The 57671-nt window shown below is 40.5% G+C and carries 51 protein-coding genes and 2 pseudogenes (2 of these 53 cut by a window edge); 22 read left to right on the top strand and 31 right to left on the bottom strand.

The genetic code is table 11. From position 1 onward, the window contains the following. A protein-coding gene (locus ACFE93_RS01445) for an SDR family NAD(P)-dependent oxidoreductase (RefSeq protein ID WP_375471680.1) crosses the window boundary here: on the top strand, positions 1-109 show its 3' end. 695 nt of this gene lie to the left of the window's left edge; the window shows 109 of its 804 coding nt (coding positions 696-804); the start codon falls outside the window, past its left edge; it ends in the stop codon at positions 107-109. A gap of 46 nt (positions 110-155) precedes the next feature. On the opposite strand, the gene hetI is transcribed toward ACFE93_RS01445, so the two are convergent. Beyond that, the gene (gene hetI, locus ACFE93_RS01440) at positions 156-875 is read right to left on the bottom strand and encodes a 4'-phosphopantetheinyl transferase HetI (protein WP_375471679.1); all 720 of its coding nucleotides are present in this window, start codon (positions 873-875) and stop codon (positions 156-158) included. 1028 nt (positions 876-1903) lie between these two features. Here hetI and ACFE93_RS01435 point away from each other — a divergent pair. Together ACFE93_RS01435 and ACFE93_RS01430 are read left to right on the top strand one after the other, a co-directional pair. Beyond that, positions 1904-2044 carry a hypothetical protein gene (locus tag ACFE93_RS01435; protein WP_375471678.1) on the top strand — a complete coding sequence of 47 codons (141 nt, stop codon included), beginning with the start codon at positions 1904-1906 and terminating at the stop codon, positions 2042-2044. 42 nt (positions 2045-2086) lie between these two features. Beyond that, positions 2087-2254: a hypothetical protein gene (locus tag ACFE93_RS01430; protein ID WP_375471677.1), complete on the top strand. Its 168-nt coding sequence runs from the start codon at positions 2087-2089 to the stop codon at positions 2252-2254. Between the two features lie 129 nt (positions 2255-2383). On the opposite strand, the gene ACFE93_RS01425 is transcribed toward ACFE93_RS01430, so the two are convergent. Then, the gene (locus tag ACFE93_RS01425) at positions 2384-3448 is read right to left on the bottom strand and encodes a YheT family hydrolase (protein WP_375471676.1); all 1065 of its coding nucleotides are present in this window, start codon (positions 3446-3448) and stop codon (positions 2384-2386) included. 157 nt (positions 3449-3605) lie between these two features. Here ACFE93_RS01425 and ACFE93_RS01420 point away from each other — a divergent pair, with 157 nt between their 5' ends. The 3 genes from ACFE93_RS01420 (at position 3606) to ACFE93_RS01410 (ending at position 5561) form a co-directional block, all read left to right on the top strand. Next, entirely contained in the window at positions 3606-4349 is a 744-nt protein-coding gene (locus ACFE93_RS01420; RefSeq protein WP_118170349.1) for a response regulator transcription factor, read from the top strand. A gap of 108 nt (positions 4350-4457) precedes the next feature. Further along, positions 4458-4895: a hypothetical protein gene (locus tag ACFE93_RS01415; protein WP_375471675.1), complete on the top strand. Its 438-nt coding sequence runs from the start codon at positions 4458-4460 to the stop codon at positions 4893-4895. 120 nt (positions 4896-5015) lie between these two features. Then, entirely contained in the window at positions 5016-5561 is a 546-nt protein-coding gene (locus ACFE93_RS01410) for a PsbP-related protein (RefSeq protein WP_375471705.1), read from the top strand. Positions 5562-5791: 230 nt separating this feature from the next. Here ACFE93_RS01410 and ACFE93_RS01405 read toward each other — a convergent pair whose 3' ends face one another. From ACFE93_RS01405 to ACFE93_RS01390, 4 genes are all read right to left on the bottom strand, one after another. After that, positions 5792-7534 carry a trypsin-like peptidase domain-containing protein gene (locus tag ACFE93_RS01405; protein ID WP_375471674.1) on the bottom strand — a complete coding sequence of 581 codons (1743 nt, stop codon included), beginning with the start codon at positions 7532-7534 and terminating at the stop codon, positions 5792-5794. After that, entirely contained in the window at positions 7531-8358 is an 828-nt protein-coding gene (locus ACFE93_RS01400; RefSeq protein WP_375471673.1) for a serine protease, read from the bottom strand. The genes ACFE93_RS01405 and ACFE93_RS01400 overlap by 4 nt, the downstream gene beginning before the upstream one ends. An 81-nt stretch (positions 8359-8439) precedes the next feature. Continuing rightward, a complete protein-coding gene (locus tag ACFE93_RS01395; RefSeq protein ID WP_375471672.1) occupies positions 8440-8997 on the bottom strand; it encodes a COP23 domain-containing protein in 558 nt (185 codons plus the stop codon). Between the two features lie 446 nt (positions 8998-9443). Further along, positions 9444-10286: a methyltransferase domain-containing protein gene (locus ACFE93_RS01390; protein WP_375471671.1), complete on the bottom strand. Its 843-nt coding sequence runs from the start codon at positions 10284-10286 to the stop codon at positions 9444-9446. 276 nt (positions 10287-10562) lie between these two features. Here ACFE93_RS01390 and ACFE93_RS01385 point away from each other — a divergent pair, with 276 nt between their 5' ends. Together ACFE93_RS01385 and ACFE93_RS01380 are read left to right on the top strand one after the other, a co-directional pair. Continuing rightward, positions 10563-11897 (top strand): TrkH family potassium uptake protein, encoded by a 1335-nt coding sequence (locus tag ACFE93_RS01385; protein WP_375471670.1) that lies wholly within the window; start codon positions 10563-10565, stop codon positions 11895-11897. A 193-nt stretch (positions 11898-12090) separates the two neighbouring features. Beyond that, on the top strand, positions 12091-12786 hold the full coding sequence (locus ACFE93_RS01380; RefSeq protein ID WP_375471669.1) for a potassium channel family protein: 696 nt from the start codon (positions 12091-12093) through the stop codon (positions 12784-12786). A gap of 374 nt (positions 12787-13160) precedes the next feature. On the opposite strand, the gene ACFE93_RS01375 is transcribed toward ACFE93_RS01380, so the two are convergent. Next, complete coding sequence (locus ACFE93_RS01375) at positions 13161-14261, bottom strand: tetratricopeptide repeat protein (protein WP_375471668.1); 1101 nt, start codon at positions 14259-14261, stop codon at positions 13161-13163. Positions 14262-14382: 121 nt separating this feature from the next. Beyond that, on the bottom strand, positions 14383-15540 hold the full coding sequence (gene queA, locus ACFE93_RS01370) for a tRNA preQ1(34) S-adenosylmethionine ribosyltransferase-isomerase QueA (RefSeq protein ID WP_375471667.1): 1158 nt from the start codon (positions 15538-15540) through the stop codon (positions 14383-14385). A 272-nt stretch (positions 15541-15812) separates the two neighbouring features. Between queA and ACFE93_RS01365 the strand changes: the two genes are divergently transcribed. Continuing rightward, a complete protein-coding gene (locus tag ACFE93_RS01365) occupies positions 15813-16202 on the top strand; it encodes a hypothetical protein (RefSeq protein ID WP_012412259.1) in 390 nt (129 codons plus the stop codon). A 70-nt stretch (positions 16203-16272) separates the two neighbouring features. On the opposite strand, the gene ACFE93_RS01360 is transcribed toward ACFE93_RS01365, so the two are convergent. After that, positions 16273-16785, bottom strand: a complete 513-nt coding sequence (locus ACFE93_RS01360; RefSeq protein WP_375471666.1) for a YraN family protein — start codon at positions 16783-16785, stop codon at positions 16273-16275. 93 nt (positions 16786-16878) lie between these two features. Continuing rightward, positions 16879-17388 (bottom strand): hypothetical protein, encoded by a 510-nt coding sequence (locus ACFE93_RS01355; protein ID WP_375471665.1) that lies wholly within the window; start codon positions 17386-17388, stop codon positions 16879-16881. 87 nt (positions 17389-17475) lie between these two features. On the opposite strand from ACFE93_RS01355, the gene ACFE93_RS01350 reads away from it, so the two are divergent. Continuing rightward, the gene (locus ACFE93_RS01350) at positions 17476-17985 is read left to right on the top strand and encodes a pentapeptide repeat-containing protein (protein WP_375471704.1); all 510 of its coding nucleotides are present in this window, start codon (positions 17476-17478) and stop codon (positions 17983-17985) included. Positions 17986-18170: 185 nt separating this feature from the next. On the opposite strand, the gene ACFE93_RS01345 is transcribed toward ACFE93_RS01350, so the two are convergent. Then, on the bottom strand, positions 18171-18548 hold the full coding sequence (locus tag ACFE93_RS01345; RefSeq protein ID WP_375471664.1) for a hypothetical protein: 378 nt from the start codon (positions 18546-18548) through the stop codon (positions 18171-18173). Positions 18549-18711: 163 nt separating this feature from the next. Between ACFE93_RS01345 and ACFE93_RS01340 the strand changes: the two genes are divergently transcribed. Beyond that, on the top strand, positions 18712-19512 hold the full coding sequence (locus ACFE93_RS01340) for a Uma2 family endonuclease (protein WP_375471663.1): 801 nt from the start codon (positions 18712-18714) through the stop codon (positions 19510-19512). Positions 19513-19731: 219 nt separating this feature from the next. Here the strand turns inward: ACFE93_RS01340 and ACFE93_RS01335 are convergent, their stop codons facing one another. Beyond that, positions 19732-20004, bottom strand: a complete 273-nt coding sequence (locus ACFE93_RS01335) for a hypothetical protein (RefSeq protein ID WP_375471662.1) — start codon at positions 20002-20004, stop codon at positions 19732-19734. Positions 20005-21029: 1025 nt separating this feature from the next. Here ACFE93_RS01335 and rpoD point away from each other — a divergent pair. Together rpoD and ACFE93_RS01325 are read left to right on the top strand one after the other, a co-directional pair. Beyond that, positions 21030-22193, top strand: a pseudogene (gene rpoD, locus ACFE93_RS01330) (RNA polymerase sigma factor RpoD); the annotation flags it as partial. 18 nt (positions 22194-22211) lie between these two features. After that, positions 22212-23204: a tetratricopeptide repeat protein gene (locus ACFE93_RS01325; RefSeq protein ID WP_375471703.1), complete on the top strand. Its 993-nt coding sequence runs from the start codon at positions 22212-22214 to the stop codon at positions 23202-23204. A 3-nt stretch (positions 23205-23207) separates the two neighbouring features. On the opposite strand, the gene ACFE93_RS01320 is transcribed toward ACFE93_RS01325, so the two are convergent. From ACFE93_RS01320 to ACFE93_RS01310, 3 genes and pseudogenes are all read right to left on the bottom strand, one after another. Next, positions 23208-23525: a helix-turn-helix domain-containing protein gene (locus ACFE93_RS01320; protein ID WP_375471661.1), complete on the bottom strand. Its 318-nt coding sequence runs from the start codon at positions 23523-23525 to the stop codon at positions 23208-23210. Next, positions 23497-23667 (bottom strand): annotated as a pseudogene (locus tag ACFE93_RS01315) (type II toxin-antitoxin system RelE/ParE family toxin); the annotation flags it as partial. The pseudogene ACFE93_RS01315 and the gene ACFE93_RS01320, both read right to left, overlap by 29 nt. 83 nt (positions 23668-23750) lie before the next feature. Further along, a complete protein-coding gene (locus tag ACFE93_RS01310; RefSeq protein ID WP_375471660.1) occupies positions 23751-25505 on the bottom strand; it encodes an N-acetylmuramoyl-L-alanine amidase in 1755 nt (584 codons plus the stop codon). A gap of 84 nt (positions 25506-25589) precedes the next feature. On the opposite strand from ACFE93_RS01310, the gene ACFE93_RS01305 reads away from it, so the two are divergent. Next, a complete protein-coding gene (locus tag ACFE93_RS01305; RefSeq protein WP_375471659.1) occupies positions 25590-27227 on the top strand; it encodes a CTP synthase in 1638 nt (545 codons plus the stop codon). Between the two features lie 140 nt (positions 27228-27367). Then, positions 27368-27790, top strand: a complete 423-nt coding sequence (locus ACFE93_RS01300; protein WP_375471658.1) for a hypothetical protein — start codon at positions 27368-27370, stop codon at positions 27788-27790. Between the two features lie 191 nt (positions 27791-27981). Here the strand turns inward: ACFE93_RS01300 and ACFE93_RS01295 are convergent, their stop codons facing one another. The 5 genes from ACFE93_RS01295 to trxB all read right to left on the bottom strand — a co-directional run bounded on the left by ACFE93_RS01295 (position 27982) and on the right by trxB (position 33337). After that, positions 27982-29460: an extracellular solute-binding protein gene (locus ACFE93_RS01295; RefSeq protein WP_375471657.1), complete on the bottom strand. Its 1479-nt coding sequence runs from the start codon at positions 29458-29460 to the stop codon at positions 27982-27984. A gap of 204 nt (positions 29461-29664) precedes the next feature. Next, complete coding sequence (locus ACFE93_RS01290; protein ID WP_375471656.1) at positions 29665-30567, bottom strand: ROK family protein; 903 nt, start codon at positions 30565-30567, stop codon at positions 29665-29667. Between the two features lie 83 nt (positions 30568-30650). Continuing rightward, complete coding sequence (locus ACFE93_RS01285) at positions 30651-30860, bottom strand: hypothetical protein (RefSeq protein WP_375471702.1); 210 nt, start codon at positions 30858-30860, stop codon at positions 30651-30653. Between the two features lie 94 nt (positions 30861-30954). Continuing rightward, on the bottom strand, positions 30955-31851 hold the full coding sequence (locus ACFE93_RS01280) for an ABC transporter permease (RefSeq protein ID WP_375471655.1): 897 nt from the start codon (positions 31849-31851) through the stop codon (positions 30955-30957). 115 nt (positions 31852-31966) lie between these two features. Next, entirely contained in the window at positions 31967-33337 is a 1371-nt protein-coding gene (gene trxB, locus ACFE93_RS01275) for a thioredoxin-disulfide reductase (RefSeq protein WP_375471654.1), read from the bottom strand. A gap of 264 nt (positions 33338-33601) precedes the next feature. Between trxB and ACFE93_RS01270 the strand changes: the two genes are divergently transcribed. The 4 genes from ACFE93_RS01270 to ACFE93_RS01255 all read left to right on the top strand — a co-directional run bounded on the left by ACFE93_RS01270 (position 33602) and on the right by ACFE93_RS01255 (position 38440). Then, the gene (locus ACFE93_RS01270) at positions 33602-34168 is read left to right on the top strand and encodes a Uma2 family endonuclease (RefSeq protein WP_375471653.1); all 567 of its coding nucleotides are present in this window, start codon (positions 33602-33604) and stop codon (positions 34166-34168) included. Between the two features lie 182 nt (positions 34169-34350). Then, positions 34351-34905, top strand: a complete 555-nt coding sequence (locus tag ACFE93_RS01265; RefSeq protein WP_375471652.1) for a type IV pilin-like G/H family protein — start codon at positions 34351-34353, stop codon at positions 34903-34905. Between the two features lie 142 nt (positions 34906-35047). Beyond that, on the top strand, positions 35048-37267 hold the full coding sequence (locus tag ACFE93_RS01260) for a tetratricopeptide repeat protein (protein WP_375471651.1): 2220 nt from the start codon (positions 35048-35050) through the stop codon (positions 37265-37267). A gap of 15 nt (positions 37268-37282) precedes the next feature. Further along, positions 37283-38440: a glycosyltransferase family 4 protein gene (locus ACFE93_RS01255; protein ID WP_375471650.1), complete on the top strand. Its 1158-nt coding sequence runs from the start codon at positions 37283-37285 to the stop codon at positions 38438-38440. A 230-nt stretch (positions 38441-38670) separates the two neighbouring features. Here the strand turns inward: ACFE93_RS01255 and ACFE93_RS01250 are convergent, their stop codons facing one another. From ACFE93_RS01250 to ACFE93_RS01230, 5 genes are all read right to left on the bottom strand, one after another. After that, positions 38671-43200: an FkbM family methyltransferase gene (locus ACFE93_RS01250; RefSeq protein ID WP_375471649.1), complete on the bottom strand. Its 4530-nt coding sequence runs from the start codon at positions 43198-43200 to the stop codon at positions 38671-38673. A gap of 81 nt (positions 43201-43281) precedes the next feature. After that, positions 43282-44529 (bottom strand): glycosyltransferase, encoded by a 1248-nt coding sequence (locus tag ACFE93_RS01245; RefSeq protein ID WP_375471648.1) that lies wholly within the window; start codon positions 44527-44529, stop codon positions 43282-43284. A gap of 55 nt (positions 44530-44584) precedes the next feature. Next, complete coding sequence (locus tag ACFE93_RS01240) at positions 44585-45727, bottom strand: DegT/DnrJ/EryC1/StrS family aminotransferase (RefSeq protein ID WP_375471647.1); 1143 nt, start codon at positions 45725-45727, stop codon at positions 44585-44587. Beyond that, positions 45702-46295, bottom strand: a complete 594-nt coding sequence (locus ACFE93_RS01235) for an acyltransferase (protein ID WP_375471646.1) — start codon at positions 46293-46295, stop codon at positions 45702-45704. Before ACFE93_RS01235 ends, ACFE93_RS01240 begins: the two co-directional genes overlap by 26 nt. A gap of 83 nt (positions 46296-46378) precedes the next feature. Further along, on the bottom strand, positions 46379-46783 hold the full coding sequence (locus ACFE93_RS01230) for a tetratricopeptide repeat protein (protein ID WP_375471645.1): 405 nt from the start codon (positions 46781-46783) through the stop codon (positions 46379-46381). 896 nt (positions 46784-47679) lie between these two features. Here ACFE93_RS01230 and ACFE93_RS01225 point away from each other — a divergent pair. Beyond that, positions 47680-47898 (top strand): DUF4327 family protein, encoded by a 219-nt coding sequence (locus ACFE93_RS01225; RefSeq protein WP_012407469.1) that lies wholly within the window; start codon positions 47680-47682, stop codon positions 47896-47898. A gap of 98 nt (positions 47899-47996) precedes the next feature. On the opposite strand, the gene ACFE93_RS01220 is transcribed toward ACFE93_RS01225, so the two are convergent. The 3 genes from ACFE93_RS01220 to ACFE93_RS01210 form a co-directional block, all read right to left on the bottom strand. Continuing rightward, positions 47997-49283 (bottom strand): protein kinase, encoded by a 1287-nt coding sequence (locus ACFE93_RS01220; protein WP_375471644.1) that lies wholly within the window; start codon positions 49281-49283, stop codon positions 47997-47999. A gap of 209 nt (positions 49284-49492) precedes the next feature. Continuing rightward, positions 49493-51493: a serine/threonine phosphatase gene (locus tag ACFE93_RS01215; RefSeq protein WP_375471643.1), complete on the bottom strand. Its 2001-nt coding sequence runs from the start codon at positions 51491-51493 to the stop codon at positions 49493-49495. A 299-nt stretch (positions 51494-51792) separates the two neighbouring features. After that, positions 51793-52584, bottom strand: a complete 792-nt coding sequence (locus ACFE93_RS01210; protein ID WP_375471642.1) for a basic amino acid ABC transporter substrate-binding protein — start codon at positions 52582-52584, stop codon at positions 51793-51795. Positions 52585-52718: 134 nt separating this feature from the next. Between ACFE93_RS01210 and ACFE93_RS01205 the strand changes: the two genes are divergently transcribed. Then, the gene (locus tag ACFE93_RS01205) at positions 52719-53918 is read left to right on the top strand and encodes a PLP-dependent aminotransferase family protein (protein ID WP_375471641.1); all 1200 of its coding nucleotides are present in this window, start codon (positions 52719-52721) and stop codon (positions 53916-53918) included. A gap of 144 nt (positions 53919-54062) precedes the next feature. Here the strand turns inward: ACFE93_RS01205 and ACFE93_RS01200 are convergent, their stop codons facing one another. The 3 genes from ACFE93_RS01200 to ACFE93_RS01190 all read right to left on the bottom strand — a co-directional run bounded on the left by ACFE93_RS01200 (position 54063) and on the right by ACFE93_RS01190 (position 56313). Continuing rightward, positions 54063-54686 carry a J domain-containing protein gene (locus ACFE93_RS01200; protein ID WP_375471640.1) on the bottom strand — a complete coding sequence of 208 codons (624 nt, stop codon included), beginning with the start codon at positions 54684-54686 and terminating at the stop codon, positions 54063-54065. 241 nt (positions 54687-54927) lie between these two features. Next, positions 54928-55536 (bottom strand): ATP-dependent Clp protease proteolytic subunit, encoded by a 609-nt coding sequence (locus ACFE93_RS01195; RefSeq protein WP_375471639.1) that lies wholly within the window; start codon positions 55534-55536, stop codon positions 54928-54930. 114 nt (positions 55537-55650) lie between these two features. Next, a complete protein-coding gene (locus ACFE93_RS01190; RefSeq protein WP_334928315.1) occupies positions 55651-56313 on the bottom strand; it encodes an ATP-dependent Clp protease proteolytic subunit in 663 nt (220 codons plus the stop codon). 238 nt (positions 56314-56551) lie between these two features. On the opposite strand from ACFE93_RS01190, the gene ACFE93_RS01185 reads away from it, so the two are divergent. Continuing rightward, positions 56552-57671 carry the 5' portion of a VWA domain-containing protein gene (locus tag ACFE93_RS01185; protein ID WP_375471638.1) on the top strand. It continues 137 nt past the right edge of the window, so only the first 1120 of its 1257 coding nucleotides appear in the window; it begins with the start codon at positions 56552-56554; its stop codon lies off the right edge, out of view.

Below are 57671 nucleotides of genomic sequence, written 5' to 3'. Positions count from 1 at the left end.
AACCATTGCGATTCCTGGCTTTATGAATAAATTACTGGCAAAAAGTGTCAGATTTGTACCCAGAAAGCTGGTGACAAAAATTGTACGAAATATGCAGGAAGATAAGTAGGGGCATTGGGGAAGAAAAATTAATGACAAATGACAAATGACTAGGATTAATACTGCCAACATTTTAAATCCCAGCCAAAATTTGCTACAGCAACGGCAGCAACATAATTGTTAGCAGGTACTAGTTCAAAAAGACTCCAGTCTTCAGTTATCTGTAACTTGGCTGGTTCTGTGAGAGTCAGCGATACTTCAACTTGCTCTAACTGAGATAGTCCGTCTCCAGTTGCCTTTAAATAAGCTTCCTTACAAGTCCAGTAACGGAAAAATACCTCTTGCTGTTGGTTGGGAGATAGCGATCGCAACATCTCATATTCTCTCGGTAAAAAGAACCGTTTGGCAAGAGCTTCCAGATCAGACATCGGGCGAATATATTCTAGGTCTACACCAATTTGGCGAGTACAATTCACCGCACACAAACCCAACCCTTGGGAATGAGATAAGTTAAACGCCAGTCCACTATCAGCAAATTTCTCTGCTAATACTGGTTTCCCACGTTGTTGATAATTAAACTGTACTTGTGACGGCTGGACACCCAAATATCGACCTAATATAGTTCGCAAAATACCACGACCAGCAATGAAACGCTGTCGATGTTCCTGAAAATAGAACCGTTCAGCACGAGCCTTTTCGTCACTGGAAAGAGTTACTGCTAAATTTTGCAGTTGTGTTTCTGGTTGTTCAAGGTCTATGTGCCAGACATGAATCTCATCCGGTAATAGAGTTAAATCTGTTGGTGCAGGTAGCCAAATATCATTAGAAGCGGTCATTGAGTCAAAAGTCAAGGAACTTGTACTCTAGAAGTTGGTTTAATTACAACGATTCTTATCGGTGGATCTGGTTTGACACTTTAGCGCTACTATACTATGCGCTAGACCAAGGCGGTAAGCGTAGCCATGCCGTCAGGCTTATCGCTTCGCGGGTTTAACCCAAAGTTCTAGCTTTCTCGGCTATGATCTAGCAGCGTTGCAGCTAACCGTACTTGAACAGTCACGCTTTTGCTATCTTAAATCCTTTCATCAAGCTTTAGTAAATTTGCAAAAAAGATACAGAGCTATCTATATCTCAGCAAAAGTTTCAATCTACTTAAGGATATATTCGTACAAAGATGTGCTAAGGACAGTTCGATTAAAGATAATCATCTCTCAATTTATAGTCCAACTAATAGTCAACAAATAAGTAGGTGGGCGTAAATAATTATCGTTGGGATAAGGCAGGGAGTAGGGAGCAGAGAGCACAGGAAAAAATGGTTTGAGCTTTGTTTATTTTTCTTCATATAGTTTAGTTTTATTGTGCCGACTTACTCAATTAAAAAACAAATATAAAACCCAATATTTCACACCTCCAGCAGAAGCGCTCGTCCTCACTATCTATACAAATACGCCTGTTTTTTCTAAAATCTGCCAAAAGAGTTGTTAAATGTTAAGTCTGGCTGTAAACATAACTACTTAATACTGAATTACAGGTAGCTGCAATCGCTTTTGCTGACTAATATTGTGATTTATTGCTTTATATGTACATGCGCCGTTTATTACTCTAGATGTACAATTCTTAACTTTAGGTTAAATCCTCTGGAAGATAGTACGTTAAAACTCTTGACAGAGAATTACAAATTTTCTTTTAGCTACAACATTAGCTATTACGGTATTACTCAAAGGAACTACAAGGAATGTCTGCAAGTGTTTTGCCAGTACCTAAGTTTAGTAATGGTCAGTGAGTCAGTTTTCTTGGTGGGTAAGGCATCATCAAAAACCACCGATTTAAGTCAGGTAGCTGGGAATATTTGGTGGAAATGCCTATGGGGCCAGAGCCAGAAATGGGTCGGGTTGGTTATGAAACTATGATTTGGCTATCTGAAGTAGATATCTCTTCACTAGTTAATAATTATTCTGAGAAAGTGTTAATTTGGAAACAAAAAAACTCTGCTAAAGCTTGTTAAAAACCTATTAGAACTACTTTTTTGTAGAGATAGTGAGGATAGATGATCGTTAATTTGGAGTACTTTGCATTCTTTGTGTTGCTACTGATAGCGTTATTATTAGCAATTAAGCAAATGAGCGTTGCTTTGGATGAAATAGATATTGAGCGCTTTACTCTCTGGACAGGTATTGCATCTGTCATTGCTGGTTTACCAATAATGTTGTGGTAGCTTCTCAATCAAAGCCATCCTTTCGATTAGAGACTGACAAATAAAAAATATCCCACTGCTCACAGTCAACCGTCATCAGTCATCAGTCACCAACTTCAAACAGGATAATTTATTTCTTGGAGTTCCTTATTACTCTGTTCGCTTTTGCTCCAGCCATTGTAAAATCCGATTCCATGCCCACCAAGGGTCAGGATCTTGTAATTGGCGTTGGCAATTTTTGCTACTCATATAGCCAACATGACCCCCATAACGAGTGAGTAGCAAATCTATTACGGGATTGCGATCGCAGGCAGCTTGCAAGTCAGGTATGATAGCTGGGTCAAAAAGTGGGTCATCGGCAGCATAGATAATCAAAGTCGGTTTTGATATTAGCGGTAATATTTGTAGAGCGCTGCTGGCTTGGTAATATGCTTCCACAGAAGGAAAACCTAGTCGGTTAATTACCAGTTCATTATCAAAACCCCAGATACTGTTTGCCCGTTCAATCGCCGCTGGGTCAATGCTTCCAGGATGAGCATCATGTATTCGCCATGCCAGTTTTTCTAAATTCTGTGCAATCTGCCTTTCCAAATATCTACCAAAGGGCTTAGTGACTAGATAAGATAGCGATCGCTCAGAATCCAAACTGGGACAAATCACCATACCACCACCAATATCGCTATCTTGTAGTCCTAAATCCTCATGCTCTCTAATCACTTCACCAGATACTTTCAGTGCCCATAGCGTCAATTGCCCTCCTAAAGAAAATCCTGTAAACCAAAATTTTCCTGGACATCCCATTGCCTTAGCAGCAGCGGCAATGCGAACATAATCTTCCCCCTCATACAGTCCATCGGAAGTCAGAGTTGGCGACAAGTCGGCGGTTTTACCGTGGGCACGCCAATCAAATAACACCATAGCGTACCCTTGAGCGTAGGCTTTACGTCCTAGCACTCTCAAAGACCATTCTGTCTTCAACTCTCCAGTAATGCCATAAGTACCAATAATCGTGCTATGAGCATTTTCAGGAATGGCAACCAAGCCAAAAATTGGCACACCTTGCCCACCTATAAAGATTTTTTCGTGATAAGACGGTTCTGGGTTTTGATTAGTACTTTCCCAGTAACGGCTTCCCCACAAAGCGGTGTGTACAGTCATAATTACACCGTTTTGTAAAAACCAAGACGGATTGAAGGGGGGAGTGTAACACATCATAGACTATAAGATTTCGTTTAGTTGAGTCTTGATTTCACAGTCATTTAATCTTAATATTTATGTAAGATTTAAAATCTTTTTTAGAATTGATTCAAAAATCTTTGTATCTATCAAAGGTTGTTATTTATCCTTAATAAGTAGTAATAATTTTTTAAGAATGCCGAGGATTCTTGTCATAGACGATGACCCAGCGATTTCAGAACTAGTTGCCGTCAACTTGGAAATGGCTGGCTACGATGTTAGTCAAGCTGAAGACGGCATCAAAGGTCAAGCGCTGGCTCTCCAGCTACAACCAGACTTGATCATGCTCGATTTAATGTTGCCCAGGGTAGATGGGTTTACCGTTTGCCAACGTCTGCGCCGCGACGATCGCACCTCTGAGATTCCCGTGTTAATGTTGACGGCTTTGAGCCAAACTCAGGACAAGGTGGAAGGCTTCAATGCTGGCGCAGATGACTACCTTACCAAACCTTTTGAAGTTGAAGAACTGCTGGCGCGGGTGCGGGCACTTTTGCGGCGTACTGACCGGATTCCCCAAGCCGCAAAGCACAGTGAAATTCTCAACTATGGCTCATTAACCCTTGTTCCCGAAAGATTTGAGGCGATATGGTTCAATGAAACGGTGAAATTAACTCACTTGGAATTTGAGTTACTTCACTGCTTACTGCAACGCCACGGTCAAACGGTTTCTCCTAGCGAAATCCTCAGAGAAGTTTGGGGCTACGATCCTGATGATGACATAGAAACGATTCGAGTCCATATTCGCCACTTGAGAACCAAGCTAGAACCAGATCCTCGCCATCCCCGCTATATCAAGACAGTGTATGGTGCTGGATACTGTCTTGAGTTACCTGGTGTACCTCCAGCAAATGAAGGAGCTTCAGTAACAGTCGTTGAATGAAATCACCGCAGCAATTGTAAGTAGTGAGTGTTCAGGTTAGTAGGGTAGCACAGCTGTGCTACCCTACGAGTTATTGTATGTACTTCATTGAAGTCATTTAAATAGCATATGGAACCTTTAACTACTGCGGCGATCGCTCTTAGCTCTGTAATTGCCATCAAAGCCTTAGAAAAAACGGGCGAAAAGGTAGGTGAAGCTTTATGGGATCGGGCTAGCAAGTTTCTCGTCACCCTCAAAAAACAGTCTCCCCATACTGTAGTTGCTATTGAACAAATGCCAGAACAACCTCTCGATTATGGCAAAGCTTTACTAGAGGTAGAATCTGCTGCCAAAGCTAATCCTGAACTGGCTCAAGCTGCACAACAAGTAGCAACAGCAGCTAAAGCTGAACCCAATCCTAATTTTATTCAATTGATACAGCAACAAGCCGATAACCTAAAGTCTCAGCCGCAACAGCCAAATGTCATTAACTATCAGAAGTTGGCAGATGAGATGAAGAATGTTTTCCAAGGCACTATATTTAACGCCCCAGTGACATTTAACTGACTACCGTCGTCCTCAGGGGCGGGGACAAAGTTAAGCCCACAACAAAGTAATCTTTCAGATAGCGGTTCTGTTAAATCTCGACCGTGGAAAGTTTTACTAAGTGTAGGTGGATTCGCAGTAATTACTTTTATAGTTTTATTAATTTTATATCCTATTAATTCCACACCTATTCTTTCACGTTCTGAAGAGCGTAATGACATCGCAATTAAATATCCAAATGACTGGAAACCAATAGAACCAAGTGGTGATTTTGTGGAACCAGGCGGTGATTTTGGCGGTCAGGTAATTAAATTTATACCTGAAAATTACAAGCAGGTTGACTCTTGTATTTTAGAAATAACGACTAATATTAATGACTTATCTCCACAATTGTTATCTGTAGAAGAATCTAAACATTTTGCAATCAGCAAGATTAAAAATATTAATCCAAATACACAAATTAATGATGAGACTACATCATCGACAACGCTATCAAACTTTAACGCTTATAAATTAACTTATTATCGGCAAGAAGGACAATGTAAACTCCAGGTTATGGAAATTGGCACGGTGAGAAACGGCAAGGTTTACTTTATCACTTATACAGCAGAGTCGGCAAAATATTCTCAGTATTCACCTACTGCTGAAGCGATGATTGAATCATTTAAAATTACAGCAAATAATTAGGAATTATAAATAGAGTGTGTTACTTTCTCAGTTAACTTTTGAATATTAGTGTTAGGGCAAAAAACTGAGATTTTGTTGATTTTCCTGGTGTTTTATTTTTTAGAGCTTTCCGCTTATACAGTTTCTCTGCTGGAAATGATAGGAATTATTTTTATTCAACCTATATCTGTTGAAATAAACTAATTCACTTCGTAATAGAGTTAAGCAAAGCAAAATTTAAAATCTAATATTTAGAATGATAGCTCAGATAACCGCCAGATTTTGATAGTAGCGTCACTACTACTACTAGCTAAAGTTTTGCCATCTCGGCTAAAGACTACTGAATAAACTAAACCAGAATGACCTTTGAGAGGGCTATCAAGTATATTTTCTTTCCAAGTAGGGACATACCAAATCTTGATAGTTTTGTCATCACTAGCACTAGCCAAGGTTCTGCCATCTGGGCTAAAAGCAACTGACCTAACCCAATTAGAATGACCTTTGAGTGTAACAATTTCTTGTCCAGAAGCGATATTCCAGATTTTAATTATATTGTCGTCCTTGAACAGTGATGAATCTTTGCTCAACAGTGACAAAAAAGATCCTCCAGTACTAGCTAATGTTCTGCCATCTGGGCTAAAGGCTAATGAGAAAACTGAACCAGAATAACTTTTGAGGGTACGAATTTTTTGCCCAGTGGTGAAGTTCCAGATTTTGATTGTCTCCCAACTACCACTAGCTAAAATTTTGCCATCTGGGCTGATGGCGACTGAATCAATCGAATCAGAATGACCTTTGAGAGTATTAATTAATTTCCCTGTAGAAAGGTTCCATATTTTGATAGTTTTGTCATCACTACCACTAGCTAAAATTTTGCCATCTGGGCTGATGGCGACTGAATCAATCGAATCAGAATGACCTTTGAGAGTATTAATTAATTTCCCTGTAGAAAGGTTCCATATTTTGATAGTTTTGTCACCACTACCACTAGCTAAAGTTCTGCCATCTGGGCTGATGGCGACTGACTTAATCCAAGAAGAATGACCTTTGAGGGTATTAATTACTTTCCCAGTGGAAAGGTTCCATATTTTAATAGTTTTGTCACCACTACCACTGGCTAAAGTTTTGCCATCTGGGCTTATGGCGACTGAATAGACCCTTCCTTCTATGATGCCGCTTTTAAGCAGTGTTTTGGAATGTCCAGTCATGGTCATCCCTAAAGTAAATAGATTAAATGTCAACTTTAAGGGTACATTTAAAGGTTTTAAAGGTGGTGAAGCAGCTGGTTTTGTAGGAAATATCAGAGTATTTTGCGGTTTTAGACTCGATATATTTGCCCAAAGTTGTGTAAATAAGGTAAGACTCAAATAAGTTTTCAAGGGAATCCCAAGTGCAATAACACCATTAGTATCTGGACGAGTTATAGAACGCCCGTGAATTCCTATTAATTTACCTTGCTCGTCCAGTATCGGTCCCCCACTCATATCTGGAAAAGCAGTCACTGTATAAGTAAAAGCGTAACCATCTTTTGGTTTTGTTACAAGACTAAAAATTTGACCACTCAGAAAGCCGAGGTTTGATGAGTCTTGAGGATAACCTGCTACATGAATAGTTGCCCCCAATGGTAAGTTTTCAGAATTTCCTTTTTCTGCAACACTATAATTTTGGTTGCTAGTAAACTGAAATGTCGCCAAATCAACACCTAGTAATGGTTGCACTTGGCTACTCTTAAAGGTGTATTGTTTACCATCTGGTGTTTGGACTGTGTAACTACCTTCAAATTGCACTACATGCCAATTGGTGAGAATGGTGTAAGTATTGCCTTGGCGCTCAATAATTACGCCAGAACCTGTACCTGCTCCATCAATACGAACTGTAATTTTTTGAGCGATGGGACTAATTTCTGTAGGTTTCAACGCCGTGGCGATTTGCAGATGCACAATGACAATTGCTGTACCAAATAATACTGCCGGAAGTCCACCAGCAAACCTCATGATTTATTCTCCCAATGATTTTCTAATATTTCTTTTTTAATAGGTACAGCCATACTAGAACGTGTAATTATTTCTTGTAATGATTTATCCGGTTGGGAACCATCCTGATAAACTTCTGGAGTATCCCAAAGTGGGTCTTTATGTAAGCTATTGATACCCACAACTTCACCATATACATTTAATAATGGTGCACCACTCATCCCTTTACGAACATCATTTGTATACCCAATCTGGTAGCCTTGCTCTAAAGCTTTTTCTAGGAATAAAGTGACTTTACCAGAGGTAAAGACAAACTGATTGTTAAAGATTTTTGCTGCTTGGGGGGACAGCTGTTGATTAGTTAAATTAGATATAAATCCACCAACAAAAACCTCATCCCCAATTTGCAAGCTAGATGCATCTTTAATATTAGTAACTGTATAAACTATATCTGGGCTACGAAACTGCAATACAGCCAAATCTTCGTTCTTAAATTCTGGCATTTGCAACATAGACGCTTGATAGATACGCCCATCTGGTGTTTGAATTTGATAGGGAGGTTTAGCAGTTCTTAAGACATGAGCATTAGTTATTACTGTATAAACTTGTCCTTTGTTTTGCAGCAGAGTTCCTGAACCGAGTAACTCTTTTGCAGATATTTTGACAGTGATTGTCTTTGCTAATAGTTGTAATTGTTCTTGTGAAAGCGGAGCTGATGTCCGAGAAAGTTTGGTAACATCACTAGAAATTCTTTGCTGTTTTGGCAATGCTAAAGAAATACCAGCAAGACAAATTAGCAAGCAGACTGTGTACCCAAGTCCGTTTTTTAGCCATTGCCAGATCATGTTAAAGTAAACTCCCCAAAGAACTGCCAACTAGAAGCAAGATTATACAGACTCTGTTTTGAGATTGTTAAATGCAAAAGTCTATTGACCACACTGCTTGCCATCTAGTAGTTGCTTAACATCAAGATACAAATCACCGTCATACTCAGTATAAGGGCGACATTTGCCACTTAAATCCAAAGGTTTACCTGCAACACCACGGCGAAAAGCAATTATCTGCTGGTAGACTCTTCCTAAATCAGTTCCTGGTTTGAGGGTGACTAGTACATTATCTGAAGTACAAGGTATGCCTTTACGATTGGCGATGCACAAAACTGGATAGTTCTTGAAGTTAAATTCACTCTTGATGAAAAGTGAACCATTATCGTAATAGCGTTGCAGCCTTGTAGAGACAATGTTACAACGTTCTGAGGGTGGAAATTTTTTAAAATCTTTAACTACCCAACGGATGAATGTCTCATTTCCCCGTGAGGTGCGTACTTTAGTAACTGGTACACCGCGTTCCTGCGTGCAAAAGAATTTGTTATTTCTAGCATAACTCGGCTGGTTGCTTGTAGTGGCAACTGCCAAGGCTAAAACTGAAATCACGTAAGCTGTTGCTACCCCTGGTAATATGTGAGCAAATAACCTCAGTTGCATATATTAAGTATTAACGAATAAAAATATGATAATTTGAACTTGCCATGAATAGAGCTAGCTACAATGTCAAATTACTGATTTTCGGAACTATGCTCAGATATATCAGTAAAAATATAGAAACGGTTCGAGTCCATATTCGCCACTTGAGAACCTAGCTAGAACCAGATCCTTGCCATCCTTGTTATATCAAGACAGACGAATTACGAATTATTTTAATACCTTGCAATAAACTACGACTGAGCGTGCCAGTCTTGAGCTTGTTGGCGGATAGACTGTAATTCTTCAGGAGACATTTTATCCAAATTTTTTAAAATAAAACTCATCCTTTCTTGAGACTTTAGTTGTTGGCAGTGGACAAGCTGCTAGGGTAATCGGAATTGAATTTCTTAAATTGTAGTGCGATCGCGCTGTAATAAAACAGCGCGGTCTTTTCCCAAAGAACGTTTCTACTTATTGCCGCACAATAAGCCAAACCGAACTAACCCGCACTCATAACCGCGACGCATCAACCCCAGTGATAACGCCCCTTGAATGGTAGTCCAACCGGCATTGAGTAAGCCCCAAAGTGCTTGGGGAGTGAACGCCGAATCAATTACTACATTCCAAAAAGGGGCAACGGCGGTTGACCAATCGGCGGTGCGAATATTGTTTAATGGAAGTTGACGGGCGATCGCTTCATACTCTGGTAAAGAAATCACATAAGGTAAACAATACACCCGATAAATATCCTGCAAATGCTTTTCCTCATCTGCCGTCAGTGGTAACTTATCAGTCGGTCGATGACACCAAGTCACCATAATTAACTTCCCACCAGGTTTCAATACCCGATAACATTCTTGGAGAAACTTAGTTTTATCTGGCATGTGTTCGCCGCTTTCCAGCGACCAAACCAAATCAAAAGAATTATCAGCAAAGGGCATTGCTTGAGCATTGGCGACCTGAAACTGAGTTTTCAGACTCAAATTCGCTTCCGTTGCGCGTTCCGTTGCTCTGGCAGCTTGCACAGGACTCAAAGTAATTCCTGTAGCCTTAGCATTAAACTTTTCTGCCAGGTATAAAGAACTGCCACCAATACCACAACCCACATCGAGGATATTTTCTGCTGCTTGTACCCCCGCCCAATTGAGCAGTTCCTCAATTAAATCAATTTGCGCTTGCCGACGGTCTTTTTTCTCATTACCATCAGCTCCGTAGTAGCCGTGGTGCATGTGTTCGCCCCAAATCTGTTCCCACAGACCAGAGGAAGCATCATAGAACTGCTGAATTTGCTGGTAAAGTGTTGCACTCATGAAAAAAGTAGTATTGAGACGAAATAGAATTCAAAAAAAACATACAGGTAGGCTACCATGTATGTTTTTAATTAAATAAGGGTATTTTTACTTCCAGGGAAGGTAAACCGAGATTTATCCTCCTGGGAAAAATTTCTCAGTTTTACCTTAATAAACTTTTCTTAGTCGAATTTATCCCAATTATTCCAAAAAAACCTACATATACAAAAAGGGAAAATCTAGATTTACTCTAACTTTCTTAATTACGAATTACGAATTACGAACTACGAATTAATTATGACTGTTGCTCGCACAATTTGTTTGGGGTTTCTAGCTGTCATTGCTATAGGTACTATCTTGTTGATGATGCCTTTCTCAACTAGCGATGGTACATGGGATAACCTGATTGTTGCACTATTTACCTCAACATCCGCAGTTTGTGTCACAGGTTTATCAGTAGTCGATCCTGGTACTTACTTTTCCTTTTGGGGTCAGTTATTTATTGCGCTCTTAGCTCAGATTGGCGGATTGGGCTACATGACAACTACCACATTTCTGATTTTGCTCATTGGTCGTAAGTTTAATATGCAGCATAAAATAGCCATTCAACAAGCTTTAGACCGACCGGGAATGAGTGGTAGTACCCAAGTTATTCGTTCAATTATTGCCACAACTTTAATTTTTGAAATTACCGGAGTATTCTTACTTTTACCAGCTTTTGTTCCAGAGTATGGATGGAACAAAGGGCTTTGGTTCGCAATTTTTCATAGCATCAATGCTTGGAATAATGCTGGTTTTAGTTTGTTTAAAGATAACTTAATTGGCTATCAGTCATCCTTCTTAGTAGTCTTCACTAGTAGTATGTTGATTATCTTTGGGGGAATTGGCTATCAGGTAATTTTGGAAATGTATCTCTGGTTGCGCGATCGCATTATCAAAAAAACTTACAACCAAATATTTTCTTTAGATTTTAAAGTTGCTACTAGCACAACTATTATATTATTACTAGTAGGGACAATTGCCTTTTTCTGTATAGAAATTAGAAATACTGAAACATTTGGTTCTCTAAATCTCCGCAATCAGATATTAGTAGCTTGGTTTCAATCAGTTACTCCCAGAACTGCTGGTTTTAACACCATCGATATTAGCCAAATGACCACTGCTAGTCTATTTATTATGATTGCGCTGATGTTTATTGGTGCAAGTCCAGGTGGTACAGGAGGAGGAATGAAAACAACAACCCTGAGAGTCTTGACCAGTTGCACCAAAACGATTCTCCAGGGAAAAGAAGAAGTGTTATTGTATGACCGAAAAATAGCAATAACTTTAATTTTGAAAGCTGTTGGTGTGTTAGTAGGTTCAGTAGCAACGGTGATTTTGGCTACTATTTTAATTAGCCTCACAGATCCAACACTAGATTTTATTCAAATTTTGTTTGAAGTTGTCTCAGCCTTCGCTACTGTGGGGCTTTCTACAGGCATTACAGCAAGTGTCTCGACAGCAGCAAAGCTGATCTTAATTGTCACTATGTACGTTGGAAGAGTAGGTGTTTTATTGCTGATGTCTGCTGTATTAGGAGACCCCCGCCCTACCAGAATTCACTATCCTGAAGAAAATCTACTCGTGGGATAGTTAGGAGGAGGGAGTAAGGAGTAGGCAATGGGGAGCAGGGGAGGCAGAAGAGCACAGAAGAATAACTCTTGACTAATGACTAATGACTAAACTGATAAAATATACATTGGAAGGCAAAAAATAAAATTTTTAATTCAAGCGGTATAACCGTTTTTTGCCCTAAATACAGGGAGCCATCATAAGGATAAAAAGGGTGAATCTGTCATCATTAAGTTTTTTTCGCAGTTTACGTAAAGATAACCAGCAATTTGCTGTAATTGGGTTAGGTCGTTTTGGAAGGTCTGTCTGTTCTACACTGCATAATTTTGGTTATCAAGTGCTGGCAACAGATATTGATGAAAAACAAGTTTCAGAAGCATTAACTGAGGGGATCGTAGGTCATGCTTTGCAACTAGACTCTACAGAACCAGCCGCACTCAAAGAAGCTGGAATTTTTGAATTTGATACTGTAATTGTCGCAATTGGCAACTACGTTCAAGAAAGCATCATAACCACCTTAAATGTAAAAGAGGCTGGTGTACCTCACGTAGTTGCTAAAGCTTCTAGTGAAGTTCACTGTAAACTGTTACGGCGAGTCGGAGCAGATCATGTTGTTTTTCCTGAGTATGAAGCGGGTTGTGCCCTAGCGCGTACTCTTACCAAACCAGCAATCCTAGATCGGTTTGACCTCGACCCAGATAACAGTATTGTAGAGTTGATTGTGCCTGATGAATTTCACGGCAAAACCATCACCGAACTTCAACTTCGTAACCGCTACGGTTTAAATTTGCTAGCAGTAAGCCAGGATGGGAAATTTAAAATTAATCCTGACTCTACCAAGCGTTTAGAGCGTGGTTCAGCAATGGTTGTTATTGGTTGCAATAAAGATATTAATCGTTTGCCGATTTAAAAAAGTTAGGAGTTATGCCGCCTGCAACTTTTACTCAAACTTAACATCCAATCCCTTTTAATAGAGAATAGACTTATTGCATAAATCAAAAGCCCTTAGCCTAAATCCCTCTCCCAAGCTTGGGAGAGGGACTTGGAAATTCGCTCTCCTGCTACCAAAATTGAGAGAAGGGGTTGGGGGATGAGGACAAATTTTGCATTTTTGCAAATCGCCTTAACTCTCAATACGCTTGGGTTAGCACCAAAAGCCTTAAAGTGTGTAGGTTGGGTTGAGGAACAAAACCCAACATTTCCGGGGCTTTGTTGGGTTGCGCTTTGCTTAACCCAACCTACAATTTTTCTTAACTGAACCGTATTGCCTTAACTCTGAGTTTTTTATTGTCCGGGACTTGTTGAAGTGGATTGTGATTCAACTGAGACAGGCACATCGCCGGGGTTCCCAGGCGTTTCTGGTTGATTTGGCGTCTGTGGCTCAGGTGTTTGTACTGTAGAATCTGAACTCTGAGAAGGAGCAGCTATTTGACTGGCTTGAGGTTGCTGTTGCGCACTTTTCTGAACAATTTGCTGCATTAACTGCTCAATTTTCTGAGCTTGTTCAATGTTGCCTTGCTCACGATATTCATTGTAAGCGCGTTTTAAGACTTCACTGGCTTTTTTGAGTTCGCCTTGATTATATAAAGTTACTCCCAAGTTATAGTAAGCTGAGGCACTTTTCGGATTTAGGCGAATAGCTTGCCGATAAACAGAAATAGCCTGAGAAGCTTGACCGTGCATTGCTAGCAAATTTGCTATATTGCTGTAGGCTGCGGCATTTTTAGGATCTAGCTTCAAAGCTTGGTGATAACTGGCGATCGCAGGCTCGATTTGACCTTGTTGTTGCAAGGCGATCGCTAAGTTAAGATAAGCATTGGCATTGCTGCTATCTAGATTAATTGCTTTTTGATATGCAGCGATCGCTTCCTCTAACTTTCCTTGTTCGTACAGCAACAAGCCCAGATTATACAGCGCTGCCACCCTTGTAGAATCTATCACCAAGCTCTGGCGATAAGCTGTAATCGCTGCATCTTTTTCTCCTTGGCGGTGCAACACTAACCCTAAGTTGTAATAAGCTTCGCTAAAATTAGGATTAACTTTAATCGCCTCTGTATATTCTTGTAAAGCTTCATCCAGGCGATTTTGCTCCATAAATATATTACCCAGATAATTCCGTGCTACCCCAAGGTTAGGATCTCGCTGCAACGCTTGGCGAAAGGCATATTCCGCACCTTGTAAGTCTTGGCGGTTATGGCGCGTGACTCCCTGCTGAAAAAAGCTAGCTGCTTCGAGATCCTGAGAAATTGCGGTTTCTGCCAGCAACCTGCTAACTGGAAAATTAATAATTGTCGGTGCAGCCAAGAGCAAAAATGCAGAACAGCCACCGAGTGTTATTTGACAAAATAAATTTAACCAATGAGAAAATAGGTATTTTTCAGACATGAATAGCAGACCTGTACTTATTTTTCACTCCTCATAAGCCAGAGTACCCACCACGAAAGAAAAAATTCCAAATTCTCAACTTTTAACTCTTGTAGAGACGCGATTAATCGCGTCTCTACTTCTAACTCCCCACTCCCACAGCTGACGGCAAAATTAGCATGGCATCACCGAATGAATAAAAGCGATATCCAAAAGTGATCGCTTCATTGTATATATTCAATAATCGTTGTCTGCCAATTAGCGCACTTACCAACATCAATAAACTAGAACGCGGTAAGTGAAAATTTGTAATCAAACCATCCACTACTCGCCATTGATAGCCAGGATAAATAAACAAGTCTGTTTTTCCGCAAAACGGTTGTAAATTACCAGATTGAGCCGCCCCTTCTAAAGCCCGTACTGCCGTTGTTCCCACAGCAATAATTCGACCGCCAGCAGCTTTAGTGGCGCGGATTTGCTCTACTGTAGCGGCAGGAACTTCAATCCATTCTTCATGCATCTGATGGGTAGTTACGTCCTCTACTTCCACAGGGCGAAATGTGCCGACACCAACGTGTAGCGTCACAAAAGCTTGATTAATTTTGCGCTCGCGCAACTGTTGTAATAATTCTGGGGTAAAGTGTAATCCTGCCGTTGGAGCTGCGATCGCTCCTGGCTGTTTGGCATAAACTGTCTGATACTGCTCATCAGCTGCTTCTGAGGTAGTGATGTACGGTGGTAACGGTACTTCCCCAAATACCTCTAACAGTTGCACCAAAGTCCTTCCCTCTGGTACATCAAATTGCAACAAACGCCCCCCGGTTGCTGCATCTGTTTCTAGAACCGTAGCCGTTAGCTGGGGGCTGGAGACTGGGGAAGAATCTTTCTGATTCCCAATCCCCAATTGCCTTGCTTCAAAAACAATCTTCGCTCCCTGTTTGAAGCTTTTTCCTGGCTTAACTAAAGCTAACCAACAATTATGCTGCCGTTCTTCCAACAGCAACACCTGGATTTTAGCACCAGTGGATTTATGACCATAAAGCCGCGCTGGAATGACTCTTGTATTGTTCATAACCAACAAATCACCAGAGCGCAACAGTGCAGGTAAATCATGGAAAATGTGGTGTAAAGGTGCTGTTTCGATGCCTGAAGTGGGAGAATCAACTACTAGTAACCGCGAACTATCTCTAGGAACTGCTGGATTTTGGGCAATGAGTTCTGGAGGTAGTTTGTAGTCATAGCTAGCTACCGAGCAATCTAATTCCAAATCTTTTTCTTGTGGGCTAGAAGTATCTTTCAAATTGGCTTATACTAGTTTTTGCTTTATTTAGTATTTATACTCTCTTAAAAAAGCTGGTTTAAGCTTTCCCTTCTAAAGGAACTTTAAGGTATCTTCGCTCAGTTTTACCGCTAGGCTATAAGATTGTTACTATTAAGTAACACGGAAAAATTAACATAAAAATTGGGTAAACCTCCCCATCTAAAAACGGGGGCTTTTACCCTACCGGGAACAGGCACTGATTGACGAATATAGATATGTAGCATTGGCTTTGATCCCAAGCACCAACAAACATGGAATACTTGTACTATCTGGCAAATGCCAGTCTAACCCTGAGGGTCGTTCAACACCTCCACGCTAGACCCCAGACACCCGTTTCGTTCGTCACCGTAATTCATCAAATTGATGGCTGGGTGGTTAGGATCAAACTCAAAGGTCAAGTCTCGCCCCAAGAAGATGGCGACTTTCGGGCTTTTCTAAATGAATTAGGAATTAGCTACGAACCGCCAATGAGGGTGCAAATGGCACTTTGGAGTTTGGAAGCCGGACAGTGCCCCGTGGATGTGATGCGTCGCTATCAAGTAGCGATAGTTTCTCATGGTAGCCCAGAAAGAGACGAAATTGAAGCGTTCCGGCAACAGTTTGTCCGGGGCTTAGGTTACTGTCCAGAAACCTTGGCGTGAAACTATTTAGTTGTAACGCCACTACAAAATTATTGGTCATTGGTAATTAAGATATTTTATCCATTACCGATTAACCATTATCAATTGAAGAGTCAAAAGCTGCCAGAATGTATTCTTGCAGCTTAAACTTATATCCGGGTACTGATGAAGTAGCTAGAGCTTCCTGGTTTGCTGTAACCCCAGTCAGATTTTTTGATATTTTTTGACAGTAAACAATAGCAACATCAAATCTACAAGAATAATCTGCCTTCTCAGGGTACTGGGCTAAGAATATTCCAGCTGTACGCCAGATTTTTGCCTGCTTTTGTGGAGTGATTGCGCTTCTTCCCCCTGTATCCCAACTACCTGAACTACGGGTTTTGACTTCAACAAATGCCAATAATGAGTGCTGAGTGCTGAGCTTTCCTACTTTTCCCCTGCTCCCCTGCTCCCCTGCTTCCTCTGCTTTTCTATCATATTCAGCAATGATATCAATTTCCCCCCAGCGACTAGAAAAGCGACGATGAAGAATTATCCAACCAGTAGATTGCAACCATTGGGCTACTAGGTCTTCTCCTAATTGACCACTATTTGGACAATGCATATAAACTTTAGTATTCTCGGTTATTTAATTCAACAGGAAAATAAGAGTTTCTAGTAGTTACCCGAAATCATACTCTCATGATGTGCTTATTCTTCACTTGCTGGCGTGGCATTCCCAACAGTCAAATTGAAGTAAACATAATTTGGGTAAATATCCATAAAAGAGTGATGTTCGACATATATAACCACCACCACATTCCAAAAAGGTGATGAACGGCTCATAAGGGTCAGGAAGACCATTCGCGGGGACTGTATCAAATTCCCGTAGACGACACCAAAATAAGTAATTACGTACCCCTAGCAGAACATAGACACTACCACGCCTAGTTGGTATCCGGTCGCTGTTGTATAACTCCTCCAGCCATTGGATTAGGGAAGATGGGAGTTCAATGTCAGGGCGAATCTGAAGAGCAAGATTTTGAAAAATATGCTTCTGTTCGCTCTGCAAAAACTTTGCCCATTGTCTGACCCGCGACAGAAATTCTAACATCAGTTCTGTAAGTTTTTCGTCTTTCTCCCCCATTCCTAACGTATCCCATTGGATAGCCTGAAGTCGTGTGAAGGCAACGTTCAAATCGTCGTATGAACTTGAATTAGTATTCATAAAAATATTTTTAAAGGATTTTTGCGCTAACATCTCTGACTCAAGGATAATGAGATGGAGGAGGGTTCGCCATTGGCTAAAAATAGAATGAATTCTAAGTTAAGCGCCCGGATTTGGGCAAGTATACTCAGCTTATTCCTCTGGGGAATAGTTGGCATCATTGCAACGGTCGGTTTTACTCCAACAGCTTTGGCACTTGAATATAATAAAGAAATTTTGGTTGAGGCTGATTTCTCAGGACGTGATTTAACAGACTCTAGCTTTACTAAAGCTAATCTTCGCCAGAGCAACTTCAGCCATGCTAATTTGAACGGTGTCAGTTTCTTTGCCGCAAATTTGGAGTCTGCGAATTTGGAGGGTTCTGATTTGAGAAATTCCACTTTAGACTCAGCTCGTTTAGTCAGAGCAAATTTAACAAATGCACTGTTGGAGGGTGCTTTTGCTGCTAATGCCAGATTTGATGGTGCAATTATTGATGGGGCAGATTTTACCGATACGCTGCTGCGTCCCGATGAGCAAAAAAAATTGTGCAAACTTGCTAAAGGAACTAATCCTACTACAGGACGAGATACGCGTGACACCTTGTTTTGTCCTTAGTATTTTTTAGCTGGGAATTGGGCATTGGGCGTTAGGAGTGCTGAGTTAGGAGTTAAGAGTTAAGAGTTAAGAGTTAAGAGTTAAGAATTAGGAGTTTTGTTTATCTCCTTGTCCCCTCATCTCCCTCACTCCCTCATCTTCCCTATTCCCCATTCCCCATTCCCTACTTATAAAATATTGAGCAACTACCAACCACTCGCACCAATCTTTTGACAAACAATTTTCATACCTTTGCCTGGTGAAGAACTTGCTACAAAAGGGATTTCTCCTTTTTCTTTATCCTCTTCAAGTAGCTGTCCTTCTGGCCCGTAAATCGCAATGCGATTGCGAAACAGCCGCGATTCTTTGCACGATGCATCAAAGGTAGTCTCGAAGATGCCATCTCCATAGATTCCGTAAAGCTTGTATATCGTGCCCTTAATCGTTTCCGTATCCAGAGCTACGCTGTTTCCCAATTTATCATGCCCTACAGTGATATATCTTTCTGCATCTTGAGCGATCGCACTACCATTACTCAATAAAATAGCGATCGCACCCACAATCCCGCCTATTTTAAAATACATACAGTTTCAAAATATAAGATTTCATATATTTCTACCCGCAATCAAAGCGGTTCTGGCAGGGTAGAAGCACTGAAATCAAGATATAGCAAGGTGTTATACTACTTGGTAATACCTGATGGGAAGCGTAAAAGACTATATAAATAGCTGCAATACTTTTCAAAGTATGAGTGAAACACTTGCTGATATTGCCATACCACCCCAGTTTCCCGATCACACTCAACTACCAGAGTCTGATGGTACTTTTGTGAAAAATTTTCAAGAGCATCCCCAAACCATCATTCTTACAGACTCAATTGCTCAGGTTTTGCAAAATCTACATCCAGATGGACAGTATTGCATTGGTCAAGATTGCGGTATTTACTGGCGAGAAACCGATCCGCCAGAAAAAGGAGCAGCAGCACCGGACTGGTTTTATGTCCCTAGTGTACCACCAAGGCTAGATGGCAAAAACCGCCGCTCATACGTTTTGTGGCGAGAATATATACCTCCATTGATTGCCATAGAACTAGCTAGTGGTAATGGCGATGAAGAACGAGATGTCACTCCTTTACCTCTAGCTGGTAGTCGCGAAGGGGCAAAACCAGGTAAATTTTGGGTATATGAGCGAGTAATCCGAATTCCTTACTATGCCATTTATGAAATTAGTTATGAAAAACTAGAGGTTTATCACCTCGTAGATTTTTCATATCACAAAATGCAGCCTAATGAGCAAGGTCGTTATCCAATTCCTCCTTTAGGAGTGGAACTAGGGTTATGGCAAGGAAATTACTTAAATAATCCTGAGCAATTTTGGTTGCGCTGGTGGGATTTAGAGGGAAATCTGTTACTGATTGGTAAAGAAGAAGCTGAGTTGCAAAGGCAAAAAGCCCAGCAAGCAGAACGAAGGGCCGAGCAAGCAGAACAAAAAGCTGCACAATTAGCAGAACGGCTCAGGGCAATGGGTATCGACCCAGATGTAGAGTAATATTTACTAACGTTATGGCAAGCCGAAAAACTTAGTAATTACAAGCAAAAGCTTACCACAGACTTCAACCAGCTTTTCAGTAGTAGGTAAATCAGCAATGTCTACGACGGGCTACGCCAACGCACCTTTCAATAACTTGAGGGCTGTTTTTGCTATCTTCTGCATGGCTCCATCTTTTGGGTTTGACAGTGGGGCGATCGCAAAGTACAGTCCTGTGTCTCACTGTGCCGTCCTGAGCAATGTACCACCAACTGCATAAACGGCATCAAAACCTATTCTTTCTCCCCAAAGTGCTGCATCGGTTTGCTTGAATCGTAATCGAAGACTCGTTTCGACTAAATCATCACCGATTTCGTAATCTCCTGTTTCAACATTAATTGAGATAATTTTGCCAATGTTCTCTTGTGTCTCAACTTTGGCACGGATACTTTTTTGATAGAGTTCCTTTCCACGTCGGGCGACTTCTTGGCTACTGAGCGTCGGGTGGGACATAAATAAATCCCCTGTTTAAGCTGCTAGATTCTTCACTTCATTGTAGAGCAGAAGATACAGAGGTTAGAGAGCAATGCTTGATTATGTAGGAGGTAGGAAAGCGATCGCTTCAAAATGTGACAAATTAAGATGCTCATGACTTCATCGTAGTTGAGACTTGGTAGGAAATGACCTTAAAAACAACTTCAGTTCTGGGAACCCTAATAATAGCCGTTACTGAATACAACATTTTGTGCAGATGATATCCGCCCAAATAATTAAGTTTAGTAACGATTCATTAAATTAGAGATTCTATGGAATTCTATCCAGACAATATTTTTGATGCCAATAACAAAGCTGAGAAAGAAGTTTGGCAACAAGTAAAATCTGCCTTCAGGGATGATTCTGGTGAGGCATTTCATTGTTATCAGCTATTTGACAGATATGGAAATCTTGAGCGAGAGATTGATATTCTTATTGTCCATCGTCAGCTAGGACTATGGGTGATTGAATGTAAAGGATGCTACATCAATGATATAGAAGCTATTAAGGGTGCTGAATGGAAAATGAAAAACTGGTATGAAGACCGCATAAAACCAGTTAACCAAGCACAATACCAGATGTTTGCGCTTAAAAACCATTTGCGTAAACAGCTAGATTTTTGCGCCTCATTAAACTTAAACTTTAGAGTTGCTATTCCCTTTATTAGCCAAGAACAGTGGCAAAATAAAGGATTTCATAATTTGCCAAATATTCAAGGTATTGTACTGACTAGAGAAGATTTGAAAGCTTATACTTTAAAACATAATTTTACTCAAAGTGTTCAAAGTAGACAAAGAAATTTAACCGATGAACAATGGCGATCGCTGATGTGTGTTTTTGGTGGAAGTAATGAGATACTTGTGGACAAAGCATCATTTTCAATATCCAAACACATCTCTGTAGAAAAAGAAAAAACGCACAAAATAGATGACTCAAAAACCCCTCATCCTTTCTGTAAAATAATCAAGTTGCCCCGTTATAAGTTTCCTATTAATAGCTTTCCTATTATTGGTAGCAACGTACTCGAAAGTATATTTCAGCCTGACCTAGAAATAATAAATCAGCCTGAGATCGAGTTAGAAGAACTCTTAATTGATGAAGAAGAGGACTTGCTGATCATCAATGAAGGCGAAGATGAATTTTTAGAAATTCCGTTAGATGAAGAAGACGGTTACTCTGGTAGGAGTACGAACTTCCATCATTGGAAGCAAACTCAGAAAAAGCACTATACCGAAGATTCAATTCGGCTTTACTTGCAAGAAATTGGTAGAATTCGGCTGTTGCGGGCAGATGAAGAAATTGAATTGGCGCGGAAAATAGCCGATTTGCTGGAATTAGAGAGGGTGCGGGAAAGACTCTGTGAGCAGTTGGATCGCGATCCTTGGGATAGTGAATGGGCAAAAGCTGTACAACTCCCATTACCAGCTTTTCGTTATCGGCTGCATGTTGGTCGCAGGGCGAAAGATAAGATAGTGGTATCCAACCTGCGCCTTGTGGTTTCAATTGCTAAGAAATACATGAATCGCGGCTTATCTTTCCAAGACTTAGTTCAGGAAGGTAGTCTTGGTTTAATTCGCGCTGCAGAAAAGTTTGACCACGAAAAAGGTTATAAGTTTTCTACTTATGCTACATGGTGGATTCGTCAGGCAATTACCAGGGCGATCGCAGATCAATCCCGCACTATTCGCCTTCCAGTTCACCTTTACGAAACCATTTCTCGGATTAAGAAAACTACCAAGCTACTATCTCAAGAAATGGGTCGTAAACCCACTGAGGAAGAAATTGCCTTTTATATGGAAATGACTATTGAGAAGTTGCGGTTTATTGCTAAATCCGCCCAGCTACCCATTTCACTAGAAACACCCATTGGCAAAGAAGGAGATTACCAATTGGGCGATTTTATTGAATCCAATGAGGAAACCCCAGAAGAACAAGTTTATAAAAATACGTTGCGGGAAGATTTAGAAAAAGTTCTCGACAGTCTTAGTCCCCGTGAATGTAATGTTATAAAACTGCGCTATGGGTTTGATCATGGACGCATGAAAACCCTTGAGGAAATTGGTAAGATTTTTAACGCCACCCGCGAACGGATTCGTCAAATTGAGGCGAAAGCACTCCGCAAGTTACGCCACCCTAACCGTAATAGCATTCTCAAAGAGTATATTCGTGGCTGCCAACCACATGACTTGCAACAGAAAAAATATGAGCAACAATTTAAAGGGAACCAGAATTATATACAAAAGACAAACAATGCTACTAATTACGTTCAAAAAGGGTTGATATGTCATCGAAATCGGGATTTTTTGGGAGCAATTGAGAACTTTACCCAAGCACTGAAGCTTAACCCTAATAATGCCCAGTTACACTACCAAAGAGGGCTAGCCAAGACTAAGGGAGAATTTCAGAAAGAGGCGATTGAAGATTTTACTCAAGCTATTAACCTAAACCCTCAATATATAGATGCCTACTACCAGAGGGGTCATGTTCACTACAGTTTGGGAGATAACCTAAAAGCAATTGAGGATTACAGCGAAATAATATTCCTTAATCCCAATGAAGCCTTAGCTTACTTCTACCGTGGTTTTGTCCGTAGCAATTTGGGAGAGATGCAGGAAGCCATTGGTAATTACAGCCAAGCATTGAAAATTAAGCCCGATCTTACTGAAGCTTATTTTCACCGAGGGGTTGCCTTTTATCGCTTAAAAGACTTACATAGAGCAATTGAGGATTACAATTATACTTTACGAATATATCCCAACTTTGCTGAAGCTTACAGTCGGCGGGGGCTTGCACACTATTGTCTAGGAAATTACCAAGAAGCGCTTGAAGATTATTCCCAAGCCGTGCAAATAAATTGTGAAGATACTCTAACATACTACTACCGTGGACTTGTGCATGAGAACTTAAGTGACTATATCAAAGCACTTAAGGACTATAACCAAGTTTTGGAAATCAATCCTGCCTTTACTGAAGCCTACTATAACCGGGGTAGTGTTCATTACAATCTAGGAAACTATCAACAAGCCCTTGAAGATTTAAATCAATTACTACGTATTAATCCTAACAATTCTCAAGCTTATAACAAACGAAGTAGCATTCGTGCTGCCCTGAAAGATTACCAAGGTGCAATGGAAGACTTAAAAAATGCTTCAGAATTCCATCACTTTCCTCAAAAATAACCCTTAATCAATCAGGGTATTCAATCCCCGTTTCTTAACTAGGTGCAACAGCTTAAGAGCAGTGCCACTGGGACGCTTCTGACCGATTTCCCACTTTTGAACCGTTGATAGACTTGTATTTAAAATCGCAGCAAATACTGCCTGACTGACATGAGATGATTCGCGTATTTGCTTAATTTGCTTAGGTTCTAGCGGTTCAATCCCAGACAAGCACAAACTGTCGAATTCACGCAATGTAGTTTGATCCATCAGTCCAGCCTTGTGCAGCCCCGTAGCCGTTTCGTGAATGGCTTCAAGAATCGCTGATTTCTTTTTCGCCATTGCAAATTACCTCCATCAATTCATCTTCCAGCTTGGCTTTTTCGAGATCCTCTAGCGTGTAAGAGAACAGCACTAATGCCAGCTTTTTTAATGCTTGTTCTTCTTTTTTGTTAATGTTACTGCACTCGTTTTTTGGTAAGCCGAAAACAAAAAGTCAAAAAGCTTGAACAAAGACCGATCGCACTCCGCCAAATACAATGAGGAACAGTGATTGTATCTCCAAATTTACCGCACACTCATAAACCACTCAGTAATCCCTTGAGCGATCGCGTTTGCCGTTTTCTTCTGTACCTCTGGGTTCACTATCTGCTCAAATTCATCGGGATTGCTCATAAAACCCAATTCTAGTAATACCGATGGTGCAGCTGTCGGACGTGTCAGCGCCAGGTTATCCCAAAATACACCATAAGAAGGTTTGCCGAGTTTTTTGACTACATAGTTATGTAAAAACATTGCGAGGTTATGGGCTTGTGGTTGATACCAAAAAGCGGCAAATCCCTTAATTTTTTCAGCATCGCCATCATCGGGTAGAGAATTGTGATGTATGGAAATAGCGATCGCAGGTTCTTCTCGACTGATAATTGCCTGACGTTCTACTAGCGAAACCTCCTTATCATCCTCCCGCGTCATTACTACCGTTGCTCCTTCCTTCACCAACTCGTCGCGCAGCAACTTAGATACCACCAAATTCACATCTTTTTCTAAATATCCAGTTGGGCCACTGGCACCAGTTTCTTTACCGCCATGCCCTGGATCTAGTACAATCTTGAAATTAGCTAAAAGCTTGCGTCTTGTGTTCCCAATTTTAGGCGGATGACGCAAAGCCAAAACCAGGGTTGTACCGTCGTATCTCAGCTTGTATCCCCACTGTTGAGCTTTTTTAAGGTTAAAGGTGTATTTTACTTGTCCTGGGGCTTCCTGTTGCCAGTCTAGGCGATAAATTAGGGGGTCATCATCCAGGCGAATTATGTCCGTTTGGGCAGTGGTATTGTAGAGAGTGAGAGCGAAAGCACCCTCGCTTTGTTGCACGCTCACAGGTACGGGAACTTGTAAGGGGAAAACTATCTCTGTCGCACCAGGGAGTTGACGGTATCCGACACTGCGAATTATTGTTTGTGGCGGAACTGCACCAGGTAGAATGCGGGTTTCTTTACTATTAATCCAAGCGCCATAATCTAGGCGCAACCATTCACCTTCCCTACCTGTCACTGTTGCGCGTGTGCCTTTGGGCAGTGGTGTGAGTCGAGAATGATCGGTGCTAGGGCCAGTACGAGCAACGCCTGACTCTACTGTAACCTCAGAAACTGGCAACTGTGCTCTTGAGAGGATTTCAATCTTACCAGATCCTGATTGAGTTATCGTCTTGCCGTCAAGCGTCAGTTGAAATTGAGGTTTTCCCAGATCGGCGGCTGTTGCCACTATAGTGCAACCTTGATAATTGCCTACGCTAGACTGGGCATGAGGCTGATTTTGCCCTGTCAAAGCAGCCAAATTACTTGGTAGTTGTGCTTGTTGAGGTTGCGGTAAAAGGGCAGTAGTTTGATTAGCCAAAGTTACAGAGACATTAGCATTAGGGGGTGCGATTGCGCCAAAACAAATTACTTCTCCCGGTAATCTGGCAATGTCGACTGCGGGAGTCAGCGAATCTTTCGCAAAGGCTACCCCCTGTGGTAGTTCCGGGCTAGTGTTAAGCCTGATCACCTTAATTTTAAGTTCTTGATTCTGGCGACGCACAGTAAAAAGATTCTCCCCCAACTGCAAGGGGAAACTAGGGGAAAAATGACCAGCTTTGCTGCGGGTAATTGGCTTACTATTGATCGAAACCTCACCATCTGGTGGTGCAGTGCCCAGAAAAAAGATTTTTTGGGCACTTGTCTGGTAGTTTGTCTGGGGAAAAATGACTATAAGAGATGGCTGTGCCAATGCTATGGAGGAGCAGAGAATAAAGCCTAATATTACTAGTCCTAAGAGGTTTTTCACAGCAAATCACAGAAGATGACACCACAATAACTGTGGCACAATGACGGGATGTATTTTTAGAAGTCGTTAGAAATTCAAACTACTATGACTAAGTTTATCTTTGTTACTGGAGGCGTAGTTTCCAGTATTGGTAAGGGCATTGTAGCAGCAAGTCTAGGGCGTTTGCTCAAGTCGCGCAAATATTCGGTGTCGATTCTCAAACTCGACCCTTATATCAATATCGATCCTGGCACGATGAGTCCCTTTCAGCATGGGGAAGTATTCGTTACCCAGGATGGTGCGGAAACAGATTTAGACTTGGGGCATTACGAACGCTTTACCGATACCTCGATGTCGCGCTTAAATTGTGTGACTACTGGCTCGATTTACCAAGCAGTCATCAATAAAGAGCGGCGCGGAGACTACAATGGCGGTACTGTACAGGTAATTCCTCATATTACCAATGAAATTAAAGAGCGGATTCTGCGAGTTGCTAAAAGTACAAATCCTTCTGTAGTAATCACAGAAATTGGCGGGACGGTGGGAGATATTGAATCACTGCCGTTTTTGGAAGCAATTCGCCAGTTCCGTAAAGAGGTGGGACGGCAGAATGTGCTGTATATGCACGTAACACTGGTGCCGTGGATTGCCTCTGCGGGTGAAATGAAAACTAAGCCAACACAGCATTCAGTTAAAGAACTGAGATCCATTGGTATTCAACCAGATATTTTAGTTTGTCGGAGCGATCGCCCTTTACCCAAGGGATTAAAGCAGAAATTGTCGGGATTTTGCGATGTGCCGGAAGAATGCGTCATCACTTCCCAAGATGCCAAAAGTATCTATGAAGTACCGCTGAATCTAGAACGAGAAGGAATGGCAGAACAAGTGCTGAACTTGCTGCAAATGGAACAACGTAAACCAGATTTGACGCAGTGGCAAACCCTGGTAAAACGGTTACATAGTCCCAAGCACGAGGTAGAAATTGCCATTGTTGGTAAATATGTGCAGTTAAGTGATGCCTATCTATCTGTAGTAGAAGCGCTGAACCATGCTGCAATTTCCACTTATGGCAAACTGCGTCTGCGTTGGGTGAATTCAGAAGATTTGGAAACTGAACCAGCCGAAAATTATCTTGAGGGTGTCGATGGCATAGTTGTGCCAGGAGGTTTCGGGGTTCGGGGAGTCGATGGTAAAATTGCCGCCATTAAATACGCCCGCGATCGCCAAATTCCCTTCTTGGGTTTATGCCTGGGTATGCAATGTTCTGTGATTGAATGGGCGAGAAACGTAGGGGGATTAACAGATGCCAACAGTGCTGAATTTGACCCTTACACAATTGATCCGGTGATAAATTTATTGCCAGAACAGCAGGAAGTTGTGGATTTAGGGGGTACAATGCGCTTAGGGCTATACCCTTGTCGTGTTCTCCCTGATACTTTAGCTTTTAAGCTCTATCAAGAAGATGTGATTTATGAACGACATCGACACCGCTATGAGTTCAACAATGCTTACCGCGATTTGTTGTTAAAGTCTGGCTATACGATTAGTGGTACTTCTCCCGATGGACGTTTAGTTGAAATTGTGGAATTACCCAAGCATCCATTCTTTCTTGCTTGTCAATTTCATCCAGAATTTCAATCACGCCCCAGTACACCTCATCCCTTATTTAAAGGATTCATTCAAACAGCGATCGCTCTTTCCCTTTCGACATCTAGCACACCAACACCATTGGAGGTGTCATAACAATTCGTAATTCGTAATTCGTAATTCAAAATTAATTTTTTTAGATTTTGAATTGGTGCATAACAACATTAACTTAAGGCTTCAGCAGATTTGGACATACAGGGTGCATCATTCGTAAATTTCGGACTTGAGGAGATGTTGTGGCGTACTGGGTGAAAATCCTTTACGAAAGGAAAGAATATGTAGTAAATTTTGAACGTGTCCATGCTTTTTGTTATGAACTGAATGGCAGAGTTACTTTTTGGCTACCCGATAGTGCTATTCCCATAGTAATTAACCCACAAAGTAACCTGGAAGACTATCAAAAAATTTTCGATTATTTAGAATGTGTGACAGGATTAGAATTAAATTGTGCCCACTGGGTGAAAATAATTTACGAAAAAAATGAATATGTAATTAATCTCAACTGCATCAGTTCCTTTTGTCATGAACCGAACGGCAGGATAACTTTTTGGTTGCCAGATGGCACTATTCCTATTATCATCAACCCTGTAAGTAATCCTGAATCTTATGAAAAAGTTGTAAGATACGTTCAGAAAGCAACAGGATATTCTTTGTCTTGAAATTACTGTATAGCAGAACAAGGTAACAATAAAGTCAAAAAACAGATTTACTGTCTTCCCAATCTTAAAAAATGGTTTGTATAAGTTTTTGCTCAATTAGCCTAATTATCAAATCATCTTTTTTTTAAAGTTATCTAAGAAAAAAATTGTAACTTTAATAGTAAGGTGCTGATTTTAAAATTGCATATAGCTCACTGCCATTCGTCAAAAATTTGTTTTATCCGCTCAATTGCCATGTCTGCTGCTTCTTCTGGAGATATGCTATTGACAACTATTTGATTGAGAGCCTTACCCCAAACATTCTCTTCTAAAACTAGGCTGTAAGCAGGATTTTGAATAATATAAAATGGGCGAGTTAGACCTTTAGTCAGTGTTTGAGTTGCAGTGGAAAGATGAGGATCTGCCGGATTTGTCCAAAAAGGGTCTTTCCAAACAGGCTTCATTACTGGTAAATACCGACCTCCAGTAGCTTTAAGATAGTTTCCTATGATCTCAGGTTTAATTAAATATGCGAGAAAGTCCTTAGCTACCTTTTGGTTTTTAGACTCGGCAAACAAAACTATTTCATTAACCGAGACTAAGTAGCGCATCGGTTTACCATTGGGTTTGTTCGGAAATTCTAGGATACCAAGCTTGTGACGATAGGTGTCAGGATCTTGGCGGACAGCAGCAGGAATCGAGAGCGAGGAGTTAGGCGTCATAACCACGCCATGATTAAGCAAGCTGCGATTATTGTCTGGATTTAACCAGTTTACTGCATCTGGTGGTACGTAACCCTGCTGGAAAAATTTCGCATACCACTCTAAGCTCTCAACAATACCTTGACGCACCTTAGGATCGTTGAGGAGAAGTTGACCCTTGGAGTTTAAAATTTGGACATTGTATGCGTCTAAAATCTGCTCAAATAAGTAGTAGGTATCTGTAGACCCAGTGGAGAAAGGAAAGCCTAACCCGTAAATATTCTGTTTTTGCTGTGCCCGCAGATCATCCTGTGCTTGTTTCCAAAACTCCCAAAAGACATCCCACTCTTTAGGGATATCGCTTTGAGCTCGACCTACTTGCTCTAGCAAGTCTCGCCAGTAGAAGATGTGAATTGTTAATTGATTAATTGGGACTGCATAGTAACTCAGCTTTTTATCAACGTTGTTATATAAACGAACTGCTTCCAGCACACCTTCAGAATAAATACTTTTGACTGGCTCAATTACATCAGAGACATCTGCCAGTTTACCTTCCCAGGCAAGACGTGGATACAGCTCCCTCTCAGCACTGCTATTTATGACGAGATCAGGCGAATTACCTGCCTGAAGTGCCCTTTGAGTCTTTTGTGGCAACTCATCGTTAGTATAGAAAGTAAGTTTAATTTTGTTGCCGCTTTGTTGTTCCCAGTTACTAACGATCTTCTGGAGCGCTTCATCCTCTTCCAAAGTATAACCTTTATCTGACCAAATCTTCAGAACTTTACTGTTAATAGGAGACTCGGTGACTAGGGATTGATTAGATTTTAAGATATTAATACAGGCAAAAATTATCAAGCTGAGTATCAATGCCACGAGTACGTAGCGATGGCTAGCTCTTATTAGCATTACGGTAAAAGTTTGCTTGACTCTTTGCTGATTATTAAAGCCTTTAGCTTTTGGATTGGCTTTGGTTTTGAATAATATACTCATTTTTTATGATTTTTGTCAGAAAAACATCTTTACTGCATCTTCTGACATCACATAGCGCTTATTCAAGTGTTATTTAATCTGCAATCCTAAGTTCTTTGTCTATTCTGCAAAAAAGTTGGTGTCTGTAGCAAGCTCCAAAGCAAATTTTTCTTCTACTAATTTGTAAAGACTGATGTCTCTAGCTGGGATTGTTTGAACCATAATCTAAAATCCTGAGTAGCATTGCCATGCCAACTTTGCTGCACCTACTATCCCGGCAAAATTGCCCAACTCCGCTGGCAATATTTGTAAACCCGCTCGTGATAAAGGCTGCACTCGTTTCTCAATTTCTGCCTTCACACTTGGTAAGAAAAACTCAAAGCTGCCACTGATACCGCCACCAATCACGATCGCTTGTGGTGTGAGTACATAAATCAAACTTGTCAAACCAATTCCCAAATTAACCCCATATTCTTGCCAAAAAGTCAATGCTGCGGCATCTCCTTGTTGGGCAAGAAAACCCAATTCGATGGGTTCCTTGAGAGTGCGGCGGCGAATTGCAGTCGCACAGGCATATTGTTCTAAAGAACCTCGATTGCCACTATTACAAATTGGGCCATCAGGATTTAAGGAAATTAAACCCAATTCTCCAGCGGCTCCTTGATGTCCAATAAATAGTTTGCCATCAAGGATAATTGCGCCACCAACCCCAGTACCTAAAGTTAGCAGAATCAGATTTTGAAAATGGCGACCGGCTCCCAGCCAAGCTTCTCCCAAAAGAGCGCAATTAGCATCGTTAGCGATCGCAGTCGGTTTGCCAGTTTTAGCTTCTAACCAGTCTGCTAAAGGCACATCGATCCATCCAGGTAAGTTAATCGCGATTTTGGCAATGCGTCCTGCGGCATCGGATGGGCCAGGAGTACCAACACCAATTGCAACAGCTTGATTATCTGGATCGATTTGAGCGATCGCATCTACCAGCACCGCCAACACCGCTTCCGGCGTTGTTGGTTGAGGGGATACCACAGTCAAAGATTGCAGACAAGTACCATCTTCTGCAAAACGCCCCAGCTTAATTGCTGTTCCCCCGACATCAATGCCAATTACTTGAATTTTGTCATTTGTCATTTGTCATTTGTTATTGGGCATGGGGCATTGGTAATTGGTGAACAGCTTATTCCCTATTCTTTATTATTGGGCGCGAGTCGTTTTCAACCCCGATCTGTTCGCACAGTGTCTCCGCTTGGGAGAAGACGCGCAGCTTTCAACTCCGATTTCTGTAAATTAGCAAAAGTCGTGCTGCGGAAACTCGATTGTTCTTGCCAAGCTGTAATTGGCGCACCTCTTAAGATACCAGCAAGAGCAACGGAAAGGATAAACCCGCCAGTAGCGGCAGCAATTAACGTTAGATTATCTTTCATACAAATCTCTGTATTGTTATTTGTCATTAGTCCTTTGTCTAAAACTAATGACCATTGTACAGACGCGATTAATCGCGTCTCTACTGACCAATGATTACTGTCGGATTCTATTTTCTCTCCGTAAACGGGGATTGACAAATTCATTTAACCCCTCACCAAGTAGTGATAACCCTACCACCATAAACGTCATCGTTAAGCCAGGGAAAAGCGTAGTCCACCAAATGCCAGTAGGTAGAGCTTCTAAGGCTTGCTTTAAATCATGTCCCCATTCTGCCACTTCTTCGGGAAGTCCTAGCCCCAAAAAGCCTAAACCGCCCAACACCAAAATCGCATCAGCGGCATTGAGTGTAAATAGGACGGGTACGCTTTGAATGACGTTGAAAAACAGATAACGAGAAAGCACAACCCAAGTGGAAGCGCCCATTGCTTGAGCAGCTTCGATGAACACTTCGGTTTTCACACTGACGGTGTGGTTACGAACAACCCGGTAATATTGGGGTATGTAGGCAATGCTAATAGCGATCGCTGCATTTAATATCCCACGCCCCACCACAAATGCCAGCGTTACAGACAGCAGTAGCCCCGGTAGAGTGTAGATGCTATCCATAATAAATAGCAACACCTTATCCAATTTCCCGCCGAGATAACCACTCAGCATCCCCAAAGGCACACCGATAATCATACTCAGCGCTGTTGCCAAAATTACCACCTGCAAAGCAGCTTGAGCGCCAAACAATGTTCGGGAGAACACATCATAACCCAGACGACTAGTACCAAACCAATGTTTAGCTGATGGTGGCTCGTGAATTGGATTAGAGAGAAAATCTTTGGGATTTTGCAGCCATCCCCAAGCCTGCAATACGGGAGCAAAGAAGGCCAGGAAGATGAAAAATAGGGTAATGGCTAACCCAATGAACATGAGTTTTTGGGAAAGATTGAGACTTTTGCCAAACTGTAAAAATGTCGGTAGTCGCCGTTTTGTAATGGCCATAGAGCGATCGCCTGGATCGAGCAAGATACGCTGACTATTTTACATATCAAAGTGGGAATAGGGCATTGGGAATTGGGTATTGGTTATTTCTCCCTCATCCCCATGCCCTATTCTCTTACAGATTACTTTCAATTAACTGACGGTATTCGCTCTTTTGCTTCACGCCTTTGACTTCCTTCACCAGTTCCTTGTTTTTGAACAATTGAACCGTTGGTGTTCCTGTAACATTAGCATTTTCAGCAATATCTCGGTCTTTGTCGATGTCAATTTCTACAAAGTGAATTTTGCTGTCAAATTCATCCACCACTTTATTTAAAATTGGCTTCAGGGTATGACAAGGGCCACAACCAGGAGAGACGTATTTTACCAGGAGTAAGCGATCGCTTTCATGGAACAATTTCCGTAAAGCATAACCTCCCTCATGGCGCGTCCCATCCAAATTAAATCCAGCTTCTTCCTCGGCTTCGGTCTTTTTGGCTGTTTGATGTTCTAATTCATTATCTGCTGTTTCTTGCTGTTGATGGAATTCTTGAATCAAGCCAGTGGATGACAACCAACGTTCTGCCAACATCGCTGCCATACAACCAGTACCCGCAGCCGTAATTGCTTGCCGAAACTCATGATCTTGTACGTCGCCAGCAGCAAAAACGCCTTCTACACTGGTTTCCACTGTACCGTGCTTGGTGACAACGTAACCTATCTCATCCAGTTCTAATTGTCCTTTAAATAGAGAAGTATTGGGACTGTGACCAACGGCGTAGAATAAACCTTTAGCGTGCAGTTGGCTCTCTTCACCAGTTTTAGTATTGCGGACTTTCACCCCTTCCATGTGACCATTACCGAAGATATCCACGGCTTCTGTGTTCCAATGCACTTGGATTTTTGGGTTACTCAAAACCCTGTCTTGCATGGCTTTAGAAGCCCGCATCTTATCGGTGCGTACCAACATATTTACCTTGGAACCATACTTGGTGAGGTAAATTGACTCTTCCGCCGCCGAGTCACCAGCACCAATTACAGCCAATTCTGCACCGTGAAAAATCGGTGTCGCACCATCGCAAATCGCACAAGCGGAGATACCTCGACTCCAAAATTCATGTTCATTGGGTAAACCCAAACGCTTTGCTGTCGCACCAGTAGCAATGACGATGCTGTTGGTTTTAATTTCCCTTTCTTGCGATCGCACTGTAAAAGGACGCTGACTCAAGTCAACTGAGATAACATCTTCAGTATATAGTTCAGCCCCCCAGCGCTCCGCCTGTGCCTTCATCTGATCCATCAGTTCCGGCCCGGTAATTCCTTTAGGAAATCCTGGAAAGTTCTCAACTTCCGTCGTTGTCATTAATTGCCCACCAGGTAATCCCCCGGCTTGGAAACCTTCAAATACAACGGGTTTCAGGTTAGCGCGTCCAGCATAAATGGCGGCTGTGTACCCTGCTGGCCCAGAACCGATAATTACCAAGTTTTCTACTGTGGGGTTAGTCATGACAATATACGAACTCATAACGACTACGTTTAATATAGCATAATAAATTATGATTGGCTAGGGAAGATGGGGAGCGATCGCCAAATGCCTACGGTACTACGGGTTCAATACTTGCCAAAGATGCTCTTAACCGCTAAAAGTTTTCTCGCAGATATTTCCTGATAACTTCAACATTTATTTCTAGCAATTTTGCGATTTCTTGAATACTCATACCTTTCTCACTAAGTTTTGGGGCTAATATATAAAAGCGTTATTTAGTGTATTATGTCCTTTGCAATTACAGACTTAGAGCAGCTACAAACCGAGCATCCAGAATGGCAGATGGAGCTGGTAGAGGGAAAAATCATAGTTATGGGGCCATCAGATTACGAGTCAGAGGAAATTGGCGCTCGTCTAATTACCTTCTTGAATAACTGGGTAATGTCGCGCAAGCTAGGACGTATAACTGGTTCTAGCGCAGGATTTATCCTACCGAATATAGAAGAGGACGACTCGGAAAAAAGAAACTTGCGTGCCCCTGACGTGTCTTTTGTTCGCGCTGATCGGCTGAAGAAGACCAAGCGCGACTTTGTAGAGTTAGTTCCAGACTTGATGGTTGAGATTAAATCTAAAAGTGACAGAATCAAACCGCTTGAAGAGAAGATTCAGCTATTTTTGCAACTTGGGTCTAAAGTCGGCATATTGATTGACCCTGACAAATTGACAGTAACAGTTTATCGAATAAACCAAGCTTCGGTGGTATTGCAGAATGGCGACACCCTCACACTACCTGACTTGCTACCAGGTTGGGAACTGGCGGTATCAGAGTTGTGGCCACCTGAGTTTGAATAAGACACTTCTACAATTGATATTGAGAATCTAGCCTCTGGTGTTGATAAGCGGATTAGTAAGGATTCTGGATTGTGTAACTGTATCTTTCCAAACTTTTTTTCTGGAGGTGATAGGAAAGCGCTCGCAGTTGGGTAAGTTACATCTAGAACACCCAAGCACTTCCTACCCCAGGGAAAACACTTATGAAAACCGAATTAAAAGCCAAGTTTCTCCAACACATCCTCGACAAAAAGAAAGGAGATGAGGGTTTTACACTTATTGAATTACTAGTAGTAATTATCATCATCGGTATTTTGTCTGCGATCGCTCTACCTTCTTTCTTGAACCAAGCTAACAAAGCCAAGCAGTCAGAAGCAAAAACCTACGTAGGTTCCATGAACCGCGCCCAACAAGCTTTTTACTTAGAAAATAGTTCATTTTCAACTTCAATTGGTGCTTTAGGACTTGGTATTGCAACACAAACCGTAAATTACACATATACGGCTGTTAGTGGCGGAGACGTTAGTTCAATAAACAACCGAGCAACAGTAATAAATGGCGCTGCGCCTCTCAAAGCCTATGTTGGTGCTGTAGAGGTGACAACCCAAGCTGCTACCAGTGAAGCTACTACCGTAGCTATTTTGTGTGAATCTAACAGCGCTATGGTTAATAATGGTGTAAATGCAAGTGCCGTTACAATTGGCTACACCGCTGGAGCACCTACTTGTCCCAGCACCTACATCTCTTTGGCTAAATAACCAACCAAGGGCAAGAACAAACAGTATATAAATTGTTTCTCAATCAGATATTTTTCAAAGTGGGTAGATACATCTATCCACTTTATTTCCATTTAATTCATTTACAACTATATTCCTTATAAAATTTTCTCAGAGAATTACAATGATTACTGATGTATGTAATTGGCAAAATCAGGCTGAACAATACTTCATTCAAGAAAAATATTCGCAAGCAGCACAGTTATATGAGCAAGCAATAGAAATAGAACCAAATACTATCTCTTACTATTGGCATTTAGGTTTACTATTGCTATTGCAAGGGCAAGAAGCAGAAGCTCAAATGACTTGGATGCTGCCAATAACAGAGGCAGATGAAGAACAGTTACCAATTTGGATAAATGAACTATTTCATTTTTTGCAATTAGAAGCGGAAAGACGCGAAATACTGGCTGAATATTCTCTAGCTTGGTTAATTCGCCAGCATCTACGTGAAATTAATCCTAGTAATGTAAATAATTTGCTTCAAATCCTTATACTTTCTATCAAATTGGAAAAATTTGAAGAAATTGATAACTTGAATGAATGGGAATTCATTAAAATCTTAAACGCCAAAGAAAATCTAGAAATTAATATCCGATTATTAATCCAAGTTTTAAAAGAATTATTAAATGCTGTTCCCTTACATCCAATTAATCTAGATTTAATAAAAGCTAGTCTTCCTTATTTCTCTGAAACTCATCAATGCTTTTCTATACTACTTCCTGCTGCTATCCAAATTGGTCATACTTTGCGGCAGCCTTTACTAGCAGCATCTCTCCTAGAATTGCATTTACAATTGGAGCCAGATAATGTAGAAATTTTACGGCACTTAGCGATTTTTTATCAAGACGCTCGTAATTATTCTCAAGGAATAGAGACAGCTAAATTGTGTTATTCCTTATCAGAAGGCTTGGCTGATAAAATTTTTGCGCTCCATTTGCTGTTAAGGGGTCTAATGACAGCAGGAGGATATTGGCAAGAGATATGTACAACTTGTCAAGAACTGGAAAGTATCTTTCAACAGTTTATTAAAGCTGAACGCATTCCTTTAGAAGAAGGAAGAATATTACGGTTAATTACGCCATCATTTGCAATACCTCACATTAAAGATTCTCCTGTTGATTTTCGAGCTATTCATAATCATGTAGCTGATATTTTTAACTTTTATATTCAGGCTTTTGCCCAATCAAAAGGAAAAAAATATTGTCACAAAATTATTAATAGTCAAAATTTATGTTACCCGACCAAGAAATTAAAAATTGGTTATATATCTTACGCTTTAAGGAATCATTCTGTTGGCTGGTTAACTCGGTGGTTATTTCAACATCATGACCGAGATAAATTTGATATTCATACCTATTTTGTTAACTATCAATTAGTCAATGACCATATCCAAGAATGGTATCTAAGTCAGGCAGGAAAAGCTCGTCAACTAGGTATAAATGGTCTAGAAATTGCAGACTATATATATCAAGATGAAATTGATATCTTAATTGACCTTGATAGCATCACTCTAGATATTACTAGTGAAGTGATGGCACTCAAGCCAGCACCAATTCAAGTTACTTGGCTGGGGTGGGATGCATCAGGCATACCTGCAATTGATTACTTTATTGCAGATCCTTATGTACTGCCAAATGATGCCCAAAATTACTATACAGAGAAAATTTGGCGATTACCTCAAACTTACATAGCAGTAGATGGTTTTGAAGTTGGTGTCCCAACTCTCCGCCGCGATGACTTGGATATTCCTATGGATGCCGTTGTATATCTCAGCGCCCAAAGAGGATATAAACGCCATCCAGAAACGACAAAGTGGCAAATGCAAATTATCAAACAAGTACCTAACAGTTACTTTTTGATTAAGGGACTTGCTGAAGAGGAAACAATTAAACGCTTCTTTTATCAAATTGCCGAAGAAGAAGGTGTAGATTGTTCTCGGTTACGATTTTTACCAATGGTTTATTTAGAGTCGGTTCATCGTGCTAACTTAGGCATTGCTGATATTGTTTTAGATACATTTCCCTACAACGGAGCCACAACAACCTTAGAAACATTGTGGATGGGTATACCCTTGGTGACGAGAGTCGGCGAACAATTTGCGGCTCGTAATAGCTACACCATGATGATGAATGCGGGTATAACAGAAGGCATTGCCTGGACAGATGAAGAGTATATAGAATGGGGTGTGCGCTTGGGGAAAGATGAAGCTTTACGTCAGCAGGTGGCTTTGAAGCTGAAAGCATCGCGGCAAACAGCCCCATTGTGGAATGGCAAGCAATTTACTCGTGAGATGGAGAAAGCTTACGAACAAATGTGGGCAAACTATCTTGAAGGGAAATAATTAAAGGTTACTACTTTGGATAAACTAAGAATTCTGATCATTACAAATTTATATCCGCCGCAAGTAATTGGGGGATATGAGCGAGCGATCGCTGACTATGCAAGATTGTTACATCATCGTGGTCACACTGTCTTAGTGCTGACAAGTAATACAGAAGAATATACAAATACTACTTACACAAATCAAGAACCAAAGCCTGTAGTTTACAGGGGCTTACATTTATGTGGAGAATGGACAAAACAAGGAACTCACTGGTTTTCTTTAGAAGAAGTTGCATCTAGGACTTTCCTGAATCGCCAAATCGTGGCTCAAGAGTTACAAACCTTTCAACCAGATGTGTGTCTAGCGGGTAACATTGATTTCTTAGGACTGGAACTTCTAGAAAAAATGCTGGCAGATGGAATACCAATTGCCCATTACGTTATGAATGCTACTCCAGGATATATTTCTGAGTTAACTCCCAAGAGTCAGCTACATCAGTACATTACCTGTAGTAATTGGATTCGAGATAGCTTAAAACAACATGGCTATCCAGTTAATACTACTCAGACTATTTATCCAGGTGCAGCTGTAGAAGAATTTTATCAAACCGAACTACCACCGCGCGATCGCCTACGCATTGCCTACGCGAGTTTGGTCATGCCATACAAAGGAGCCGATATATTAATTGAGGCTCTTTCCTTGCTTGATACTGGTGGTATGGAATTTTCGGCTACCATCGCTGGAGGGACTCTCATACCAGAATTTACCCTAGCTCTCCAAGAATTTGTAGAGTCAGAAGGTATGCAAGACAAGGTTAAGTTTCCTGGTGCACTCTCACGCCAAGAACTAAAGCAACTTTACCAGACACATAACGTTTTAGTATTTCCTTCTCGGTTTCAAGAGCCTTTTGGTATCAGCCAGGTTGAAGCAATGGCAGCAGGACTAACATTAGTTACGAGCGGTACAGGTGGAGCCGGAGAGATAGTACAACATAGCAAAGATGGGTTAGTTTTTGAGTCTGAAAATCCTTTAGATTTAGCTGATGTTTTGTGTTCCTTACCAGTTAGTCCAACTGAGTGGGAAAGAATTACTCGTGCCGGACAACAACGCGCCATGTCTGATTTGAGTCAACTCCATACAATTGAACAATTAGAATCTGTTTTATTCAAACTTGTTTCAATAAAAATATAAATCTTAATGTCAATTGATTTAATTTTTTTTATTCATTAATCTCTTTTCTTATAGCAGTTCTCAATTCTGTAAAATACAGACCTAATCCTCAGCCCATTCTCTTGCAGTCAAAATGAGTAAGGCTCAAAGTATCTCAGAGGTCAGAGTGTATTGCATCCAAACGAGAAGCGCCATAACAAACAGGATTAATGAATAAAAACTCAAGCACAAGCAGAGAAAATTATTCTTTTCTAATCTAATAGCGGTTTAGCATAAAGTACTGTTTCTTCGTTATGTATAGTATAGTGTTCTATGAATAACTCATAGCCAACGTTGAGGTTATGAATAAAAATTGGAATTTCAAAAATATCATTCGGTTTGTGATAAATAGATATTGCAAGTTTTGGTCGAAATTTAAGAATAGTCTCTACTGCTCCATGTAGTGCCTCAAGTTCTGAGCCTTCGATATCCATTTTTATGAAATCAACTTTCTCTATATTGCCTTCTTTTACCAGAGCGTCGATTGTTGTAGTAACTATTGGTGTATTTGATACATTTTTACTAATTGTTGCACCTGGCCCACTTCCATGTATATACACTTGGCTTTCTGTTGTATTACTAAGAGCATAGTCACTAACAACTATTCTCTCAGCTAGATTTTCATTTTGCATCAAGTTATAACAGAATATATCTATATTTTCTGGTTCTATCTCAAAAGAAAAAACTTTTCCATCTTCTTGCACAGTGCTTGCAAAAGCAAGTGCAGTATCACCAAAGCAAGCACCAGCATCAATAACGTAATCACCTTTTTCTGGTTGGACTTTTACCTTACTCCTATTAAAATAATATTGTTTAAACAAAAAGCTCCATGCTACGTTTGCCCACCAACAGTCAAGAGTAATGTTTTGTTCCTCAAAATTGACTGCATACTTTTCCAATTTTCCAAAAATTCCTAAGTAATTTATATCAGATTCAGAAATTACTAGTTGCTTTGCTTCTTCTCTGATCTGCCAATGCTGTTCGTTATTAGTAGGTAGTTTAAAATGTATATGTCCTAATATTCGGAATAACAGGATATCTTTTAGCCAACTTTTGGACTCTATATCAGCTAAAATTGTATATACATACTCAACTTTATCTATATTTTCAAATAGTAGTTTAAGATGAGACTGATATTGATCAAAAAAAACAAATTTTTGACCATCTTTACCTAAGTTATTAAACCTATCATAATCCCAATTTTCCTGTTGAAAATTATGAATATTTAGATAGAAAGACTGAAGTAAATCATCAATTAATTGGCTCATAAATTCTAAAAACTCACTTAACTTCAGAAAAACTCGTAATATAATTTGTAACTTCCCAGTGTGCAGATTCGCTTTTCGTTTAAAGGATAAGTAAGCTTCTATATCTAACAGTCTCGTATCTATAGGACTCTTATTAATTAAATCATCAAGATTTTCCGGATCGTAATAAACAGCATTTTCCCAATCTTTAAAAAATTCGTTAGATATTTCACCAATAACTTTGTTTTGCAGCAATACCCCACCACAAGCCATAATTTCAAACGGGCGATGTGTAAGAGTGGCAGACATTGATGGTAGATTCAAATTGAGTGTGTATGCATTCAATTCGTTAGTATACTTTTGTACTGCCTCAAAGGGGTTTGTCATTAAGCTGAAAGTAAATTGAAATAAATCAACTTCCTTACATTGACTTAATGCCTGTATAATGTTGCGCCGCTCACCATAAGTTTTTTCAGTAAAATATTGAGCTATATTACCTCTGAAAATAGCGCGATTACGTCGTTGATTAAACGGAACTTTTATTCTTAAATATTCCGGGTCAATTGCATTGGGAAAAAACGTAATTGGTAAAGATAAATTTTTCTTAATCTTCAAAAATTCAACATCAGGTTCATGATTACAAAGCAAGGCATCCACACATGGTATGGTATTATTCATTGCATCAGATATCTGTTGCTGCCATTGAATACTATTTTGTACAACATCTGAAGAACAGCACTCTTGAACAATACCTAATTTTTTAATAGGAGATTTATGCCATTGTTCCCGCCACTTAGCAGTATTATGTAAAGATTGAGAATGCCAATTAAAACTTAACATCAATACAATATCTGCTTGAGGATTTTTTAAATAATCAAACAAACCATCATCATATTTAGGTTCAGTTGCATTCCAATCTGCTATTGGTCTAAAAAATCTATTAAGTAGACCCTCTTTTTGTAAAACATTGATCCAACCATACGAGCAAGACCAGGCATGAAAACCAGATGCTTGTAACACTACGTCTATACGCGGTTTACTACTAAGAGAACTAGCGATATGAAATCCTTTATCTAAGTTCGCTTTTGAACTGGTAGTTATTATATTAAAGTCAGCAGTTTTTAGATCAATTAAAGCTTCAACATGAGATACATGAAGATTTTCTGCTTTCGCTTGTAAAATAGCCTGTTTATTTTCTCTACTCAATAAAACTCTAGAGTAAAGTTGTGGCAGTAGATAATCCCACTCTTTTTGGCTAAGATTACTTAGCAGAGAAATTTCTGGTTCCTCATCAATATCTAAATCTTCTTCCTGAACGATATCAAAGACAATATCTGATATTATAAAATTAGCATTTTCGTCAGAAATGCCACTGGTATCTAAAAAGAGCGTTATTTTTCCATTTTCTGAGTGAGTAACAATGCTTTTTATAACAGAGACTAAATCTTTATAGAGTAATTCCTCTGGTTGTTGCCAATCTGGAAAAGCAATTAAGTTGAATTCTCTTAAACTAAATTCAACATTTTTATCTGCTTCTTTAATAACAGATGATTGAACAATCTCATTCTGCTGAGGTTGTTCAATATAGTTAACTGAATTTACTAATAAACTACTCACATTGTAACTTTGCAAATACTGTGGTAGATGCCACTCAACTTGTGGGTCAGGTTCGTGCATAACTGGCTCAACATTGCCCCGCCAAGCTACGGCCATAATTTGCATGGTTTGATAAACCATGACATTCCAACCCCGTTGTCTTAAATAATGTAAGCCGTGAGCAACATCTGGAGAAGATAAATCGTGAAAGAGAATTAAAGCATCATCTTCTGCAAACTTTTCACATTCCATTGCATCATATAAAGGCGCAGGTGCATCATGATTTCCATCAATAAAAATCAGTGACCATTTTCTTTGTAGTTCCTTTGCTAATTCCTCAACTTTTTGAGGACTGTAACCAGCTATTAAATTAACTGAGCTAAGAACACCAGCTGTCTCTAGTGAGCTACTAACGCTTTGATAAAAATCCTGCCTATCTAGTAAAGGATCTATAACATCTAGTTCAACTCCTGCTAGAGCTAGATGACAAGCAGACCAACCTAGCCAACAGCCAATTTCTAAAGCTTTTTTCCCTTCAAACTTTAAAGCCGTATTATAAAGAATATGTGCCTCATCTCGATTGAGAAAACCTGTAGTGGGTTCTCTCCAATCTACATACCAGTTATGTGGAATTTCTCTACGTAAATATGGCCAATAACAATTATCAGTATTGCCAACAATCATATCGGGGAAACACGCATCAGGACAAATGATTTCAAAGTCCGGTGAAACATAATCCCATTTGGAAATTAAATTACGTTCAATTACCTTGTTGGTTTCTGCAATCATCCGTTCATCTCTAAATGCATTTTCTGCACGAGTTTTACAAGCCTGACCTATAGACTTACGCAATTCTGAATTTGTAGACCAGGCTTTAATTGTTGTTACTAACTCATTAATAGTAGCTTGTGGGTTAATTTTTGGATCGGGCAGCAACTTACCAGTATCATACAACTCTTCTGGAATACCGCTAACTGCTGTTGCAATTACAGGTAATCCCTTAGCCATTGCTTCCATTATCGCTAAGGGCATTCCTTCAGACAAAGAAGGTAAAATAAAAATATCACTGGCATCCAACCAGTCTGGTATATCCCAACGCTGTCCTAGAATTTTTACTTTATCTGCGACTTCTAGTTGATTGATTGCTTCTCTGAGTTCATTTTCAAACTTACCACCTCCAGCCCAGACAAAATAAAGTAAATCCCAAATATCCGTGTTTTTTAATTCTTCAATAGCTGCTAATTGATATTGATAACCTTTAACAGGTTCCAAACGAGCAGATGTAAAACACAGCACTGCATTTAAGGGAATACCTAATTCTTGGCGTAGTCTATTACGAACTGATTGCTGAGGAGGAGCAAAATATTTTGCTGATCGTCCGTAATAAATAACTTGTCCTTTATTTTTAGGTAATCCAAACAATTCATATAACAAATTTAAGTTTTCGTATGAAACTGCGACAACTGCCTTTGCTTGCTGATAAACTCGTAACATTTGATATAAAAATTCTGACGGAAGCCCACCTGGATAGGGCGCAACAAAACCAACAACAATTATGTATGGTATGCCCATCTGAATAGCAACTATCTTAACGCCAGAATTAGCTAATGGCCATGTGTCACTAAAAATTATCAGATCGGGTTTAGCTGTTTCAAAAATTTCTTGTGCATGAGAACCATCCTTTATTGTGCGTTCCCATTCTTTTGTTGTATCAAAATCTAGCAATAGATGCTCTATTCCTAGCTCTTTTTGAGCATTCAACAAAGGGTTATCAGTATTACTTTGTACATATGTTAGTTGATAATTTAACGCTGCTAATCCGCACAGAAGTGTATGATTATATTGTGCAACTCCACCTAATCCTGGATCATCACTATAAAGTAAAATATGTTTATTCATATATGCTCCTTTCTAATTGTATTTGTATCAGTATTTACTACCTTTTTTAGGTTTTTGTAATGAAATTTTTAGTTACATATTTTAATGCTCTGAATTTATTTGCTTGGCTTGTATGTTATTAATATTATCTAGATCGCAAAGAGGAATATTTTGGGCTTGTGCTTGTATAATAGCCTCTTTGGTTTCAATATCTAATGAAATTCTGGCATAAATCCAAGGTAATAAAGCAGTCCATTCTTTTTGATTCATGTTACCAACAAAGGAAATGCTTAAATCTTCTGGTATATCTATATTCTCTTCTAAAGAAATACTAAATAATATATCAGATAATATAGATTCAGCATATTCAATACCTACATTGCTAATATCAATAAGAAGAGTTAATTGGCTTATTTCGTGGTGACTAATAAGTTTAATAATAGTAATTTTTAAATTTTCATATAAAAAGTTGTTTGTTTCTTCCCAATTTGGAAAAATAATTAAATTTATATTTCTGAGACTCAGTGTTTTACATAAAGTCTCTGATATAGAAGATTTTTCATACTCTTTTTGTTTTAACAGGTAATTTAGTCCATTAGAGTAGTAATTTATAGATTTATCTATAGTTGCTTGATATTTAATATCAAGATATTCCTTGATATTAGAAAACATTTGAATTATTGCTGGTAAACGCTGCTCATCACTTTTACTAGTCCATACTCCCTGAGTATGAAGCCTATATGCCGACATAACTTCGTTAATATACCCAATATTTCCATACTGTGCATTGAGAATGTGAATTACCCAATCTCCCATGCTTAATTCATAGAACCACTGTGGAAAATTCTTTATTAAACCATTTCGATACATTACAGAACCAGTAGGAATAAAATTTTCTACTAGTAAATCTTCAATACTAGATGTTTCTTTCTGTTTATGTCGAAATAACCCTGGTGACTGGCGATTATCTTCCCAAAATATAATAGCATTATGAAAACATATTGCATATTCAGGACGTTCATCTAAAAAATCTACTTGTCTCTGTAGTTTATCAGGAGAAATCCAATAGTCGTCAGCTTCTAAAATTGCAATATACTGACCTTGACAAGCATCAAAGGTATTTACTAGATTTGGATTCATACCTAAATTATTATTAGGTAATAACAGCCGAATGTGATCTGGATATCTTTTTTGATAATCAATAGCAATTTGACGCGTAGTATCTGTAGAACAGTCTTCTCCTATAACAAGTTCATACTCAAAATTAACTTGTTGCATTAGAACACTTTCTATTGCTTTGGCAATAAATTTCTCGTGATTATAGGTAATCATCAAAACACTAACTTTCATTTTTTTCTGAAAAATTATTTTAAATTACGGTAATTGCAGTCTTTTTTGATTGAGATCATTTGATTTCCAGCAAAATGCTACAAATCTTTTCTATCTCGTCAGGTGTTAAGTCACCATATAAAGGTAGTGATAAAACTTGTTGAGCAACAATATTTGCTACTGGCAAATTAGTAATACTTGCTGAAGGAAGTTGTTTATAGCATGGATAATTACTGCACAAAGGAGAAAAATATTTTCTAGTGAAAACATTATATTCCTTTAGTTTTTGGTATACATAATTTCGTGAGCGTCCAAACATTTCTTCCTCAATTCTAATTACAAAATATTGATAGCTTTTGCTAAAAATTTTATCTTTTGGCAATAGCTTAATTCCAGGAACATCTTTTAGACATTCTTTATAAGTATCAACAAGAACTTTTCTTTTATTTCTTTCATCTTCTATATAATCCAGCACAACTAAACCAATCGCTGCTTGAATTTCATTCATTTTGCCATTGATTCCAGGCATGACTACTTCTTCTTCGTTTTTAATACCAAAATTTTTTAAGAAATCAATTCTGGTTTTGAGATTTGACTCTTTGAAGATTAAAGCGCCACCTTCAACAGTATGAAAAAGTTTCGTGGCATGGAAACTCATCATTGATATGTCGCCGAAGTTGCCAATCCCCATACCATCAATTTCAACGCCAAATGCATGTGCAGCATCATAAATTACTTTTAAGCCATATTTATCAGCTATTTCTTGAATCTTAACAACATCACATGGAGTTCCGTACACATGCACGCCCAAAATGGCAGAAGTTTGAGGTGTGATCATTGATTCAATTTTATCGGCATCAATATTCATTGTGACCGGATCGATATCACAAAATATCGGTTTGATATTGTTCCAGGTTAATACATGAGGAGTTGCCGGAAAAGTAAAAGGAGTAGTAATAACTTCACCAGTTAAACGTAAGCTTTGACAAGCAATTATAAGAGCTATTGTTCCATTATTGAATAAGGACAAATATGGAACTTTAAGTATATTTTTTAATTGGTTTTCAAGTAAGCAATGCTGTGGTCCATTATTGGTTAACCATTTGCTATCCCATATCTCTCTTAACTTTTCAGTAATTCTGTCTAAGCTTGGTAAAATTGGGCGCGTTACATAAATTGGTTGATCAAAAGGTTTATTTTGAATAGTTAGGATTTGCATTATTATCTAAATTCTCCTGTACAAATTTTTCGTAGTTATTGATAACACCTACTTGCTCTCTCTCTCCTATTTTGTGATTACCAACATATATTCCCCAAGGATCTAGGTTTTTTGTGATAACTGAGCCTGCTCCAACTGTAGCCCCCTCGCCAACAGTAACGCCTGGTAAAATGACGCTATTTGCACCGATTACACAAAATTTTCCTATGTGTATAGGTGCTCTTTTTGTGTTTCTATACTTTTCGTCAATTGTTGAATTTCCAAATCCCCAATGTTTAAAATCATCAGATCCAGTTAAAATTCTTACTCCAGAAGAAAGAGCAGAAAAATCCTCCATTGAAAAATGCTCACCTCCTGTAATTGAAGTGAAGGATGCAATATGCACGTTGTTACCTATCTTGACCAGTTTTTTGGCATATATAAAAACAAAATCATCAATTATAATATTTTTACCAAACTCTATATTTTCTATACCTACTATCTTCGTATACTCGAAGGTACTGACACTTGATATTCCATATTTATCAAAAAACTTTTGCATATTTTTTACCTTCACATCTTGAATCATTTATGTTCAAGCAACATGTCAATTCAATAAATAATATTTTTGATTAGTTAACTCTTACCTATCAAATCAATAAGCTTGTTTATTTACTTAATGCGATCGCTATTTCCCTCTTGCTTCTTAATTCGCTCTAATACAACTTTGTAATCTTGCCGCTCAGGGTGTAACTTCACCAGCTTCTCCAAAAGTTTCATCGCACCTTTAGCATCCTTCAATTGCAACCGCAGCACAGATAATTTCTCTAAAGCAAGTTGGTTTTCTGGTTCCCGTTGTAAAACCAACTCGTAGCCCTGCGCCTGTTGCTGTAATCCTGACTCAGGAGAAGCAGACGCAGTTGCTGGCTTAGGTTGAGTAGCCTGTTGGATTGCTGGAATAACTGCAAATGCCGTAGAACCAAAAAACGAGAACATCGACACTATCGTGACAATCTTTTGTCGCCGCTGAATCTGCTTTTTGCGGGTAATTAGGTATTCTGCATCCGAACTAGCCATGCCTCACATACTTGCTGCGGTAAATACTTAGGTATCAGCAAGCCTCCGTTCTGAGGATACCCATCTGCTCAACAGAAACTAACATCCTCGCTAAAAATTTTTTACACAAACTTCAAATGCTGACTCTGAAGACAAGGAAACCTTATGGTAAACCTATGCTGTACCAACAATTTTGCCATGCGTAGTTTACCGCCGTAGGCATCGCTCCTATACCTCAAAGCAAAACCCTCCAAGTCTTATTCTCTGGGCAAAACATTAAAATTATATAAAGATTTGCAATTAATTTGCCTAAAGCCAGATGTTTGCGATATTGTAAACAACATTTAAATCAACAGAAAGAGTACATATTTCTACTCAATTGCAAATTTCCCTGTCAGTCAAAAATTTTCAAACTAGCCCGTATCCTATAGGTTCTTCAACAAGCAAGCATATTTTTCGTGATTCAAACAAATAGAATTTTCCCAGTCGTTCTCAATCACACTACTTAGTGGAACTTCCCTGAGGACTAATTATTCTGCTCGGCGTCCACAATAGATATCTTACGAAAGGTAGTGTTGCACTCTTGCAGAAAAAAGGTAGAGGTAAAGAGGAAAAACAAAAGGGGCAAAGGTTAAAGAAAAAAGGGGAAACATAAACATCCCTTACCCCTACTCCCAAAACTTTTGTCTGGCTTCTGCAAAAAGTTTAAGGACTACTTGGTAAAATTGAGATTTTCTGGTGGTAATTACCGTACAAAACCGAATTGATCATTAACTTTGTAGAGTTTGTTATGGTATAGTTAAAAAGTTAAGACTAGCTTTACCAAATTACACCACTCTACGGGCCAGCAAAAATTGCAGAATGGGAAGCAGTTTTAATTAAGCATTTACCCACAAAATCAGAATTCAATCGAGGTTATGACTCAGCAAGTGATTCACCCAATGGTGAAATTGCAGCGCAATGTGCAATCACTCATAGAATCGAATATTATCAAGCCAAGCGATAGCATCTGGAAAATCGCTTTGCTATACGGTAATGAATGGCAGCACTGGAAACAGGAACTGCTTGACTTTGGCTTTAGTATGCAAGACCCAGTTAGTGAATTGCTAGCTGTAGAAACTTGGGATGAAGAGTAAAAATTAGGTATGGGGCATGGGGCGTGGAGTATTGGTCAATAACTAATAGTTATTATTCCCATGTTTCCCCTGCTCTATCATTCCCTACTCCGCACTCTCTAAACTTTGCAGGCAGCTAAAGCCGCAGCTAATTCCTTTGCATTTTGATAGCGATCGCGTGGCAATGGTTCTGTAACGCGGTCGATCACATCTCTTAATTGGGAACTAATGGTGGGAACTTTTGCCACATCAAACCTGAAGTTTCGCCCTCGTTGGCGGTAATACTTGAAAGGGTTTTCGCCTGTGAGCAGAAAAATCAGCGTTGGCCCAATTGCATACAAATCAGATTGAGTTAAAGGTTGTCCTCGTTCTTGTTCAGGAGCGCAGTAACCTTCTGCACCAATTCGAGTACCGGGCGCTGTGCCAATTTCCTTAACTGCGCCAAAATCTAGCACTACGATGCGATTTCCTGAACTTCGCACCATTAAATTGGCGGGTTTAATATCGCGGTGGATCAGTGGAGGCTCTTGGCTATGAAGATAGTCTAAAATATCGCAGGTTTGGATCATCCAAGCGATCGCTTGGTTTGGTGTCACTGGGCCAGTGGTATAGACACGTTTCTCCAAATCTTGTCCGTGGATTAGTTCCATTGCTAAGTATTTTTTTCCGCCTTCTACAAAGAAGTCATAATACTTGGGAATTCCAGGATAGTTAAGGGATTTGAGAGTATGCGCCTCTCGCTCAAATAACTCTTGAGCTTTGACAATTTTCAGCATATCAGCATTCATTTGCTTCAATACCAGCAGTTGTGGCATACCCGCAATCACACCAGCCTCATCCCAAGCGAGATAAGTAGTACCCATACCTCCTTGTCCGAGAGTTCGCAACACCTGATAATGGCGAACTTTCTGTTGGACTGAGAGAGGTTGACCGCAGTGGATGCAAAACAGATTATTTGGGGAATTGCCTTCGTGCGTGCAAGTGGAAGATGAATTTGCCAGATTTTTTGCTGAGTAAAGCGTCTCGGCGGCGTTTTCTTCTGTTCCTTGTATTTGTTGTTGCGATCGCAAACCAGTTTCCAGTTCTGTTACCTCCTGAATTTGGAATTGCAATATTGGGCCTCCCTGTGCCAATTGCAAAAGGGAATTATCTGCTAACGGACTCTGAAGTACAAGGATACCGTTGAGAAAAGTCCCATTTGTACCCTGACTAATCAGCTGCCAAGCATCGCCATTGCTAGCGTCACCGATTTTTCTCAGTTCTAGATGATGCCGCGAAACTAAACTATCATTTAAAACAACGTGATTATCTGCCGCTCGACCAATCCGAATTATGGAGGAGTTCTCAAAGCACCACTGCTGAAGGGGAGTTTTCTGTTGCGGTTCTAACAGGGTCAGACTAACCACAATACAACCTACAAGGTAAATGGATTAGGGATTGGGCATTGGGCATTGGGCATTAAGCATCGGGCATTGGGTATTAAACTTATCAAAAAATTAGGCTTTAACCCTTGATTTATAAGGCGTCGAGGTTAATTTGCCTATATGTCTATTGGGAATTGGTGATTGTTATTTCTTCTTATTACCCATGCCCCATTACCTATGCCCATTTATGATTAACTTTCCAGATTTGGGCGTACTTTTGCCCGAACAAGTATACCAGTAATATTGTCGTGACCGTTGTGTTGATTTGCTAAATCAATTAATTCTGTAACGCCCCGTTCTAAGTTAACGCCAGAACTAAGTAAAGGTTCTAAGTGAGTCTGCCAATGGGTTTCTAGTAAATCATTATCTGATAGACCGTCCGATGCCAACAGCAGCAGAGTATCTTCATTGATGTCGAAAAAGCTGACATCGGGATTAATCGAGTTTTCATCACGAGGCCCCAAGGCTTGGGTGAGTTGGTAGGCATCTGGGCGGGCGTAAGCTATGCTTGCTTCTACTCCTCGGTTAATTTCCCGTTGCCCAACTTCGTGATCTAGTGTGACTTGTTCTAGTCCCTGCTTACGCGTCAGGCGATAGAGACGGCTATCTCCCACATGAGCGACTGCTGCTTGAGTATCTTGAATTAAAAGCATTACTAAAGTTGTACCCATACGCCCAACTCCAGAACGGGCATCTTGTTGGTTGAGCTTGTAAATCGCCTCATTAGCTAAATACACTGCCTCACGAATGCTATCTTCTGTTGGCAGCTGGTTGCCAATCCAGTGTTCTTGAAAGTATTGCCGTAGGGTGTTGACTGCTAACTCGCTGGCTATCTCGCCGCCAGCGTGTCCACCCATACCATCACAAAGAATATACAAACCATGCCCTTCTAAAACTCGACTTTTGGGGAACTCCAGTTTATGAATTTTGGTTTCAATACCAAAGTTGTCTTCGTTATGATGACGTTGACGCCCCACATCTGTGCGTCCTGCATCTTCTAAGCTACTTAACTGCATCGCCAGCACAACAGTTGCCATATCATCAGTTTTGTTAATGATATCTTCTAACTCATCTAGTTGCCGGATGGTGGACACAGCAGTATTTTTCTCCTTTATTGGGGGCAAAGTTGCGCTTCCTAGTGCTTCCAGTTCAACAGAGATTTCCTCCAAACGCGATCGCAATTGTGCGATCGTCTGAATCTTACCTAACTCTAAATCCCCCAACATCTGGACTACGGAGCCAAATTGAGTCCGTTGCGACTGTCTAAATAGTGCTTGCCAAACCCTTCCCAAAGCTTGGATAGTTAACGGCTCCTCTGGAATGGCAGATGCTTGACTTTGGGCATCTTCTGGCGACTCCGTGGCGGGCTGAGAATTCGATGATTCCACATACAACCTTTGTAGTGCCAACGTTTGGTCTTCATCCAATCGCAAATTCGACAAATCTAAAAGGCTTTGACGACAATTTACTGGTTCCAATACTGCCCAAAGTTGGGTCATTTCATAACACCAGTGTAAAATTTTTAATGAACTGGTTGTTTCTTCTTGCCATAGGTCGAGTAAATACTGCCAATCCGAGCGGTTTTCGATTATTAATACCTGTATATCTCCTTGCTGCCATGCGTCGTGAATCGGTGGTATCCCCCGCTCACCTTGGGATTGTAAGGCAATATAAAGTTTAGCAAGGTAAGGAATTTCATTCGCTTCCACTGGTGGCGTTAGCAAATCTGATTCCTGACTTTCTAGTATTGCCTCAATGGGTGATATTTGATACGGCTGACAGTCTAGAACTCTCACACCCACATCAGTAATAATGGCAGTTTCCGTCTGGGCAAGTGGCGTATCTAACAATTGATAGCGCTCTTGGGAGTCTAAATAGGAGCCTAATGTAATTTGAAAAGTAGGCGATAGAGGAGATGGGGAGGGTATTGCTTGCTCATCTCCCTCACCTCCCACGTCTCCTATATCTTCTACATCTTCTACTTTCAAAGCTTCCCCAGTCGTTTCTTTAGCAATAATTGCCCAAAACACTGTTCCACATTCTGTGTCACAGTTATGACAACGTAGTGCATTCACAGGTACATCATCGGTACTGCATTCAGGACAGACCTTGTGAGTCAGGGATGTGCCACAGTTTTGACAGAATTTGTTGCTATTGGGGTTTTCAAATTTACACTGAGGGCAAATCAGCATAGTGGAAGTTCCTTTATTCCCGTTCGTTCCAAGGTGCCACAATTGGCTGTCCCTGACTACAGTAGATTGTAGTTTATCAATGAATTTTGGTGGCAGTATTAATTGTGACGCATATTAGATAAATATTTCATATATTGGCAGCTAATTCCTTATAAATGGGGAACAGGGAATGGGTAAGATGAGGGAGCAGGGGAGACAAGGGGGACAAGGGTGAATTATTGAACAAGTTTCTCCCTTATCTCCCCCCTTTTCCTTGCTACCTTGTCTCTTCTCAATGCCCAATACCCAATGCCCAATTGTCAAGAGTTTGGCAATTGTGGAGGTTCAGCGTCAAACCATTTTTGATAAATTTGTTTGTAAGTGCCATTGGATAACAAAGCCGCTATACCTTTGTTAATTGCATCCAAATGGGGAGAATCCTTGGGCGTAGCAATCCCGTAGTATTCTTCAGTGAGTAAATCCGCAACAACTCTGATGCCTTTGAGTTTGCCATTTTTAATCGCATACAAAGTCGCGAAAGCATCGCTAACCACAGCATCAACATTGCCATTGAGTAAGTCTTGAAAAAATTCTGGCCCAGAATTAAAAGTACTAATTTTGGCATTGGGGATTGTTTTGGCAAAATCGGCCCCAGTGGAACCAATCTGTACAGCAATTTTTTTCCCTTTGAGACTATTGAAGTCTTTAATATTTTGATTGTCTTCGCGGACAGCGATCGCAAGTCCGGCTTTAAAATAAGCTCGTGAAAAAGCAATTGTTTTCAGGCGTTCTGCGGTAATTGTGATTCCACTAATTGCTGCATCAACTCTTTTAGCTTGCAAGGTCGAGATCGTGCCATCAAAGGGCAGACTTTCAAACTGGACTGTAAAACCTGCTACTTTAGCAATCGCATTCATCAAATCAATATCAAAGCCTTCCAAGTTCCCGCTAGCTGTTTGGATCTCAAAAGGGACAAAGGTGGGATCTGTAGCCACCTTGAGAGGTTTAGCATCTGGGTTAGTAGTGGGATATAAACTCTGACAGGCAATAATCAGTAGTAGGCAGCCTAAGCTTAGAATTAGCTGCTGCCACTTGAAGTTAATTAATTTCACTATAGTAATTTTGTTCTAGTAATCAAGATTTACGATACTTGTCATGATGTTATAAGAAAGAATACATACGTATGACTTTTCGCTAATTGCCTTTTTGTGCGTTCTATATTCTGACTCCCAATTTTGAATTGCTTATGACTTCTACAACTTCTGCTTACCAAATTGCTGATTTGTTCGCCGAAAGAGCTAGAAATCTGACACCACCAACTTACGGCACTGAGTTAACCAAAATCATTACCGTCAGTTTTGCCTATGGTCTCGCTGACCCGATTCTCTTTCCCCACGCGGACTTGGCTGCTGCAAGTGGGGCTGTACTAGCAGAAGAGGCTCCGATCGCTCTCAATTATGGGCCACCTTCAGCCCAACTTTATGAACAAATAATCCTCCGCTTGCAAGCTCAAGGAATCCCTGCCGATCGCGATCGCCTGATTGTTGGCTATGGTTCTGGTCAGATTTTGGGTTTGCTACCCGATGTGTTTGTTGAACCTGGTGATGTCGTAATTGTAGAAGGGCCAACCTTCTTGGGAGTAGTTAATAGATTTGTCCAGGCTGGCGCACGCCTAATTACCATTCCTGTAGACGAATTGGGAATGGATGTGGATGCCCTAGAAGAAACTTTGAGCGACTTGAACAAACGAGGCATTCGACCCCGATTTATTTACACTATACCCACTTTTCATAATCCCACAGGTACTACTATGCCATTATCTCGCCGCGAAAAACTGGTAGCGTTAGCGGCCGAGTATGGCGTGTTGGTGGTAGAAGACGATGCCTACAGCGATTTGCGCTTCCAAGGCGAGGCTGTGCCATCCTTGGCAAGCCTTGACAAGGAGGGCTGGGTGTTATATGTGAATACTTTCTCGAAAATCATTGCGCCTGGTATCAGATTAGGCTGGGCTTGTGGCGATCCAGCAATTATTGAGCGGTTGGCAATGTTCAAAAGTGAAGGACCTGTGGGGCCGTTTGTCAGCCATGTGGTTGGCCGCTACTGTGCTACAGGCAAACTAGATTATCATATTCAGGAGCTAATCGCCTGGTACAAGCATAAGTGTAATTTGTTGTTAGAAGCGATCGCTCAAGAGTTTCCCACCGATGTAGTTGCTTTGCGACCAGGTGGTGGCTTTTTCGTTTGGTGTAAATTGCCGCCAGACATCAGCGCCAAAGCACTCCTAACTGCTGCCAATGAACAGGGCATCAGCTTTCTGCCAGGAACTCGCTGCTACCCCAATGGACAGGGAGATGATGCCATCAGGTTAGCTTTTAGCTTTCAACCAACTAAGAAGATTGTCGAGGGAATCGCTACCTTGGGAGCAGTGCTGAGGGGATGGCGGTAATTCGTAATTCGTAATTCGTTCCCAGTCTCAGACTGGGAATGCTCTTTGAGAGGCTCCCACCTCAGTGGTAGCAGCCCAATGAAGACTATTTCCTTTTTAGAACCTGGAAACGAGATTTTGGTTTTCAATAAATTTTGTAAATCTTTAAAAAATTTGCTCTAATCGTTGGAAATCGCGCTGGACTTCATACCAGAGACTTTTATTATGTGGGTCTGTTTTCAAGGCTTTTTTGAGATAAATTCTGGCTTTGAGTAGTTGTTTTTCGGAAATTAGTGCCCGTCCCCAAATTTGATAGGCGATCGCTAGCCATTGACGAACTTCTGCATCTGTTGACAAACGCTCTGCTAAAGCTTCCGCCAAGGCGATCGCTTGCGGAAATCGTTTTTCTTGCAAAAATCGCTGCAATTGCTCATAAGTCTTCCACTTCAGCCGTTCTTCTATTTCCAACAGATTCGGCGGCTTTGGTTTCCCTGATTCTTGGCTTGTCACCGTTGTTACTGGTGTTTTCTGCCGTTGCGTTGCCTTAGCGTCGTCACGTCCAGACGTTGACACTTGACTGGAATGTGCGCCAATTTCCTCTGGTAGTACTACCGTCAGCAGGAGTTTGTAAGCCTCTGTCAAGGCAATAAACTTATCTTTGGCTTTGTTGTCATCTGGGTTAATATCAGGATGATATTGCTGCGCCAGTCGTCGGTAAGACGCTTTGATGTCAGCAAAAGAAGCTCCCGATCTTAAACCTAGTAAACGGTAGCAATCTCCAAGATCCATCTTGAGCTATCAGCTATCGAATATTTAGCTATTGGCTATTATCTGTCAATATCAGCTTCAAGCCCGGACTATTAATGATAAAGGCTAATTTTCTATTTTAAAGTTCAATGTTGACAGTTTGTTTATAAAAGGGCATTGGGCATTGGGAAAGAGGAGGCAGGAGGCAGAAGTTCTTGAATTTTGAATTTTGAATTTTGAATTGATTTCTCCCCTGCTCCCTGCCCCTCTGCCCCCTGCCTTTTTACTCCCCTACTATGGAGGTTCGGTCTTCAATCACACGGTCAATTAAACCGTATTGTTTTGCCTCTTCAGCAGACATGAAAAAGTCACGATCCATATCTTTTTCAATTTTTTCTATGGTCTGACCTGTTTTATCAGCATAAATCCCATTGAGCTGGTGACGAATCCGCAGAATCTCTCTAGCTTCAATTTCGATATCGGTTGCTTGTCCACGAGTACCACCTGAAGGCTGGTGAATCATAATCCGTGAGTGAGGCAACGCCAGCCGTTTGCCTTTGGTGCCAGCTGCCAGCAGGAAAGATCCCATTGAAGCAGCTAAACCCACGCAAATAGTCACTACATCTGATTTGATATGTTGCATGGTGTCAAAAATAGCCATGCCAGATGTAACCATCCCACCAGGAGAATTGATGTATAAATAAATGTCTTTACCTGGATCGTCTGAGTCCAGATACAGCATTACAGCGATAATTTGATTGGCAATTTCATCATCAATATCTCGCCCCAAGAATATAATCCGTTCCCGGTAAAGGCGATCATAGATGCTAATCCAATCTGTATATTGTCCACCGGGCATCCGGTAAGGAACTTTCGGAACGCCTATAGGCATAATTTACTCCGTTTTTAATAATTTGGGGGCGGTGGGAGAGTTAGGAATAACTCATAACTCCTGTACAGACGCGATTAATCGCGTTTCTACTCAGCACTCAGCACTCAGCACTCACTAAAGGACACTGGCAGGTAGTGGAGGATTTGCGAGTTCTTCTTTCTCAAAAACTCGGTCAATCAGTCCGTATTCCTTTGCTTCATAGGGTGTTAGATATAACAGCCGATCCATATCTTTAATAATTTTTTCTGGGGGCTGTCCAGTGGTGTTATGTAAGATATCAACTAACGCCCCTTTATTTACCAAAACTTCCCTAGCGCGAATTTGAATATCCGTTGCTTGACCTTGGGCGTAGCTCTTAGGCTGATGCAGGATAATCGAGGAGTGAGGTAAACTAGCGCGGCAACCTTTTGTACCAGCACTGAGGAGCATCGCTGACATACCCATCGCGGAACCAACGCAGATGGTGTGGATCGGAGGCTTGATATATTTCATGGTGTCATAGATGGCGAAGGCTTCGGTTTCAAAGCCAATGGGTTCGCCACTGTAACCGGAAGTGCCGGTTGAGTTGATATAGATTTTTATCGGTTTTTCGGGGTCGTCGGATTGCAAAAACAGCAATTCGGCTACGATTAATTCGGTGACAGCAGGCACCAGTGGCATCCCAATATAGACAATTCGCTCCTTCAATAAGAGGGAAGGTAAATCTGGCGGTGGTGTCCGGTAAAAGTTATCGCCGTAATATGGGGCTTGAACAGCCTTAATTGGGGAAATATCCATAGCAACTGATCGCCTGAAACTATGCCGTTAACTGTAATACATCCTAGCGCGATGCACGTTTCCTTCAAGGTGCGGATTTCTCCCTAATGCTGAAGGCGGCTTCGCATCTGCCAATGCTTAACTTCTAAGATATTCTGATTATATTAGTGTATTTATATTGGATAGGTTTTCCGTAAAGCTAAAGTAGTGCTTTGAAGTTATTTTTTTATATGTATATCCTGAATAGGGACTCTGAGTTATGAAGGTTAATTTGCAGCCTGCCTTGAATGATGGTAATTTGGACGCAAATCAACTGAACAGTCAACGTCAGTTGGAAATTTCGATTTCGGCGATCGCAGAGACTCAAGACCGCCATGTACCCCTGAATTTATGCTTAATTCTCGATCATAGTGGTTCGATGAACGGGCGATCGCTAGAAACGGTGAAAAAAGCAGCGAATCGTTTGGTAGATAGACTCAATCCTGGCGATCGCCTCAGTGTGGTAGTTTTCGATCACCGTGCCAAAGTCTTAGTACCCAGTCAAAGTATCGAAAATCCAGAGAAAATCAAACAGCAAATTAATCGCCTCGCCGCCGATGGTGGAACTGCGATTGATGAAGGACTGCGTTTGGGGATTGAGGAGTTGGCGAAAGGGAAAAAAGATACTGTTTCCCAAGCCTTTTTGTTAACTGATGGGGAAAATGAACATGGTGATAACAATCGCTGTTTGAAATTCGCCCAATTGGCTGCTAGCTATAATTTGACTTTAAATACTTTGGGATTTGGTGACAACTGGAACCAAGATGTTTTAGAAAAAATTGCTGATGCTGGCTTAGGTACTTTATCTTATATTCAAAAACCCGAACAGGCAGTGGAAGAGTTTAATCGCCTGTTCAGCCGTATTCAAACTGTGGGATTGACTAATGCTTATCTGTTATTCTCGCTGATGCCCAATGTCCGGTTAGCGGAACTCAAACCCGTGGCTCAAGTTTCCCCCGACACAATTGAGTTACCACTGCAACAAGAAGCTGATGGACGTTTCGCTGTGCGATTGGGAGATTTAATGAAAGATGCGGAACGGGTAATCTTAGCTAATATTTATTTGGGACAATTGCCAACAGGTGAACAAGCGATCGCTAATGTGCAAGTCCGCTACGACGATCCAGCCGCCAACAAAGTAGGTTTAGTTACACCAAATATCCCAGTTTATGCCCATGTAGTCAAAAATTATCAAGCAGACCCGAATCCCCAGGTGCAGCATTCTATTTTGGCATTAGCTAAGTATCGCCAAACCCAGCTAGCCGAAACGAAATTACAACAGGGCGATCGCTCTGGTGCGGCGACGATGTTACAAACGGCTGCGAAAACTGCTTTGCAAA

The organism is uncultured Nostoc sp. (assembly GCF_964247315.1).
Lineage (GTDB): Bacteria > Cyanobacteriota > Cyanobacteriia > Cyanobacteriales > Nostocaceae > Nostoc.
This window is presented reverse-complemented; position numbering and strand designations above follow the sequence as displayed.

Coding starts and splice junctions, on each gene's coding strand:
- hetI (WP_375471679.1), bottom strand. CDS start 875: ATGACCGCTTCTAATGATATTTGGCTACCTGCACCAACAGATTTAACT.
- ACFE93_RS01435 (WP_375471678.1), top strand. CDS start 1,904: ATGGGGCCAGAGCCAGAAATGGGTCGGGTTGGTTATGAAACTATGATT.
- ACFE93_RS01430 (WP_375471677.1), top strand. CDS start 2,087: ATGATCGTTAATTTGGAGTACTTTGCATTCTTTGTGTTGCTACTGATA.
- ACFE93_RS01425 (WP_375471676.1), bottom strand. CDS start 3,448: ATGATGTGTTACACTCCCCCCTTCAATCCGTCTTGGTTTTTACAAAAC.
- ACFE93_RS01420 (WP_118170349.1), top strand. CDS start 3,606: ATGCCGAGGATTCTTGTCATAGACGATGACCCAGCGATTTCAGAACTA.
- ACFE93_RS01415 (WP_375471675.1), top strand. CDS start 4,458: ATGGAACCTTTAACTACTGCGGCGATCGCTCTTAGCTCTGTAATTGCC.
- ACFE93_RS01405 (WP_375471674.1), bottom strand. CDS start 7,534: ATGAGGTTTGCTGGTGGACTTCCGGCAGTATTATTTGGTACAGCAATT.
- ACFE93_RS01400 (WP_375471673.1), bottom strand. CDS start 8,358: ATGATCTGGCAATGGCTAAAAAACGGACTTGGGTACACAGTCTGCTTG.
- ACFE93_RS01395 (WP_375471672.1), bottom strand. CDS start 8,997: ATGCAACTGAGGTTATTTGCTCACATATTACCAGGGGTAGCAACAGCT.
- ACFE93_RS01390 (WP_375471671.1), bottom strand. CDS start 10,286: ATGAGTGCAACACTTTACCAGCAAATTCAGCAGTTCTATGATGCTTCC.
- ACFE93_RS01385 (WP_375471670.1), top strand. CDS start 10,563: ATGACTGTTGCTCGCACAATTTGTTTGGGGTTTCTAGCTGTCATTGCT.
- ACFE93_RS01375 (WP_375471668.1), bottom strand. CDS start 14,261: ATGTCTGAAAAATACCTATTTTCTCATTGGTTAAATTTATTTTGTCAA.
- ACFE93_RS01365 (WP_012412259.1), top strand. CDS start 15,813: ATGGAATACTTGTACTATCTGGCAAATGCCAGTCTAACCCTGAGGGTC.
- ACFE93_RS01360 (WP_375471666.1), bottom strand. CDS start 16,785: ATGCATTGTCCAAATAGTGGTCAATTAGGAGAAGACCTAGTAGCCCAA.
- ACFE93_RS01355 (WP_375471665.1), bottom strand. CDS start 17,388: ATGAATACTAATTCAAGTTCATACGACGATTTGAACGTTGCCTTCACA.
- ACFE93_RS01350 (WP_375471704.1), top strand. CDS start 17,476: ATGAATTCTAAGTTAAGCGCCCGGATTTGGGCAAGTATACTCAGCTTA.
- ACFE93_RS01345 (WP_375471664.1), bottom strand. CDS start 18,548: ATGTATTTTAAAATAGGCGGGATTGTGGGTGCGATCGCTATTTTATTG.
- ACFE93_RS01340 (WP_375471663.1), top strand. CDS start 18,712: ATGAGTGAAACACTTGCTGATATTGCCATACCACCCCAGTTTCCCGAT.
- ACFE93_RS01335 (WP_375471662.1), bottom strand. CDS start 20,004: ATGTCCCACCCGACGCTCAGTAGCCAAGAAGTCGCCCGACGTGGAAAG.
- ACFE93_RS01320 (WP_375471661.1), bottom strand. CDS start 23,525: ATGGCGAAAAAGAAATCAGCGATTCTTGAAGCCATTCACGAAACGGCT.
- ACFE93_RS01305 (WP_375471659.1), top strand. CDS start 25,590: ATGACTAAGTTTATCTTTGTTACTGGAGGCGTAGTTTCCAGTATTGGT.
- ACFE93_RS01295 (WP_375471657.1), bottom strand. CDS start 29,460: ATGAGTATATTATTCAAAACCAAAGCCAATCCAAAAGCTAAAGGCTTT.
- ACFE93_RS01290 (WP_375471656.1), bottom strand. CDS start 30,567: ATGACAAATGACAAAATTCAAGTAATTGGCATTGATGTCGGGGGAACA.
- ACFE93_RS01285 (WP_375471702.1), bottom strand. CDS start 30,860: ATGAAAGATAATCTAACGTTAATTGCTGCCGCTACTGGCGGGTTTATC.
- ACFE93_RS01280 (WP_375471655.1), bottom strand. CDS start 31,851: ATGGCCATTACAAAACGGCGACTACCGACATTTTTACAGTTTGGCAAA.
- trxB (WP_375471654.1), bottom strand. CDS start 33,337: ATGACTAACCCCACAGTAGAAAACTTGGTAATTATCGGTTCTGGGCCA.
- ACFE93_RS01270 (WP_375471653.1), top strand. CDS start 33,602: ATGTCCTTTGCAATTACAGACTTAGAGCAGCTACAAACCGAGCATCCA.
- ACFE93_RS01265 (WP_375471652.1), top strand. CDS start 34,351: ATGAAAACCGAATTAAAAGCCAAGTTTCTCCAACACATCCTCGACAAA.
- ACFE93_RS01260 (WP_375471651.1), top strand. CDS start 35,048: ATGATTACTGATGTATGTAATTGGCAAAATCAGGCTGAACAATACTTC.
- ACFE93_RS01250 (WP_375471649.1), bottom strand. CDS start 43,200: ATGAATAAACATATTTTACTTTATAGTGATGATCCAGGATTAGGTGGA.
- ACFE93_RS01245 (WP_375471648.1), bottom strand. CDS start 44,529: ATGAAAGTTAGTGTTTTGATGATTACCTATAATCACGAGAAATTTATT.
- ACFE93_RS01240 (WP_375471647.1), bottom strand. CDS start 45,727: ATGCAAATCCTAACTATTCAAAATAAACCTTTTGATCAACCAATTTAT.
- ACFE93_RS01235 (WP_375471646.1), bottom strand. CDS start 46,295: ATGATTCAAGATGTGAAGGTAAAAAATATGCAAAAGTTTTTTGATAAA.
- ACFE93_RS01230 (WP_375471645.1), bottom strand. CDS start 46,783: ATGGCTAGTTCGGATGCAGAATACCTAATTACCCGCAAAAAGCAGATT.
- ACFE93_RS01225 (WP_012407469.1), top strand. CDS start 47,680: ATGACTCAGCAAGTGATTCACCCAATGGTGAAATTGCAGCGCAATGTG.
- ACFE93_RS01215 (WP_375471643.1), bottom strand. CDS start 51,493: ATGCTGATTTGCCCTCAGTGTAAATTTGAAAACCCCAATAGCAACAAA.
- ACFE93_RS01205 (WP_375471641.1), top strand. CDS start 52,719: ATGACTTCTACAACTTCTGCTTACCAAATTGCTGATTTGTTCGCCGAA.
- ACFE93_RS01200 (WP_375471640.1), bottom strand. CDS start 54,686: ATGGATCTTGGAGATTGCTACCGTTTACTAGGTTTAAGATCGGGAGCT.
- ACFE93_RS01195 (WP_375471639.1), bottom strand. CDS start 55,536: ATGCCTATAGGCGTTCCGAAAGTTCCTTACCGGATGCCCGGTGGACAA.
- ACFE93_RS01190 (WP_334928315.1), bottom strand. CDS start 56,313: ATGGATATTTCCCCAATTAAGGCTGTTCAAGCCCCATATTACGGCGAT.